General features: G+C 58.4%; 60 protein-coding genes and 4 pseudogenes (2 of these 64 cut by a window edge). 31 read left to right on the forward strand and 33 right to left on the reverse strand.

The genetic code is table 11. The annotated features are described in order from the left end of the window. The 6 genes from ACZ5IL_RS14475 to ACZ5IL_RS14500 form a co-directional block, all read right to left on the reverse strand. On the reverse strand, positions 1-2046 hold the 5' portion of the coding sequence (locus ACZ5IL_RS14475) for a phage tail tape measure protein (RefSeq protein ID WP_464592487.1). It extends 96 nt beyond the left edge of the window; the window shows 2046 of its 2142 coding nt (coding positions 1-2046); its start codon is at positions 2044-2046; its stop codon lies off the left edge, out of view. A 199-nt stretch (positions 2047-2245) separates the two neighbouring features. Next, positions 2246-2530 (reverse strand): phage tail assembly protein, encoded by a 285-nt coding sequence (locus ACZ5IL_RS14480; protein ID WP_464592489.1) that lies wholly within the window; start codon positions 2528-2530, stop codon positions 2246-2248. Continuing rightward, entirely contained in the window at positions 2527-2712 is a 186-nt protein-coding gene (locus ACZ5IL_RS14485; protein WP_464592491.1) for a hypothetical protein, read from the reverse strand. The genes ACZ5IL_RS14480 and ACZ5IL_RS14485 overlap by 4 nt, the downstream gene beginning before the upstream one ends. Before the next feature lie 17 nt (positions 2713-2729). Continuing rightward, complete coding sequence (locus ACZ5IL_RS14490; RefSeq protein ID WP_464592493.1) at positions 2730-3257, reverse strand: DUF4376 domain-containing protein; 528 nt, start codon at positions 3255-3257, stop codon at positions 2730-2732. Then, positions 3254-4282, reverse strand: a complete 1029-nt coding sequence (locus ACZ5IL_RS14495) for a hypothetical protein (protein WP_464592495.1) — start codon at positions 4280-4282, stop codon at positions 3254-3256. Before ACZ5IL_RS14495 ends, ACZ5IL_RS14490 begins: the two co-directional genes overlap by 4 nt. A 62-nt stretch (positions 4283-4344) precedes the next feature. After that, positions 4345-5513 (reverse strand): IS3 family transposase gene (locus ACZ5IL_RS14500; protein ID WP_464592339.1). Its coding sequence is split into 2 segments (ribosomal slippage): positions 4345-5249 and positions 5249-5513, totalling 1170 coding nucleotides; the frame shifts between segments, so codons are not numbered across the junction. A 422-nt stretch (positions 5514-5935) separates the two neighbouring features. Between ACZ5IL_RS14500 and ACZ5IL_RS14505 the strand changes: the two genes are divergently transcribed. Further along, positions 5936-6733: a deaminase gene (locus ACZ5IL_RS14505; protein WP_464592497.1), complete on the forward strand. Its 798-nt coding sequence runs from the start codon at positions 5936-5938 to the stop codon at positions 6731-6733. 66 nt (positions 6734-6799) lie between these two features. Next, positions 6800-7891 (forward strand): IS5 family transposase, encoded by a 1092-nt coding sequence (locus tag ACZ5IL_RS14510; protein ID WP_464592499.1) that lies wholly within the window; start codon positions 6800-6802, stop codon positions 7889-7891. A 344-nt stretch (positions 7892-8235) separates the two neighbouring features. Here ACZ5IL_RS14510 and ACZ5IL_RS14515 read toward each other — a convergent pair whose 3' ends face one another. After that, complete coding sequence (locus ACZ5IL_RS14515; protein ID WP_464592501.1) at positions 8236-8475, reverse strand: hypothetical protein; 240 nt, start codon at positions 8473-8475, stop codon at positions 8236-8238. A 212-nt stretch (positions 8476-8687) separates the two neighbouring features. Here ACZ5IL_RS14515 and ACZ5IL_RS14520 point away from each other — a divergent pair, with 212 nt between their 5' ends. From ACZ5IL_RS14520 to ACZ5IL_RS14560, 9 genes are all read left to right on the forward strand, one after another. Continuing rightward, positions 8688-8882, forward strand: coding sequence for a hypothetical protein (locus ACZ5IL_RS14520; RefSeq protein WP_464592503.1), 195 nt, complete (start codon positions 8688-8690; stop codon positions 8880-8882). A 53-nt stretch (positions 8883-8935) separates the two neighbouring features. Further along, positions 8936-9271 (forward strand): VanZ family protein, encoded by a 336-nt coding sequence (locus tag ACZ5IL_RS14525; RefSeq protein ID WP_464592505.1) that lies wholly within the window; start codon positions 8936-8938, stop codon positions 9269-9271. Between the two features lie 145 nt (positions 9272-9416). Further along, complete coding sequence (locus tag ACZ5IL_RS14530) at positions 9417-9830, forward strand: hypothetical protein (RefSeq protein WP_464592507.1); 414 nt, start codon at positions 9417-9419, stop codon at positions 9828-9830. 128 nt (positions 9831-9958) lie between these two features. Beyond that, complete coding sequence (locus tag ACZ5IL_RS14535; protein ID WP_464592509.1) at positions 9959-10111, forward strand: hypothetical protein; 153 nt, start codon at positions 9959-9961, stop codon at positions 10109-10111. A 456-nt stretch (positions 10112-10567) separates the two neighbouring features. Next, the gene (locus ACZ5IL_RS14540; RefSeq protein WP_464592511.1) at positions 10568-10735 is read left to right on the forward strand and encodes a hypothetical protein; all 168 of its coding nucleotides are present in this window, start codon (positions 10568-10570) and stop codon (positions 10733-10735) included. After that, positions 10732-10926: a hypothetical protein gene (locus ACZ5IL_RS14545; protein WP_464592513.1), complete on the forward strand. Its 195-nt coding sequence runs from the start codon at positions 10732-10734 to the stop codon at positions 10924-10926. Before ACZ5IL_RS14540 ends, ACZ5IL_RS14545 begins: the two co-directional genes overlap by 4 nt. A 31-nt stretch (positions 10927-10957) precedes the next feature. Beyond that, entirely contained in the window at positions 10958-11098 is a 141-nt protein-coding gene (locus tag ACZ5IL_RS14550) for a hypothetical protein (protein ID WP_464592515.1), read from the forward strand. After that, positions 11091-11378 (forward strand): DUF2934 domain-containing protein, encoded by a 288-nt coding sequence (locus ACZ5IL_RS14555; protein WP_464592517.1) that lies wholly within the window; start codon positions 11091-11093, stop codon positions 11376-11378. The genes ACZ5IL_RS14550 and ACZ5IL_RS14555 overlap by 8 nt, the downstream gene beginning before the upstream one ends. Positions 11379-11389: 11 nt before the next feature. After that, on the forward strand, positions 11390-11569 hold the full coding sequence (locus ACZ5IL_RS14560; RefSeq protein WP_464592519.1) for a hypothetical protein: 180 nt from the start codon (positions 11390-11392) through the stop codon (positions 11567-11569). 924 nt (positions 11570-12493) lie between these two features. On the opposite strand, the gene ACZ5IL_RS14565 is transcribed toward ACZ5IL_RS14560, so the two are convergent. After that, the gene (locus ACZ5IL_RS14565) at positions 12494-12661 is read right to left on the reverse strand and encodes a hypothetical protein (RefSeq protein ID WP_464592521.1); all 168 of its coding nucleotides are present in this window, start codon (positions 12659-12661) and stop codon (positions 12494-12496) included. Between the two features lie 265 nt (positions 12662-12926). Between ACZ5IL_RS14565 and ACZ5IL_RS14570 the strand changes: the two genes are divergently transcribed. The 4 genes and pseudogenes from ACZ5IL_RS14570 (at position 12927) to ACZ5IL_RS14585 (ending at position 17541) form a co-directional block, all read left to right on the forward strand. Then, complete coding sequence (locus ACZ5IL_RS14570) at positions 12927-13247, forward strand: hypothetical protein (RefSeq protein ID WP_464592523.1); 321 nt, start codon at positions 12927-12929, stop codon at positions 13245-13247. 56 nt (positions 13248-13303) lie between these two features. Then, on the forward strand, positions 13304-13495 hold the full coding sequence (locus tag ACZ5IL_RS14575) for a DUF3606 domain-containing protein (protein ID WP_464592525.1): 192 nt from the start codon (positions 13304-13306) through the stop codon (positions 13493-13495). 1581 nt (positions 13496-15076) lie between these two features. Then, a pseudogene (locus ACZ5IL_RS14580) lies at positions 15077-15496 on the forward strand (IS5 family transposase); the annotation flags it as partial. Between the two features lie 1592 nt (positions 15497-17088). Further along, complete coding sequence (locus ACZ5IL_RS14585; RefSeq protein ID WP_464592527.1) at positions 17089-17541, forward strand: potassium channel family protein; 453 nt, start codon at positions 17089-17091, stop codon at positions 17539-17541. Positions 17542-17781: 240 nt separating this feature from the next. Here the strand turns inward: ACZ5IL_RS14585 and ACZ5IL_RS14590 are convergent, their stop codons facing one another. Next, positions 17782-18072: a hypothetical protein gene (locus ACZ5IL_RS14590; RefSeq protein ID WP_464592529.1), complete on the reverse strand. Its 291-nt coding sequence runs from the start codon at positions 18070-18072 to the stop codon at positions 17782-17784. Between the two features lie 291 nt (positions 18073-18363). On the opposite strand from ACZ5IL_RS14590, the gene ACZ5IL_RS14595 reads away from it, so the two are divergent. Continuing rightward, on the forward strand, positions 18364-18573 hold the full coding sequence (locus tag ACZ5IL_RS14595) for a hypothetical protein (protein WP_464592531.1): 210 nt from the start codon (positions 18364-18366) through the stop codon (positions 18571-18573). Between the two features lie 411 nt (positions 18574-18984). Here the strand turns inward: ACZ5IL_RS14595 and ACZ5IL_RS14600 are convergent, their stop codons facing one another. Both ACZ5IL_RS14600 and ACZ5IL_RS14605 read right to left on the reverse strand, forming a co-directional pair. Then, positions 18985-19668 (reverse strand): hypothetical protein, encoded by a 684-nt coding sequence (locus ACZ5IL_RS14600; protein ID WP_464592533.1) that lies wholly within the window; start codon positions 19666-19668, stop codon positions 18985-18987. Between the two features lie 975 nt (positions 19669-20643). Continuing rightward, positions 20644-20994, reverse strand: a pseudogene (locus ACZ5IL_RS14605) (PRC-barrel domain-containing protein); the annotation flags it as partial. A gap of 596 nt (positions 20995-21590) precedes the next feature. Here ACZ5IL_RS14605 and ACZ5IL_RS14610 point away from each other — a divergent pair. Further along, positions 21591-22316, forward strand: coding sequence for a Crp/Fnr family transcriptional regulator (locus tag ACZ5IL_RS14610; RefSeq protein ID WP_464592535.1), 726 nt, complete (start codon positions 21591-21593; stop codon positions 22314-22316). A 235-nt stretch (positions 22317-22551) separates the two neighbouring features. Continuing rightward, complete coding sequence (locus ACZ5IL_RS14615) at positions 22552-22773, forward strand: hypothetical protein (RefSeq protein ID WP_464592537.1); 222 nt, start codon at positions 22552-22554, stop codon at positions 22771-22773. On the opposite strand, the gene ACZ5IL_RS14620 is transcribed toward ACZ5IL_RS14615, so the two are convergent. The 3 genes and pseudogenes from ACZ5IL_RS14620 to ACZ5IL_RS14630 form a co-directional block, all read right to left on the reverse strand. Next, entirely contained in the window at positions 22770-23261 is a 492-nt protein-coding gene (locus ACZ5IL_RS14620) for a hypothetical protein (RefSeq protein ID WP_464592539.1), read from the reverse strand. The genes ACZ5IL_RS14615 and ACZ5IL_RS14620 overlap by 4 nt on opposite strands. Before the next feature lie 3 nt (positions 23262-23264). Next, entirely contained in the window at positions 23265-24095 is an 831-nt protein-coding gene (locus ACZ5IL_RS14625) for an ImmA/IrrE family metallo-endopeptidase (RefSeq protein WP_464596980.1), read from the reverse strand. Positions 24096-24224: 129 nt separating this feature from the next. After that, positions 24225-24398, reverse strand: a pseudogene (locus ACZ5IL_RS14630) (helix-turn-helix transcriptional regulator); the annotation flags it as partial. A gap of 108 nt (positions 24399-24506) precedes the next feature. On the opposite strand from ACZ5IL_RS14630, the gene ACZ5IL_RS14635 reads away from it, so the two are divergent. The 5 genes from ACZ5IL_RS14635 to ACZ5IL_RS14655 all read left to right on the forward strand — a co-directional run bounded on the left by ACZ5IL_RS14635 (position 24507) and on the right by ACZ5IL_RS14655 (position 28200). Then, on the forward strand, positions 24507-25403 hold the full coding sequence (locus tag ACZ5IL_RS14635; RefSeq protein WP_464592541.1) for an IS1 family transposase: 897 nt from the start codon (positions 24507-24509) through the stop codon (positions 25401-25403). 424 nt (positions 25404-25827) lie between these two features. Next, positions 25828-26133, forward strand: coding sequence for an aa3-type cytochrome c oxidase subunit IV (locus ACZ5IL_RS14640; RefSeq protein ID WP_464592543.1), 306 nt, complete (start codon positions 25828-25830; stop codon positions 26131-26133). A gap of 216 nt (positions 26134-26349) precedes the next feature. Then, positions 26350-26832, forward strand: a complete 483-nt coding sequence (locus ACZ5IL_RS14645) for a GNAT family N-acetyltransferase (protein WP_464592545.1) — start codon at positions 26350-26352, stop codon at positions 26830-26832. Between the two features lie 292 nt (positions 26833-27124). After that, complete coding sequence (locus tag ACZ5IL_RS14650) at positions 27125-27670, forward strand: chromate transporter (protein ID WP_464592547.1); 546 nt, start codon at positions 27125-27127, stop codon at positions 27668-27670. Then, positions 27667-28200: a chromate transporter gene (locus ACZ5IL_RS14655; RefSeq protein ID WP_464592549.1), complete on the forward strand. Its 534-nt coding sequence runs from the start codon at positions 27667-27669 to the stop codon at positions 28198-28200. The genes ACZ5IL_RS14650 and ACZ5IL_RS14655 overlap by 4 nt, the downstream gene beginning before the upstream one ends. A 222-nt stretch (positions 28201-28422) precedes the next feature. Here the strand turns inward: ACZ5IL_RS14655 and ACZ5IL_RS14660 are convergent, their stop codons facing one another. Further along, positions 28423-28830, reverse strand: a complete 408-nt coding sequence (locus tag ACZ5IL_RS14660; RefSeq protein ID WP_464592551.1) for a hypothetical protein — start codon at positions 28828-28830, stop codon at positions 28423-28425. A gap of 342 nt (positions 28831-29172) precedes the next feature. On the opposite strand from ACZ5IL_RS14660, the gene ACZ5IL_RS14665 reads away from it, so the two are divergent. Further along, positions 29173-30123 (forward strand): hypothetical protein, encoded by a 951-nt coding sequence (locus tag ACZ5IL_RS14665; RefSeq protein WP_464596981.1) that lies wholly within the window; start codon positions 29173-29175, stop codon positions 30121-30123. On the opposite strand, the pseudogene ACZ5IL_RS14670 reads toward ACZ5IL_RS14665, so the two are convergent. Further along, a pseudogene (locus ACZ5IL_RS14670) lies at positions 30124-30254 on the reverse strand (IS5/IS1182 family transposase); the annotation flags it as partial. It lies immediately after the preceding gene. 226 nt (positions 30255-30480) lie between these two features. On the opposite strand from ACZ5IL_RS14670, the gene ACZ5IL_RS14675 reads away from it, so the two are divergent. Continuing rightward, positions 30481-30990 (forward strand): hypothetical protein, encoded by a 510-nt coding sequence (locus ACZ5IL_RS14675; RefSeq protein ID WP_464592553.1) that lies wholly within the window; start codon positions 30481-30483, stop codon positions 30988-30990. A gap of 464 nt (positions 30991-31454) precedes the next feature. Here the strand turns inward: ACZ5IL_RS14675 and ACZ5IL_RS14680 are convergent, their stop codons facing one another. Then, positions 31455-32135 (reverse strand): phosphatase PAP2 family protein, encoded by a 681-nt coding sequence (locus ACZ5IL_RS14680; protein ID WP_464592555.1) that lies wholly within the window; start codon positions 32133-32135, stop codon positions 31455-31457. 372 nt (positions 32136-32507) lie between these two features. Here ACZ5IL_RS14680 and ACZ5IL_RS14685 point away from each other — a divergent pair, with 372 nt between their 5' ends. Both ACZ5IL_RS14685 and ACZ5IL_RS14690 read left to right on the forward strand, forming a co-directional pair. Further along, the gene (locus tag ACZ5IL_RS14685) at positions 32508-32810 is read left to right on the forward strand and encodes a hypothetical protein (protein WP_464592557.1); all 303 of its coding nucleotides are present in this window, start codon (positions 32508-32510) and stop codon (positions 32808-32810) included. A 181-nt stretch (positions 32811-32991) separates the two neighbouring features. Continuing rightward, a complete protein-coding gene (locus ACZ5IL_RS14690) occupies positions 32992-33570 on the forward strand; it encodes an HdeD family acid-resistance protein (RefSeq protein ID WP_464592559.1) in 579 nt (192 codons plus the stop codon). 81 nt (positions 33571-33651) lie between these two features. Here the strand turns inward: ACZ5IL_RS14690 and ACZ5IL_RS14695 are convergent, their stop codons facing one another. The 3 genes from ACZ5IL_RS14695 to epmA form a co-directional block, all read right to left on the reverse strand. Next, entirely contained in the window at positions 33652-33912 is a 261-nt protein-coding gene (locus tag ACZ5IL_RS14695) for a hypothetical protein (RefSeq protein ID WP_464592561.1), read from the reverse strand. A 103-nt stretch (positions 33913-34015) separates the two neighbouring features. After that, positions 34016-35116, reverse strand: coding sequence for a lysine-2,3-aminomutase-like protein (locus ACZ5IL_RS14700; protein ID WP_464592563.1), 1101 nt, complete (start codon positions 35114-35116; stop codon positions 34016-34018). After that, entirely contained in the window at positions 35113-36156 is a 1044-nt protein-coding gene (epmA, locus tag ACZ5IL_RS14705) for an EF-P lysine aminoacylase EpmA (protein ID WP_464592565.1), read from the reverse strand. The genes ACZ5IL_RS14700 and epmA overlap by 4 nt, the downstream gene beginning before the upstream one ends. A 144-nt stretch (positions 36157-36300) precedes the next feature. Here epmA and efp point away from each other — a divergent pair, with 144 nt between their 5' ends. Then, the gene (efp, locus tag ACZ5IL_RS14710; RefSeq protein ID WP_079446787.1) at positions 36301-36867 is read left to right on the forward strand and encodes an elongation factor P; all 567 of its coding nucleotides are present in this window, start codon (positions 36301-36303) and stop codon (positions 36865-36867) included. 123 nt (positions 36868-36990) lie between these two features. Beyond that, positions 36991-38214, forward strand: a complete 1224-nt coding sequence (locus ACZ5IL_RS14715; protein WP_464592568.1) for a lytic murein transglycosylase — start codon at positions 36991-36993, stop codon at positions 38212-38214. Positions 38215-38313: 99 nt separating this feature from the next. On the opposite strand, the gene ACZ5IL_RS14720 is transcribed toward ACZ5IL_RS14715, so the two are convergent. The 6 genes from ACZ5IL_RS14720 to ACZ5IL_RS14745 all read right to left on the reverse strand — a co-directional run bounded on the left by ACZ5IL_RS14720 (position 38314) and on the right by ACZ5IL_RS14745 (position 45267). Further along, positions 38314-39087, reverse strand: a complete 774-nt coding sequence (locus tag ACZ5IL_RS14720) for a class I SAM-dependent methyltransferase (protein WP_464592570.1) — start codon at positions 39085-39087, stop codon at positions 38314-38316. A 55-nt stretch (positions 39088-39142) separates the two neighbouring features. Further along, positions 39143-40984 carry a single-stranded-DNA-specific exonuclease RecJ gene (recJ, locus tag ACZ5IL_RS14725; protein ID WP_464592572.1) on the reverse strand — a complete coding sequence of 614 codons (1842 nt, stop codon included), beginning with the start codon at positions 40982-40984 and terminating at the stop codon, positions 39143-39145. Positions 40985-41057: 73 nt separating this feature from the next. Then, positions 41058-42053, reverse strand: coding sequence for a class II fructose-bisphosphatase (glpX, locus tag ACZ5IL_RS14730; protein ID WP_464592574.1), 996 nt, complete (start codon positions 42051-42053; stop codon positions 41058-41060). A 55-nt stretch (positions 42054-42108) separates the two neighbouring features. Continuing rightward, a complete protein-coding gene (locus tag ACZ5IL_RS14735) occupies positions 42109-43431 on the reverse strand; it encodes a homoserine dehydrogenase (protein ID WP_464592576.1) in 1323 nt (440 codons plus the stop codon). Positions 43432-43507: 76 nt separating this feature from the next. Next, positions 43508-44725: an LL-diaminopimelate aminotransferase gene (locus tag ACZ5IL_RS14740; protein WP_464592578.1), complete on the reverse strand. Its 1218-nt coding sequence runs from the start codon at positions 44723-44725 to the stop codon at positions 43508-43510. Between the two features lie 230 nt (positions 44726-44955). Beyond that, complete coding sequence (locus ACZ5IL_RS14745; RefSeq protein WP_464592580.1) at positions 44956-45267, reverse strand: hypothetical protein; 312 nt, start codon at positions 45265-45267, stop codon at positions 44956-44958. A 285-nt stretch (positions 45268-45552) separates the two neighbouring features. Between ACZ5IL_RS14745 and phaC the strand changes: the two genes are divergently transcribed. Next, entirely contained in the window at positions 45553-47358 is a 1806-nt protein-coding gene (phaC, locus tag ACZ5IL_RS14750) for a class I poly(R)-hydroxyalkanoic acid synthase (RefSeq protein ID WP_464596913.1), read from the forward strand. Between the two features lie 63 nt (positions 47359-47421). On the opposite strand, the gene ACZ5IL_RS14755 is transcribed toward phaC, so the two are convergent. The 7 genes from ACZ5IL_RS14755 to ACZ5IL_RS14785 form a co-directional block, all read right to left on the reverse strand. Further along, positions 47422-47769 (reverse strand): hypothetical protein, encoded by a 348-nt coding sequence (locus ACZ5IL_RS14755; protein WP_464592582.1) that lies wholly within the window; start codon positions 47767-47769, stop codon positions 47422-47424. Beyond that, complete coding sequence (locus ACZ5IL_RS14760) at positions 47766-50300, reverse strand: arylsulfatase (protein ID WP_464592584.1); 2535 nt, start codon at positions 50298-50300, stop codon at positions 47766-47768. Before ACZ5IL_RS14760 ends, ACZ5IL_RS14755 begins: the two co-directional genes overlap by 4 nt. 292 nt (positions 50301-50592) lie before the next feature. Next, positions 50593-51024: a CBS domain-containing protein gene (locus ACZ5IL_RS14765; RefSeq protein ID WP_464592586.1), complete on the reverse strand. Its 432-nt coding sequence runs from the start codon at positions 51022-51024 to the stop codon at positions 50593-50595. Positions 51025-51314: 290 nt separating this feature from the next. Beyond that, positions 51315-51746, reverse strand: coding sequence for a cupin domain-containing protein (locus ACZ5IL_RS14770; RefSeq protein WP_464592588.1), 432 nt, complete (start codon positions 51744-51746; stop codon positions 51315-51317). 141 nt (positions 51747-51887) lie between these two features. Beyond that, positions 51888-52079, reverse strand: coding sequence for a hypothetical protein (locus ACZ5IL_RS14775; protein ID WP_464592590.1), 192 nt, complete (start codon positions 52077-52079; stop codon positions 51888-51890). Positions 52080-52262: 183 nt separating this feature from the next. Beyond that, a complete protein-coding gene (gene argC, locus ACZ5IL_RS14780; protein WP_464592592.1) occupies positions 52263-53261 on the reverse strand; it encodes an N-acetyl-gamma-glutamyl-phosphate reductase in 999 nt (332 codons plus the stop codon). A 109-nt stretch (positions 53262-53370) separates the two neighbouring features. Further along, positions 53371-53901, reverse strand: a complete 531-nt coding sequence (locus tag ACZ5IL_RS14785; protein ID WP_464592594.1) for a DedA family protein — start codon at positions 53899-53901, stop codon at positions 53371-53373. 186 nt (positions 53902-54087) lie between these two features. On the opposite strand from ACZ5IL_RS14785, the gene parE reads away from it, so the two are divergent. Next, positions 54088-55007 carry the 5' end (the start) of a DNA topoisomerase IV subunit B gene (gene parE, locus ACZ5IL_RS14790; RefSeq protein WP_464592596.1) on the forward strand. It continues 1138 nt past the right edge of the window, so the window shows 920 of its 2058 coding nt (coding positions 1-920); its start codon is at positions 54088-54090; its stop codon lies beyond the right edge, outside the window.

Raw genomic sequence — 55007 nt, forward strand, 5'->3', positions numbered from 1 at the left:
GCCCGGTGCAGCGTTCACGCTGATAGAGACGTTGTTGCTCACCGAGCCACCACTCGCACTAGCCAACGCGTTAGCTTTGATCGCGCGCACGGTGTCTAACGTAGAGCTTATGTGGCCAGAGGCAGGCGCTCGGAACAACTCTGGCCCGCGTTCACCAACCAGATACGTTCCGCCGCTTCGCACTGGTCCGCCAAGAGCGCGCTTGGATATAGGAACGCTTGGACGATTAGGATCAACTGCAGATGAAGACGCACCACCTGGCCCGTTCGCCATGCCGCGAACAACGCTACCAAACGAAGGCAGTTTTATAGACGCGAAGAGGCTGCCAATCTGACTTTTGATTCCGGCCCAAATTGCGGCACCGATCTTGGCGCCGAGGCCAGACCAGTCACCCTCGCTCAACTTCGCGATAACAAACGCAACAGCCTGACCCGCGCCCTCACCCCATCGTTTCCAAACGGAGTCATCGATCTTACCGGTCACACTGTCGAAGATTGAAGAGACCTCGCGAAATTTGCTGATGATCCAATTCACAGACTCCGCCGCGCCTGGGCCAAGGTTTCGTTTAAGCGACTCGCCGAAAGAATTGATCGCGATTCCGATGCCACTCCAGTTGTTTGCGATAAACATGCCGGCAGTGCCGAGCCCAACCAACAGCGCGCCGACTCCCGTACCGAGGAGCGCGAGCCGAAGGAGTTTTGTCGCGCTCGTTACCAAGCCGATCGCGCCAGCCACAATACGCAGCGAGCCGGCGGCGGTCGCGAGAACTCCGCCCCACACCCACCGCATGCCGAACGCTGCAGCAAGGCCGGCAAGTCGTAGCCCCATAAGGCCAGCGGAGACGGAGGCAACACCGCTCACCAACCGTGGGTGAGTCTCGGCAAACTTCGCGAATCTGCTTGTTAGCGGAGTAAGCGCACCGTCAAGAAGCCGATTGAAGGTCGGCAACAAGGCGGTGCCGAGCGCAATATTTAGATTTTGAACTGCTGATTTAAAGCGTGTCATCGACGCTTCCGACGTCTTTACACGCTCTGCGAAATCTTTTTCTGTTTCGCCGCTCGCCTTAAGCGCGGCGTCTCGTATCTTTCGATATTCCCCGAGATTTTGGAGCAGAGGGCGAAGAAACTTCTGAACCTGCGCGTCTTCAAACAGATCGCCGATCTTTGATAGGTCGCCCTTGGTCGCACGATTAACTGCGCCGGAAATCCATTCGAAGATGTCGCTGCCTTCTTTCTGGACCTTCTTCAACTCGCTACGAACGTCAATTCCAAGCTTCTTAAACTTCTTTGTCGTCTCCGGACTAATGATCTTCTGCATCAAGTTGGCGGTGTTAGTGGCAGCCTCGGAACCATCCGCCGCACCCTTCCTGGCAATCTGTAACGCGGCGGCAAGCTTTGCGACGCCATCAACGCCGGACATTTTCAAAGCTTGAGCGGAGGCCGTGAGCGAGGGAAATTCGTGAGCCATATCTTTCAATTCGAAAGCGCCAGCCTTGCCAGCGGATGCCATGGCGTCGAAAGCATCCCCTACCGCCGCAGCCGGGACTTTCAGATTCATAAACGCGGCCTGGCCAGCGCGCGCCACATCGTCGGAGCTGGCGCGATATGCGGTTGCAACCCTGTTGATGGCGGGAAACATGGCCAATGCGGCGGAAATGTTTTCAGCATCGGAGCCACCCAGGCCAAGACCTAGCAGTTCGCTAAAGCTCTTTACTGTGTCGAGCGGAAGTTGGTTGGTCGCGGAAGCGATACCGCGAAGACTCAAGCCAAGCGCCTTCAGTTCGGGCGCCGCCATGCTGCCCTTTTGGCGAATGTCTTCCAACAGCGACTCAAACTGCGCGCCGACCTTGATCGGAGCCGACAAACCTTTGCCCAAGGCGAAAGCTGCGGCGCCCGTCCCGATCAATTTTCCGGAGATAGCAGAGAGTCGCGCCGAGTTGCGAGCGCTCGCGGCAGTCAACGCGTTGAGTGAGGCAGCGACCCGTTTGGACGGACCGGTAACGCGGTCAAAGAGCTCAACTATAAGCTTAGAGGTTAGGGTCGCCACTAGTTTTCCTTGGCTTTCGTGAATGCCGCGTCAAGGGCAGCGTTGGCGTCGCGGGCGAGCGTCGACTCGCGTTTTTCTGGTTTGCCGCTTTTGGCTTCTAGGAGACGTATCGCGGCGCGATAATACCTAAGCACCTTCGCGATCGGCCACTGCTCAATCACGTCTATGGAAGTGTGAGTTTCTGCGGCGGTGAAGGTAATTACGTCTGTCCAGCCTCCACCGGCTGCGGCTCCCCCATCAAATGGGCCACCTTGCTGGTGATGGCGTTGATGTCGCGCAGCGAGACTTCCTTCATAAGAGGAAGCGGCACATTGGCCATGCTTGCGATCAGTGCGAGGGTGCGCTGGAAATCTCCGGTGCAGATCTCGGCGGCGCACGCGTCGCCGGCGGTGGCTTCTTTGAATGTCAACGATGCAACGGTCTTGTCGCCGTGCGTTACCGGCCGTGAAAGTACGACGGTAACGGTTTCGGATTCAGTGCTCATTTGCTTTCCTTCCTGCAGGCGGCAATCGCAGCTCTTGCCGGCGCGGTAATTTTCTCGAATGCAGAAGCAGCGGCACGAGCTGGCGCAGTTGCACGATCGACGGCGGCGGTTGCCGCTCGGATTGGCGCCTGGATACCGTCAATGGCGGCCGCGGTCGCGGTGATGTTCGATATGGTTGGCATTGGCTTTCCTTGGGTGGTTACGCTGCAAACGCCGCGTCGACCTGCGCGCGCGTGGTGATAGTGCCAGCATCGATCTCAGCCACGACTGCCGCTTCCTCGGCGAAGCACGAGTTGACGTAGCCACCGACCGCGGCAGCAATCGTGATCATCTGGGCTGCTGACAACTCATCGGAAAACGATCCATCGGCCAACTTCCATTGAAACGTCTGAGTATTGTCGACCTGTGCGAACAACGCTGCCGCCGTCAGCTTGGCTTGCGTGTCGCGGTCGCTCGGATACGTCACACCACCGACCGTACACCCGGCAATCTCTTTGGCGTAACGAACTGCCGCGGCATAAGTCTTAAGCATTCCACCGGGATACTGAGCAGCAAACACCTCCGCCAGTTCAGCAAGCGAACCGATTGGTGTAGGACCACCACCAGATGCTAGCCATGCTGAGTAGGTTTCATCACTGACAGGCACGAAGCCGGCCGTAGCGCTCGACCACGCTTTGCTAGTGTCGCCATCAACTATCCAGTACCAATTCGAAGGATCATACATCATGCGTATTGACCTCCGCTTGCTATGGATCCCGCAACGGTTCCTGGAAACACGTTCACGCCGCCGCCGTTAACACTGATGGCTGAGTTGAGGCCAGCCAAATAACGTGTTCCCGTCACCGTTGATCCGCTCCATGCCGCGTTCGGAGAATTTAGGAAAATGCCGCCGTGCGAGGTCGTGTATGCGTAAGATGAACCTACCGTGACAGGCGTACTGGTCGATATGCTTATACTGCTGGCTACCTGAACCTGTCCGCCAAAAATCGCCATCATGGCAGAACCATATCCACCCGCATGGACGTGGTTGCCAGCGACGAGAACCTGACCTCCGCCAAACCCCTCCCATACAGCACCACCACTGGTGATTGGTCCATTGACGGTGTTGATTGTCGTCAACATGCCGCCGTTCGAGGCGACAAAGCCGCCTGCGTTAGCGGTACCGGAGTTCTGAACTTTGAGGTTTTTAACCGTGACGGTGTTTGGCCCCTGCACCGAGCAGCAATGCGCGGTCCCAGACGTGACACTGATAACAACATTCGCCGGTGTGCTGCTGTTGCCGTCAATAACGATATTTGGACCACCGTACGAGGGGGTAGCCCACGAACTGTAGGTGCCATCAGCGACGTGAATGGTTATCGTGAACTGACTCGGCGGATAGCTGAAAGCGATATCGACCGCTTTCTGAATTGTCGCGAGCGCCTTTCCGCTCGTGTTTGCCGTGCCATCGTTGGCGTCGTTTCCGATCGCACCATTCACATAAAGGTCGACATTGCGAACGAGAGCGACGCGGCCGAAGGCAGATTGAAGCTGAAAGTTTGTGCCGTCGTAAATGTATTCCTGCACCGCGCCAGACGCGATGTCACTGTCGCGCAGGACTGAACCATCGCGGCGAACCACAGACTTCGCGCCTAGCCCGTTGACATTGAGCGTTGTCGCGCCGGTGTTGCTGTTGGCAGCCTTGATGCGAAGAGTCATGCCGGAAACGTAAGCAGCCGGCACAGGCGCCAATGTAACGACTAGCGCGTTCACCGCGCCGCTGTCCGCGGCATAAACCCATTGGCCTGCCCCTATGAGGTGGTCCGGTTTCAGTCTTAATGCATAATCGGCTTTTCGGCCATTGCTTGCGCTGCTGGCGGAAGCGATCCGGCTGGCTTTGAAGGCCAGGCGATGGCCTCTGGCGCCGGCGGTTTATATCCGAGCGATGAGTGTGGTCGCTCGGTGTTGTAGTAGCGCCGCCATGCCTCGATGATGACCTTGGCCTCGGCGAGGCTGTAGAAGATCTCACTGTTGAGCAGTTCGTCGCGAAGCTTCGAGTTGAAGCTCTCGCAGTAGCCGTTCTCCCAAGGGCTTCCGGGCTCGATGAACGCGGTCTTGGCGCCGACAGCTGCAATCCACTCTCGCACTGCCTTGGCGATGAACTCCGGCCCGTTATCAGAACGAACGTGGCCGGGCACGCCGCGTAGGATGAACAGGTCCGACAAGACGTCGATGACGTCGGTCGAGTTGAGCTTGCGATCAATCCGGATCGCCAGACATTCTCTGGTGAACTCGTCGATGATGTTGAGCATGCGGAACTTCCTGCCATTGTGGGTCCGGCCCTCGACGAAGTCATAGGACCAAACATGGTTTGGATGCTCGGGCCGAAGCCGGACGCACGATCCGTCATTCAGCCAGAGTCTGCCTCTCTTCGGTTGTTTCTGAGGAACCTTCAGCCCCTCCCGCCGCCAGATACGCTCGACACGCTTGGCATTCACCGTCCAACCCTCGGACCGCAGCATCGCCGTGATCCTGCGATAGCCATAGCGGCCGTAGCGTAAGGCCAGACTGATGATGTCGGTCGTCAATGCCTCTTCATCCGGTCGGCTTTGCGGCTTCTTGCGCTGGGTCGAGCGATGCTGGCCCAGAACCTTGCAGGCAAAGCGCTCCGAGACGGAGAACTTCACCATGACATGGTCGACGCAGCGGCGACGGCGGGAAGGGCTCAGAAGTTTCCCGAGGCAGCCTCTTTCAGGATCAGCTTCTCGAGCGTCAGGTCCGACACTGCCTTGCGCAGCCGGTCGTTCTCTTTCTCAAGCTCTTTCAAGCGCTTTACCTGATCGCCCTTCAGGCCACCAAACTCCTTGCGCCACCGGTAATACGTGAACTGCGTCACGCCGATCGAACGAACCGCTTCGCCAACCGATCTGCCTTGTGAAAGCAAAACATCGACCTGGCGCAGCTTCGCGACGATCTCTTCCGCCTTGTGCTTCTTCTGGGGCATTCCAATGTCCTCTCTAACGGCTAATAGCCTAATTCAGGGAGGACCACTTTTCAGGGGGCAGACCAGTACTTGCGGGTTTCACCATAGCCAGCATTGTCAGCAAGCGGATTAGGCTGGTTGCCGACCGCGAGTCATATCCTAGGAAGACCGTTTTTCTGCTTCATCAATTCAAAAGACGCGAAGAAATTGACCTTCTAAGGTCGATATATGGTCAGGTCTTCTTCCAAGTCTCAATTTACTCACGAACGGGTGCGCGTGTCGAGCATCTAGCCAAATCGTTTGCTCGTGCCGAAAACTCCGGCACAAGCGATCGTTACCGTTCAAAAGCTGAAGCTATTATTCAAATCGATCAAAACGAAGCCGACAACACTCATGGTCAAAGAGTGTCCGCGATATTCCACAATGGGGATCTCATCTTAAATTTGGACGAGAGCGACCACGCGTTGGAGGAGCAAATTTGTCGGTTTGTCCACCTCCTATTTGGTTCGAATAAGATATCTCCCACCCGCGACGAATATGGGATGTTTGTCGCTAAATCTGCTGCGTTGCGGACCCTTGACTTATCAAGGCAGGTTGGGGCGGCTGTTTTCTCACGCGATGGAGAAATCCTCGCGATGGGGTCGAACGAGGTGCCAAAAGCGAATGGCGGGACATATTGGTCAGATGATCGTTTTGACGATCGAGATTACGTTCGCGAGCACGATAGCAACGATCGCCGAAAGCGTGAGCTGCTATCCGAACTCGCAAAAGCCCTCGGTATCCAAGCCGACACCACATCAGCGACCGCGATCAAAGCTACACAGTTTATGGATGCACTCGAATATGGCCGGATCATTCATGCCGAAATGTCCGCACTTTGTGATGCCGCGCGGCTCGGCCGCACATTGAGCGGATCGACCCTTTATTCCACTACATTCCCCTGCCACATGTGTGCAAAACACATCGTCGCTGCAGGAATTTCAAGGGCCGTGTTTCTTGAGCCTTACCCAAAGAGCTTAACAGCATCCTTGCATGGAGATTCTGTGCGTATCGAAGGAGCAGATCGGGGCGATATCAAAGCTACCCTGCCGTTGATTTTGTCCATTTCCACGGGATATCACATCGGCGATACCGCGAACTGTTTGAGCGAACAAAGCGAAAAGACGCAGACGGTAATTTTATCGAGTGGCACGATCCCTACGTTGACGAGGACCTGGGAAGACAACCTAGCAGGCTGTTGAAAAAGGCCAGTCGCGGCCGAGCTGTGAGCATGATTCATTGGCTTTGAAGCGATTTGGATCTGATGGGTGCGCGGTGGTGACAATCTGACTGGCGAGTTGTTCAGCTACGTTGATCTGGAGGCGCGGGTTCGGCGCGATCACCCGCTTCGCGCCATCCGGGTAATTGTGAATGAAGCGCTTGTCGCTTTGGAGCGGGAGTTCGCGGCGCTGTATTCGCCACTCGGGCGGCCGTCGATCCCACCCGAGAAGTTGCTCAGGGCGATGCTGTTGCAGGCGTTCTACTCGATCCGCTCGGAGCGGTTGCCTATGGAGCGGCTGGAATACGACCTTCTGTTCCGCTGGTTCGTGGGCATCGGCGTCGACGATCCAGCCTGGGACCATTCGGTGTTCTCGAAGAACCGCGACCGGCTGCTTGAGGGCGACATCGCGGCCAAGTTCCTGAGTGCGGTGCTGGCCCAGCCCAAGGTGGAGAAGCTGCTGTCGAGCGATCACTTCTCGGTCGACGGCACGCTGATCGAGGCCTGGGCTTCGACGAAGAGCGTCAAACCGAAGGACGGCTCTGGCGAGCCGCCGGCCGGCGGCGTCGGGCGCAATGCCGAAGCCGACTTCCACGGCGAGAAGCGGACTAACGACACGCATGCTTCGACCACCGATCCGGACGCAAGGCTCTACAAGAAGGGCAAGGGCAAGGAGGCGAAGCTATGCTTCATGGGTCATGGGCTGATGGAGAACCGCCATGGCCTGTTGGTCGACGCCTGCCTGACGCTGGCCGGCGGACATGCCGAGCGGGTGGCGGCGTTGCACATGATCGAACCTCGCGCCGACCGGCCCCTGGCCATCACACTTGGCGCTGATAAGGCCTATGACACGGAGGACTTCGTCAACGAGTTGCGCGCGATGAAGGTGACGCCGCACGTGGCGCAGAACACAAGCGGCCGAAGCTCGGCGATCGACGGGCGCACGACGCGGCACCGCGGCTATGCCATCAGCCAGCGTCTCCGCAAGCGCATTGAGGAAGCGTTCGGCTGGATCAAGATGGTTGCCCGCCAGGACAAGACCCGCTTCCGTGGCCGCGACCGCGTCGGATGGGCCTTCACCTTCGCAGCCGCCGCTTACAATCTGGTGCGATTGCCGAAGCTCATGGCGGTGCCAGCATGACCCGCCGTCTCACGGCCACGCCAAACTGCTCGACGGCGGCTCAATCCAGATCGCATTCGCCTATCACAACGGCGATCAAGCCATCCCCAAAGCCAGACCGAACACTTCTTCAACAGCCTGCTAGACCCCTCATCGATCTGAAATTCCCGTTTTATTTGGAACTCGAAAAGCGAACGGTTGAAGCGTGCAAAAATCTGATCACACCGCCGACAAGCCGCCAAAGGCGAAATGGGCGGTTTGAAGTGATGCCGGCCACCAAGCCTAACAATCGATCGGGTCGATCATCCAAAAATAGGCGACGTTGAAAGGACACTCTCTCGGCCCTCGGCGAGCTCAATCATCCGTCAATCCGCGCTCCGCAGCCGCTTCATCGTGAACTCGATCTCGCCGCTCGGAAGCTCGCGCCAGCTCTCGACTTCGGTCATGTACGCAGCAGCCGGCCAGCGATCCAGGAACGCCCTCGCCGTCCGGCGCGCCTGGTCTCGTGGCTGAGTGAAGGTCTCTCGCGCATAGCCGTCATCGGCCTTTGCCTGCCAGCGCTGGGCCGCCATCCGATCAGCCAGGTCTTTTGGGGTCCGAGCCATCGCGAATACTCCACATGCGACGCGAAAAATGTAATGGTCAGCCGGGCGCATTGGGAGCCCTGCCGGGGGCGTGATTGGCTGGTTCAAGCGGCGTCGATCGCCGACCGCAAAGGCCGTGGCGGATTTCGCGCGTGTCGCGAAAACTCAGGATCCTCCGCTCAACTACGATCGCGACGCACGGCCATAGGATGGAACAAGATGGAGAACCTGCAATGAGTGATGAGCTGGTTCGATTGGTGGCTTTGGCTATCGCCCAGGCGGTTGTAGATCAAAAAGCCTCGGGGGCGACGTTCGATATAGAAAGCATGACGATAATTGATGCGGAGAGCAATCGCGGATGGGAAGTTCTGCCCGTCGCTAAGGCTGCGCTAAAAGTCATAGAACCTCCGGATGGCATACCGCAGTAGATTCGGGCAACGGACCTCCTGCTCCGCCCCGCAGTCATGCTGGCGAGGGACAAATGGTAAAAGCGGCTTTGAGGCTATGTGCCTGGCTTTGTATCATGGCATTGATGGCTGCATCATGGACCCCGGGACAAGAAATGATCCGCACGGGGTGTAATACACGCCTTGAGCATGTCTGCGCCTATCTCTTCGCGACAATTGCTATTTCGATCGCCTATCCGCGGCTTCATCCCATTCTGCTCTCCGTTTCAATGGTTGCTTATGCAGCTATCCTCGAGGCGGGACAGCTGTTCGTGGCTGGCCGCCATGCCGGCGTGTTCGATTGGATTGCTAGTTCAACCGGGGCCGTGTGCGGATGCTGCAGCGTAAGTCTCGCGCGCAACCGTTCATAAATAGAGCGGGCACCGTCGTTTCCATTGATCGGACATGCTCCACCACCCCATCCGAAAACCCGGCCGCCAAGCTATTGGGGCAGTCGGAAACGGACCCCAAGCTGTAGCGGCTGGACTCCCACCCTGACCCGCTCCACGTTCGGTCATGACCACGAAGTCGCGCGAGCACCTTTACGGCACGTCTGTTCGCATGTCGGCCGAGCGGGCGCGGGAGGCTCGCATCGAAGCCGATGAGTTAGCTTGCATCGCCTGGTCGCAGCGCATGCTGGGCTTTCGCGGCCCGGCACAACCCTCGCCGATACTGGGGGATGCTCTCAATGCCGGCTTCCGCTACCTCGAAGTTCGATGCGCCGGCTGCGACCTGCATTCCGCCGTTGATCTGACGACGGTGCGTCCACCCAAGACCACGCCCATCCATGAACTCGAGCGCCATATGGCTTGCAAAGACTGTTCGCAGGTACGCGGCTATCGGTACAAACGTGGGCAGCTCGTTGCCTCGCGACAAACACCGATCTCGGCAAGCGAACCGCCTTCGGTGTGGTGGCCAGGCGAACGGTAAGGTATGGGCAATCTCTAAAAGCGCGGGTTACGCAGGTTGTGGCTCCCACGACGCTTGCGATGAGTCCTCATCGGAGCCGCTTGCTGAATTCAAGGGTAGTCGTCCTTGAACTGCCGTCAGGCAGCGTGATGATTATTTCCGTGTCTGGCGGCAAGCTAGATATACTTGCCCGGCTCATACAAATGTCGGCAATCATCGCATTCGCCTCCTCGTCGCTGGCTGCATCGAATTCGCTGAAGCCCGACCCCATGCCGATCCAGACGCCGCTGCCCGCAAGCTGATCGAGATCGCCTGTTCGATCGAGCCGGTTCAGGATGGCCGCATCCACATCGAGAAGATCAACTGGCCATTCCTACGCGACCTCCGCGAGTCGTCGGCCGAAAATGGAGCCGGAATTGACCGCGCCATTGCGAACGGCTGTTTATCGATGCACGAAAGCGGCACCTATGTAACGTTTGCGCAGACCGGGACCGACCTATTTACATGATGAACTGGTCCCACCGTTTCGAGGATCCAATCCCGATGCCAGACGGCCGGATCATTCGCACCATTGGCGAGGCCGCGGAATTCGCGACGAGTTTACCGAGGAGGCGTCCCAGCCCAAAATATGATCACCCGTGCCTAAAAAATTGATTCGCGCGTTGTCAATTTCGGGAGCAGATTACAACCAACAATTTTTAAAGGGCCGAAAGACCCGATTTGCGCTCAGCTTTCCCTCCATGGAAAGGAACAGCGTTATGAAGCCGCGTATCCGCGTCAAGCGCGATAAGACGCTCCACGAGCGCCTCGGCGAACAAGCCTGCCGCCTCAAAGAGAAAGCCGCGAACGCCTCCGGAGCGCACCGAGACGAAGAGGCTTCGCGCGTGGCGAGATGGCTCGCGTCAGAACTGCGGCGGCCGACATGACCGACGAACCCAAATCCCCGATCATATTGCATGCGGCCGACGCGCTCCGGCGCGCCCGCAAGCTCCCCGCCGGCCCGGCGAGGAACGACCTTCGCCAGCTAGCCAGAGGATTGCGGGAGCTTCACCGAAGCGGCGCCTATGCCAATCTGCAGAACGTCGAAGGCCCTCCGACGGCCTTCGAAATGCAGTGACACTATGCGCGGCGCGGACAGTCCCAGATGGATGTCCGAGCAGAGCGTTGAGAGATACTGCGCGACAGCAGACGAGTGCCAGACTCACGCCCGCCAGGCGAGGCTCGCGATCGACAAGGAAGCATGGCTGAAGCTCGCCGAGCACATGCTGCGGAGGCCTCCCGATGGGTAAGTCTCTGCCGGCATCCGCATTCAAGAAACTGGCCCGCCTCATCGCTGACCGTGCCCATGTACCGTCGCTGTCCTCGGCCCTGCACGGCCCCGCACTCTCTGCCCCCAGCGACCCTGCGGGACCGTGCACCCTCAGGGGCGATGTAAGCAATCCAACGCAAGAGCGCCGTGCCTACGAGCTATGGCAGCAAGCGGGCTTTCCCTCAGGAAGGGATGAGGAATTCGATGAACGAGCCGAGAAGGAGCTCAGAGAGGAAAGATCAGGCCCGCCGAAGAAGTAGGAGGCGCCGCCATGAACAAGAACTGTCCGATCTGCCGCGGCGTCGGTTGGGTGTGCGAGAACCATCCCGACAAGCCGTATGACGACGAGCTGGGCTGCGCATGTGGCGAAGGCATACCGTGCGCCTGCAACGACAGCACGCCTCCCGATACGAGCCAGGTGATCGTCGTCGGCGAACACACGGTGCACTAAGCTGGAAGAACCCCGTCGAGCGTTGCTGTCTCGGCAAGCAGGAAGACAGCGCGCTGGAGTGCCGCAACATCACATCTGAGGGATTGCCGCGGCAAAAGCTCGTTCAAGGGGCTTACAAAGATGGATCAGGCGTTCATATTAGTGCGACGGGCCCGCTCCCCCCGAGGGCCCCAGCACGGTCCCGCAGCTTTTGCCCCGAAGCCCCCCCGCGGGACCGTGCACCCACGAGGTCGCACTGGAAGAGCCCAATTACGTCAGAACGATGAACGACGGCTGCCCTTTCCGCTTCTGGTTATGGTGGGTATGCGAAATCATCTTGATATCACTTCGACTTTGAGCTCGGTTGCGTTTGCGGCGAAGGAATGCCATGCGACTGCAGCGACCGCCGCCTGATGCGGCCAAGCAATCTTCGTCGGAAAAGAAGCAGTGCATTAAGCGCCGGGCTCGGGTACGAGCCGGGGGAGTATGACCCGCTGAGGAATTTATTGCGGCAGCAGAGCGGCGCGCTCTCCCGCAAGCGAGGAACGAGCAATGTGCAGCAAATGCGATGACGTACGGCGAGAGATTGCCCGCAACCGCGGGCTTTCGATCGGACTGACGGACCCGGCCACTATCAGCATCAACAAGGACGAGCTCAGAACGCTCGAAAAGAAACTGGATGACCTAGACGCCCAGCACCTACAGGAGAGGAAGCCCTCTAGCCAGGCCAGATATAGTTAAAGAACCGACGCTGCGGCAGCCGTTCACGAACTGAGCACTAGCCCCACTTTTAACTCTGATACCCTCAGGCGCAGCGAGTGAAGCAGCCGTACAGCTTCCGTTTGTATCCGTCTCCCAGAGAACTCCCTTTCCGATGCTGTTCAGATGGCAGGGCAAGAGTGGTCAACTTGCTTCCCCTGCTTTCACAACAGAACCTAAAAGAGCTTAAACCATTGCGTCCCGCTCAAGCGCGCGCACCTCGTCGCTGGCGAGGATATACCGCGCCCGCGCGGCCTGTGCTTTGAGGGAGTGCCTAGTCGCTTTTGCGCTTTCTTCTGCGAAGACCGAGAAGCCGGTGTCGCGCTCTAACCGGGCTTCGTCTAATTCATGCATATTGTTTATCTTCGGCCTCACTTGCCCGCAGTGAGTCCACGGGCATGTAAGGGCTACTCACTGTTCTGATAATCTGCCTCACCTTTGAGCCCTACTCGCCCGGCATGAAGCAATGGTACTGCCAAGAGCACGGCGGCGCGGCGTGGATCAGGAGTTCGGGTTAGCCTGGCCTCGGGGCGGAACATCCGGACGCAGGCATTTCCTTTAGCCGGTAGAGGAAGAGTATTCTTGCCGGAAGGATAAGCAGGGCAATGGAGCCATTCTCATGGGCGGATGGAAGCGTGTCGGCCTTTTGTGTACGGCCCTTTGGGTGGTCGCGATATTCGCGTACGCTGCCTGGCATCATTCCTACGAGCTGAACTTCTACCCTCTAACATTCCTCGAAACCTGCATGCAGTACGCGCTGAATACCTCCCGCTGCCATGCGCTGCTTGGCGAAATCCAGCAAGAATGGAAGCGCATTCCCTTTGATTGGACCCGGCCGACGATGCTTGCGTTCGGACCGCCGTTCTTATTCTGGACGTTGGGCTGGTCGATGTCCGCGATCGCCCGGCGGGCCAGCAACCGCAAGTCCGAGGTTCCGTAAGCGGAACATTCGATTCTTGTTCGCGTTCTTACGCGAAGCAACGTGGAGGACTGACGATGGCGAAAGCAGCGAAAAAGACGGCGCGCGGGCGCAAGCAGGACCGGGCACGCGTGGCCGGCAGGCAGGACTACGAGGTCGGCTACGCGTCGAAGAAGTCCGGCAAGTCGGCGAGCGCGGTGAAGAAAGCGGTCAAGAAGGTCGGCGCTAGCCGGAAGAAGGTTGAGAAGTCTCTCAAAACTAAGAGCTAAAGTGCGCGCTATTGTGGAGGTCCTCTTGTGGTCATCGGCGCACGGCCGCTGTTCGGACGAGGGAGCGATTTAACCATCTGCAGCTATGGGTTCGAAGTTTTGTTAGATGAATCTAAAAACTGTGCGAAAATCGCGCTTTCAGTATTGGAGTGCGCGGTCATATCGCCTACTGCCCAGCATATTGAAGGGCTCCATTTAAAATCCCGCCCGCACTTCCGCTCCTGAAGGAGTGGCTTTTCATGGACCTATTAACGCGCCGACCTAGCATCAAGAAGACCTGCGACTTCTGCAATAGCTCCGCGTTCGGCCTCATGCGCCGGCACTACAAGGGCAAGACATTTTGCTCGGCCTTCTGCGAGGCATCATTCACGAACTGCCGGATGTTCGAGCGGCCCAAGTCCGTTCCCACCCCGCGGCATCTTCATCACTTCTCTTCGTCTAAGCGTCACGGCCGCCGAAGAAACGACATTGGCGGTGCACGCTCATCCTGACGCTTCCCCTCTTCGGTCCCGTCAGGTAAACCTAGGCCCTCATTGATTTGGGGGCTTCTTCTTTTCGGTGCCTAGAGCGTGCCTAAGCATTGCGGCGAACCCGATAAGTCTTTCCGGGAGATCGATGGCGAGGTTTCGGGCCGGCGCTGTTTCTTCATGGGTACAGCGTGATCCACGACGCACCACCGCCCCTCTCGATCAACGCGGCCCGTCAACGGGCTGCCCCGGCGCCAATCGGCATCGCCGCTCCTGCGAAACGCAGATGTCCATCTACGTTGCAGCTATCAGGTAACGACCCACCACGCGGGGATGTATCGAACAGTCCCGTTATCGTTGATGGGATTGCCCGCCGCCGGGGCGTTACTTAAAGTGCCCGCTCCCGCCCCGTTGCTTACATCTTGCCGTCAAGGCCGAACTGCAGGGGGTGTTCGTTTGTTTCGGCGTGGAGTTATCGATTGACGCGACGCGCCCGCAGTTTCCCGGTGGCCGTCATGGTGTGACTGTAAAGACTGCGCGAGCCACCAAGTAATAGGTCGTCGTGGAAGCCACATTAACGCGTAGAGGGCCGACGGACTCGCCCCCAAAAAAATCAGTAGGGACACAAGCAGAAGTCCTCTCAAGGAAATATTGCCCGATAGTGCCTGTGTGCGTGGCGCTGCTTGCCGAGATACTGTGGTCACGGAAGGTGTAACTGGTCGAGGCGGCCGGAGTGTACCAAACCGCCCCCGTCAAATCCCACTCCCCCGGCGTCAGTGAAACAGAAGTAACGTTCGTTTGCGTGCCGGACGTAAGTGACACGGCTGTGCCTGTGGCCGTAACAATCGCCGGGCCGATAAGCATATTCCCGTCTTCAATGATATGTCTGAATTCGCCGCGCTAAACGCATTGTATTTAACGCGACCTGAGCCGCTGCCAATGTCGAGCGCATTCTCGATAATCGCACCTATCGAGTTCTCGCTGTCATACCAGTACACCGCGAGCGCGCTGCCTGTAGGGCATCTGTGTGCATTGTCGATAAACCTATTGTTAGATGCTATCTTGCTGTTAGGTGTACGACCAAGCGCGACATGAAGGTTCGGCGTCACCTGTTCCCCGATGTATCGGGCGCACGAAGGGCGGCTTGAACTCCAAGCTGCACGCCGTCTGCGACGGTCAGGGACGCCCTGTCATCATGCTGCTCAGCGAAGGCCAGATGAGCGATTATAAGGGGGCGGCCTTGATGATCGATGCGCTGCCGCCCGGGAAGCAGTTGCTTGGCGACAAGGGCTACGACGCCAACTGGTTCCGCCAGCCGCTCGCGGCCCGCGGCATCACGGCCTGCATCCCATCGAAGGCCAGCCGCGCAAAGCCGATCGAACATGACCGCATGCTCTATCGCCAACGACACAAGATCGAAAATGCGTTCGGCAGGCTCAAGGACTGGCGCCGCATCCACACCCGCTACGATCGATGCTCACATACCTTCATGTCTGCCATCTGCATCGCTGCAGCCGTCATCTTTTGGCTCTGATCAATGAGTCCTGAGCCTAGAAGAGGTTCATGAATGGGCAAGGGGGGCTGGGATGCCATACGTCCTTCTGGACGGCATCGAAATTGTGTGGCCGCATGTTGAATGTCTTGACGTGGTGAGTAGAGGCGTGACCTTCCGGCGTCCTACTTCGCATTTAGGAAAGCCCGTCACGATCACTACGCCAGCCGAAATTGGGGCACTAGCTTTGGCGCATTTGCAAGCGATGACCCAAAAAGCGGATTCATTTGGATAGTCGAACGCTCGTGCATCCCCATATGGGGGGAAACTCACTTTAGGTCGCGGGGGCCCGCATTGAGGGAGAGCTGCGAACCCGCACAAGGGGTGGCGAGGCTGAGAGCATACTTAGGGGTAGCCATGACGAGACCTAAAGGTGACACTCCGTCACAAATCCGCAACCCTGAAGGCAAGACGAGCTACAATGGAGCAAGCGGACCGCTGGCGAGGAACGGGTGAACGAAAAGCCTTCCATCTTTGTAACGCAACGTGAATGGAACAAGACAGCCTATTTTCGATTTAATTGGCGCCGAGATTAAAATGGCTATAACGTTAAATTTTAATGCGCGGCTCGGACCTTTGAGGAATTGGAGATCAAATGAAAACGGTGCTCAAAGCTTTATCGGCAGCGGCTATCGCCGTCCTCATTGCCTCTCCTGCTCTGGCTTGCAACGGCCGAGGAAATTGCGAAAACGCCCCTGGCCAGAATAAGCCCGGCGTGCACGGGGCACCTGGACCAATCGTCGGCGCGGCTGGTCTTCCGATTCTGGCCGTCGGTTATGGCGTTTACTGGCTGGTGAGACGTCGACGAAAATCCGCCTGATATTGTGGAAGCGCGCCAAGTAACCGCGTGCTCGATCTCGCCCGGTTAATACTTCGCGGGCTTTTTTTCGTTGGAACGCTCTTCCGCCCTCGCCGTATCCCTCTCCAGAGCCACCAAGTCTTTCTGATATTTCTCACGCAAAGCGGCAACGGCGCCTGACAGGATGGCATCGCGAAGCCATGGGCGAAGCTCGACCGCGAATACCCGAGGATCAGTCGACGCAGCCGGCACCCTTCTTGAGGGCTTCTACCTGCTTTAGCGTCCTGCAGACGTTTTCGCACGGGATCCCATCACCATCGTTGTCGGCGCGGCTGAGCGCGCACGCGGTCTTGATGCTGACGAGACGAGGCTCGTTGGCAGACAGATTCTGGGATTGCATTGGAGATTGATTTCGGTCGGGTAACTTGAACCTAGCCAATTGAAGGCGTTAGGCGATACCGAGGAGACCGAGGAGACCGAGGAGACCGATAGCGTCTGCCGGGCCGAAGCCCTTAAGTGGCAGTCACGCTTGCCGCTGAAGCGGCGTAGGCAGTAGCAGATAGTACGTGCTGCCTCGAAATGGTCAACAAAAACACCGTAATTATTTTTCACCCGACAGACATTTCGCCCAATCCGCCATTAGCTCCCGTCTCTTCTCAAGGACATTTCCTCGGGCGGTAGGCGCGCTCTACAGCATCGCCAATCCGAAAGACCTAATGGCCTCTGAGAAACATTTGCGCAACTTGGCTAGGACGCGGTGTCGGAAGGTCCAGCGATGTTCGAAGCCCTCGCTCTCTCCACGCTTATGGTTGCTGCCTGTATCGCTATTCATTACGAAATGCTGCGATACACGTCGAATCTGATTCCGTCACTTAAGGTCGCGGTTCGCCTCAAGGTTCTGCTCCTCGTATCGGGATGCTTCATCGCCCACACGATCGAAATTTGGCTGTACGCCTTAGCGTTCTTGCTGCTCGATGGGTTTGGATTGGGTTCGCTAAAGGGCCATACAGAGGAAAACTTTGCCGATTTCCTCTACTTTTCAACGACGTCTTATTCCACTCTAGGAATCGGCGACGTTTATCCAACCGGTGTGTTTCGGCTGATGTCCGGCATTGAAAGTATCAATGGACTGTTTCTAATCGCGTGGTCCACTTCGTTCACATATTTGGTGATGAACCGGCTTTGGCCGCTGCACTCGGACAACACGAATGAGAACGAAAGCGATTGAACGCCCCCCCGGCGACTAAAGCCGCTCGCCCCGCTATTCATTGTCCGGCCAACGGTTAGCCAGATGGCGAATTTCTTCAAGGATTTCAGTGGGCGGATTGTCGGCTAACCTGAGCAGTAATGCTTTGAGAAGGCCAGATAATTCCGCTTCGCTAGGGAGCGCCAATGATTTCAATTGGCTAGCTCGACCCTCCCCGATCGTGTCCAATAAATGGCCAATAAACCGGTGTAGACATCTTTGCTAGCGGATAGCCGAACCCAAGAAACCTCCCATGGGAGTGATTCTCAGCGGGTAGGCTTCTTTCCAGGCTGCGAGCAGCACGTCTGCGCTCTCCTGAATAAGGGTGACGATCCGGAGCAACCCATTCGCCACGTCTTCGTCGGCTGGATCGGTTGATGCCAGGACCAGGTTGAGCAAAGCACCACAGTCTCGAATGACGCGGATGTCATTCTCCATCTTGAACAGGACGCCCTGAAGTTTGTCTGGAAAGTTTGCAGACCTCTGCAAACTCTCCAATTCCGTATCGCTCACATCCGCACCTGATGCGGGGAGCTACAGCGCCACGACTGTGCTTGAACCGAATATGTGAGGCTTCCCTCCCCACTGCTGGGAAGATTAACGCCTATGGCATGGTCCGAGGTTCGGACCCCGCCGCGTCAGGTGGATGCACGATTCAGCCATCCAATGTTCCCTCGAGCAATTCTAATTCAATCGCGCTCTGCCCGGAAGTGAAACGTCGTTGTCTTCTGCTACAGCGAACGCTGCGGTCGACGTTCGTCGCTATGCGATGACGTTGACCACGACGGGGCTTAAGGCACTCGCTTGGTGAAAACTCTTTTCAACTCCGGAAAGCCTTGGACACCGGATGATATTAAAACGTTACAAAAGCTGGCAGCGGAAGATAAGCCGGTCCGCCTGATCGCCAAATTAATGGGCCGAACGTCGATCGGGGTTCAGGCAAAAGCACTGCAAGAGCACATTTTGATCAAGCGTCAGTCTCGCAGTCGGCAGAAGCCCCCAATTCCTGAATGAAAGAAAACCCTGAGCTGGGTTGTTAAAAAACACATCCCAGAAAAGCAAATGGCCCGAAGCATTGCCCGAGCCATCCACATCACGAGCGAGCGTACATCCGGCCCAGCTCACTAACCTAGCCGCAGATTCTCCGCGCTGCCGCGGTTTGTGACGACCTCATAACCATCTTGGCGCTATTGTCTCAAGGGCTGCGAAGGCAGGATTGCTCGATGACGTTTCTTCAACGTTCGCCAATCCTTTTGGGGCAAGGACATCAAGTTTGAAGTCGATCTGGCTGAGCGGACCTCGCGAGGATGGTTCTGCGGACACCGACAGCATATCAAAGAAGCATTGCCAGCGGCTTGCCTGTGCCCACCGGCTGCTCTGTGGCCTTAAGGGAAGCGCCGTGCGTCGGGCTACCGGTCAAAAATCCTAGTTGGCCAGATGCACAGTTTGGCGTCCGCCGTTCAGCGCTTTGATCTGGTTTACGTATTCTTCAGGCCGAATCAAATGGAATGGAGTCTTCAATCCCATGAAGCTGGCTACGCGACCGATGAACGAAGTGCAGTTGGTCGTCTCCACATTCCATACTGGCGAGTTAGCCTGAAGATGCTTGATATAGCCGAAGACCTTTTTGGCGTCGGCCTCGTTCAAGTAAACTCGATAGCTCGCCGTCAAATATTGCTCGTCAAGATCACCATAGCTCGCCCCCGTGTCAGCGGGCACAAAGGTCACGTGTCCCAATATGTACGGTAGCGTGTCGCCCCGCGGATGCAAACCGGCAACCTCGACCTTTTTTTCCGTTGTTTTGCCGTACCAAATAAATGCATGTCCGTAAGATGCCGCGGTGCGCGCACGAAAATCTACGTAGTATTGTCCCTTTGACGCGAACCTTCGGGCCGGTTTTACATCTGATGTGGGAGGCATGGTGCTTAGCGAAGCAGTAGCCATGGCTGCACCGGGCTTGATTGTTGGCGAGCTGTTCTGCTTCTGCTGATCGACGCGCGCAGCAAGCTGTTGTGCGTTAGTGCTTCCTAATCCGGAGCCTGCCGCAGCCGCAAATACCATAGCGCCGACAACAAGCCGCAGATTGGTTTTTCTCTGAGCTACTGCCATCACTTCAAGCCCTCGCGCACCCAGAACAACCGATGTCATAGGCGTAGTAGGTGATCAGATAGATGCCCCCACCCCAAAGGCTGAGGGCATAAATCAGGTTCTCAGACTAGCCCCTGGTTGTAACAACTGGGGCCTTGCCGACGGGGTATTTGCCGACAGGAGCCTTGCCGACGGGGTACTTGCCAACCGGAGCCTTGCCGATTGGTCCGCTCTGTACGACCGGTTGCGGATGAGGCAGGTCCGCCGCGAAAGCTGTTCCGACGAAGGCCAACGATGCGGCGCCAACAATGATGCATTTGAGCACTGGAATCTCCACGACCACTTTAGGGTAGGCCGAAAAGTAACGCGGCATTAAATACGTGACAATGAATAGACGAACGAACTACCAATATTCGTGGTGTTTTGTTGGGGAATGTTGCGGAAATGACACTTGATTGTGCCCGCACACCCTCGCACTGATCTCTGCGCTTGGGATTACGTAGCGCACGACGGCTTAACCGGTCCAATTACGATCGGCATCGCAGCTATCTGATTCGTCCTTTTGCTGACGACGAAACGCGATTCGCTATGGATGATGCTTGGAGCCGCGCTGATATCGCTTGCTGCATCGTCTGTAGGGTTGGTCGCTCATCTTTGAGCTGAGAGGCTAAGGGCTGCTCGACTACCTCCCCTCGTTGTGCTTCACAGCAAATCAATCGGGCGACAAGAAGCATATTTATTTCAATTGTTGGCACGTGTTGGCACGGCACGACCTTTTCGCTAGGGAGCGCCAAAGGATTTCTCCCCCAGCTTCTAGCGCCGGTGTCTAATCATTTCCTCGCGGACCTTACCGGTTCCACTCAAGGCGGTGGCTTCGCGGACGGGATACGGGAAAACTGCTCTCGCAGCCGTCACGCCCTACCATTCGCGTTTGCTACCTTTAAAAATTGAGCCCGCAGCCTCACCAACCTTACCAAACCAGTGCTTGTCGGCAGAAAGGACTTCCTCGTTGTAGTAGTCGTCCAGTTCTGCGTACCTGGCGTTCCAATCGAAGATGGTCTCGGTACCGTGTTTAGGAGCGCCGTGCAGCCGGTTCTCGCTGATGTCGGAACGGTAACCGCCAAGCTCAGAATCAAATCGCAGCAGTTTCCAGGGGACCGGGAAATGGTCTTTGCCGATACCGAGAAATCCACCGAAGCTGAGGACAGCGTAAGCGATTTCCCCGCTGGTCTTGTCGATCATGACACTTTCGATTTTACCAATCTTCTTGTTCTCAGCGCCGTAGACAGCTTTCCCCGACTCTTTATCGCTGGCGGTCAGATGGCCAGTTTCGTGATCGTTACTCATGGACATGCTCCTTTGCACAAGCATGTGCTGAGTAAACTAATCCGCCGACTGACCGTTCGTTCCCTATTCGGTCGACCTGTCGCAGGGTGAGGTCGCCTGAAGTTTCTCGACGGGCGGTTCCGATAGGCTGGTTCCCTGATGCTAAACGGGGCGACTCGGTTAGCCACGCGTAATTGGAAAGTATTAGAATCTCCCGTGGAACGCCTCCGGGTCTCACCTCAGGCCAACACCTTGGAACGGGGTCCGCTAGGGAGCGCCAATGATTTCAATAGGCTAGCTCGACAAGCCCGTTTGGTGTCCAATGGATGGCCAATAAACCGCTGTGTATGGCTGGTGGATCGCCTCGCGTCGCGCGCATCCACCGCCAATATCGCTAGCCCGACAATGGCCAGTGCTGTGAGAGGGCGTTGCCGTTTGCTGGTCGTCAGCTCAAACTTCAAACTATTCAGATTGCGGTAGCGCAACAATTCAGGTTCGCCTTTGCGCGATCGCAAAGACAGGAAGATTTATGGGATGCAGGATCCGTCCGGAGAACCGACAGCTGAAAAGAGGCGGTGTCTCGGCCCTGCAGACGATTATCCTCAAGCTAGAGCAGTATGAACCCGCCCCGGAAGGACATTCATAACTCTAATGTGCCGAAGCTCTGTCGGAGCTGTGATGTACGGCACAAGGGTATGTGCGGCGCGCTCAATGCCGACGAGTTGGTGGATTTCGCCAAATTCACGCGTGTCGTAAAGATATCCGCCGGCGACGTTCTCTTACAGGAGCAAGGACCGATCAGATCCTATGCCAATGTCATGCGCGGCGTGCTCAAGCTGACAAAGACTCTGGCCGATGGTCGCCAACAAATCGTCGGACTTCAATTCGCGCCCGATTTCGTCGGACGACTTCATCAAGAGGAGAGTTTTGTTCGGGTCGAAGCCTGTTCGGATGTTGAGATCTGCAGCATAACCAGGAACGCGCTGCGGAAGATGCTCGAAGAAAATCCGGCCCTCGAAGCAAAGCTGCTGCACCAAGCCCTTCGCGAGGTCGATCAGGGTCGCGAGTGGATGCTGGCGCTTGGACGCAAGACGGCACACGAAAAGGTAGCCAGCTTTCTTATGATGATGGTTCGGCAGATCGATCCGTTTGCAGGAAGCGACGGCGTCACGGCTTTCGATCTTCCGCTTTCGCGCGCCGAAATTGGTGACTTTCTCGGCTTGACGATTGGAACGGTTTCGCGTGAGCTCACGCGGCTGCGGCGAGCCGGAGTGATTCAGATTTCCTCGCACCGCCACATCGACATTCTGGATATTGAAGCGCTTCGCCAATGCGTCGGCTAAACGGAACGGTCCTCGCGCGGGGGCCCTGTATGGCGCGCCATAACCCCGTCTTGGTCTCGTGAAGGAGCATGGGTCGAAACGACGACCGGTTATCGCCCGCAGCAGCTTCTATCGAGCCGTTCATGGCGCCGCGCCGCCGCCGATGCCAAAAAGAAAGGCCGGTAGTGGGTCAGTTTGAAATTGGCGGGTCTTGACCGTCATGGAAAGGCCGCGCCGGCTATGCCATATAGAGGGTATGGTGAAGCACCCCAAACGTCCGCGCGACCCGAACCAGCTCGCCAAGTTCATCATCGATGCGGCGACCGGTGAAGCGTCGGCGAAGGTCGATACGCCCAAAGTCGCGAGAGCCAAGAACGCGGGAACTGCTGGCGGCCCGGCTCGGGCTAACGCTCTGACCCCCAAGCAGCGATCGGAGATCGCCAGCGCCGCCGCCCAAGCACGTTGGAAAAAAGGCTAAGCTGCGTCGTCTTCAGTATCCATGCCGGCGAGTTTCAATTCTACGTCGAATTCCATGTCTGCCGGCAGCAGTTCGACTTGTTGGTCGGATGGGCGCGTATCATTCCAGTGAAGCTGGTCAAGCCGCAGTTGAACCACGTCGCCGACTGATTGCTCACGCCTCATGACGCAAGCCTTTCGGAAGCTATCTGGTTTGGTCTTCGGTTCATCGATATCGATGTATGAGAAGTGGAGCTGCCCGGTCGCGTCATATTTCGGGACAGCGTGGTAACCCCGGTACGGGCGCCCCGTTTTGCGGTCGTGCCGAATGTCCTGTCGAGCGGCTTCCTTGAATTGCTGAGCAAGCCGGTCTTCTTCCGTGACGGGCGGAGGCGCTTTCCAGCCCATTTTGATTGCCAGTTTGGCGACAGCCGTCATGTCGATTTCGGTTTCGCCAGTGGTATCCATCCAATAGCGGATGAATTTTTGTCGGTCCGCGACCTTTGCCATTGTTCATGCTCCAAGAGGATAAATATCGCCCCATCCGTCAATTGCGACGGTGGAACCGAGGTGAACGCGAATACTCTTTAGATGCTGCCGGAATCTGTCATATCGGCCGGTGCGATGTTGAAGCTGACCGGCCACGATCCCCGGATGGACGCGCAACATTTTTGCGAACGCCAACAGATCACTTTCAGAGAATAAAGGTGCTTTCCTCGAAACGAAGGCATCCATCTTTGACTTGGGAACGCAAAAATCCTGAGCAGCCGTATTTGCGATCCTTTCTTCTTCGGGAACATTCGGGCCGGCCCCGGCCTTTTCCCCTTCTAGTTCGGAGTCGAGCACAAAAGCCTGCAATCCATGTCCCTGAAGGACATGTTCCAATTCGTGCCTCAGCACGAACCAAAAGTTGTCGATGCGGTCATGCCGCAATGACAGGCCGACGACAGGCGAATGCTCGTCGAGCCAAAAGCATACGCCATCGATTTTGGCCGAAGGCAGGCTCTCAACGATGACCAACCGGACACCGCACTCTGCCAAAATACGAGCGGCGTTCCGAACTTCTTCGGGGGCGACCGTCAGCGCGTGTAATTTTCGAATGGCCGCTTTCAGCGCGGCCGGAGAGTATTTCGGCACGAGCAATTCATGGGCGATCACTTGCACGCGATGGAACCAAGCGATCTGCGAATATGTCGGCGGAGAGTCTGCATCCGTCTTTTTTGCTGCGTGCGGCAAAGCCACAATCTCATCAAGATTCTTGACGCCGAAAAATGCTTTTAGCCCGGCCTCAACTCTTGGAACGTCTTGCGGATCATCTGTGCCGAGCCATCCCCGTTTGCACATTGCAGCGACAGGTAGGTCTCCAAAGATGGCCGCCCTGGTCGCGCGACCGAGATCTGGCTTGGTTACGATCCTGGCGACGGCAAGATCATATTTCTTCTGGAGGTCGAGAAATGTCTCGGCCGGCGTGCCGAATAGGTCCTCCAACGCCAACGCCGTTTCCGTCGTCACCGCGCCCTTGCCAGAGACAATCTTGTTTATCGTACTCTCGTCCTTTTCGAGGACGACCGCCAGCGCACGCTTGGTCCATCCCCGCTTATCGAGAAGGTCGGAGATTAGTTGGCCGGGGGTTTTGTAGTCTTTCATTCTCCTACGATAGACCGGGGCGAAGCGCAGCTCAAGGAAAACTTGCGCCAAAAATCAAATTGACCTTTTATGCTTGACTTATGTGTTTGAGTTGGTCAGTTTGGATGCATGAACAAGCTAACCCCCGAAGATCGCACCCGTATCCTTCACCTTCTCTGCGAAGGGCAGTCGATCCGCGCAATCACCCGCGTGATCGGGGCCAGCAAGAACACTGTTGCCAAGCTCCTTTGCGACGCTGGCCGCGCCTGCATGGCCTACCATGACGCGAACGTGCGCAACGTCGCCGCCCGGCGCATTCAGGTCGATGAAATCTGGTCCTTCACCTACGCCAAGCAGAAGAACGTCGCGAAGGCCAAGGCCGCCCCAGAGCAGGCTGGCGATACATGGACTTGGACGGCGCTCGACGCCGACTCCAAGATGATCGTTTCCTATTTTGTTGGCGGCCGGGATGGCGAATGCGCCATGTGGTTCATGGACGATCTGCGGGCGCGCCTCGCCAATCGAGTCCAACTTACATCGGACGGTCACAAGGCTTATTTGGAGGCGGTTGAAGGTGCCTTCGGCGGGGACATCGACTACGCCCAGCTTGTAAAGATTTACGGAGCTTCGCCAGAAAGTTTCAAGGGCCGTTACAGCCCTGCTGAATGCACCGGGTCCCGCAAAGAGCTTATCGAGGGCGCGCCCGATCCGGCGCACGTCTCAACGTCATATGTCGAGCGCAGCAATCTGACGATCCGCATGCACATGCGGCGGTTTACTCGCCTAACCAACGGCTTTTCCAAGAAGGTCGAAAACCACGCCTACGCGGTTGCCCTTCATATGATGTATTACAATTTCGTTCGGCTGCATTCCAAGCTGCGTATGTCGCCGGCAATGGCCGCTGGCATCTCGGATCGGCTTTGGGAGGTGTCTGATATCGTCGCGCTGGTCGAAGCTCAAGAAGCAAGCACTGCCGCCAAAATTCGCGGCCCATACAAAAAGCGCAGTACGGAAATTTCAAACTGACCCACTACCGAAAGGCCCGACGCCGTGAAGCGTTGGGCCGAGTCAGAGAAGAAACGGGCCCAGGGCGGGCCTGGATATCGCCGGGGTCTCTACCGGCAATTCACTCGTTTAACATGCCTTCTATTTTTATAGTTTGTTCTAGATCAATAAGGCGTTGCGCTCACTCCAGCGCCAAGCCGAACCCCAGCATCAGCAACGCCGCAGCGCATGGTGCGAAGAGATTCCATTCCCGACGTCTGACGTCTCAGAGCATCCAGTGTGAGAGAATAACGGCGTCTTTGCGCTAGATGAAAAACATGCGTGCGATTGAAATGTATTCTTGGCTTGTCGAAAGCAAAATGGGAGATCGACATGCCAACCGAAACAATCATTGTGACCGCATTCGTTGCCGGCGTCATAGCGATATTCTCGCTAGCTTTAGTTTATGGCGAGCGTCAGACCGAGGGCCGCCGGCGCGAACACCCGCCAGCATAAGCTCGCAGAACTGCATGAATTGGCGGTGACCGCGGGCAACTATATCGGTCTCACCGGTCACCGTCGTGAGAGACGCAAGATCAACCGCACTTGGAAGCTTGACATGTCTGATCATGGCGAATTGACGTACTCGATCGCGGAAGGAATGGATTATCCAGCGCACGAGGAAACGTATAAGTCCTTCATCAAACTCGGGACGATCGGTGCCGCGGTCGTGGTCACCGTTGTCGTGTTGTTGGCGATTTTCCTCCTCTAATCCGCTCGTCTCCATTCCAAACCCGCCGGGGCGCCCCGCACCGGCGGGTTTCGCGCGCCGAAAACTAATCCGAGCCGCGCAGTCGCTTCATCGTGAACTCGAACTCGTCGATGGGCAGCTCTAGGGAGCGCCAACGGATAACTTGCCCTTTGTTTTCCTTAGTGCCCTACCCCTCGCGTTTGTGGCCCTTAAAATACGATGCTAGCGTCCCCGACCATGGCACTGGTCATACGGGAAATGCGGGACTACGACGCCCGAGCGTTTTTGGAAGTGCACCATGCGGCCGTGCGTCGTCTTGCTGCCCGGGACTACCCAGCGGAAATCATTGAGGCGTGGGCACCATTGCCTATTACGTCGGATGCCGTGGAAGCTGTTACAGCCAATCCCGAGAATGAAATCCGATTTGTTGCCGATAGCGACGATCTCCTTATCGGTTTGGCGTGTCTGGTCATGGCGAACAATGAATTGCGAGTATATTACGTGGCTCCCGACGTTGCCAGGACAGGTGTCGGAAAAGCCCTTCTCATGAGAATTGAGGAGACGGCTCGGAACGCGGGCATCAAATTTTTACTCACCGACTCGTCTTTGACAGCTGAACCGTTTTATCGGAGCCAGGGGTATAAGGTCACCGAATACGGAAACCATTTGCTGAACGGTCGCTGGTCAATGGCGTGTGTAAAGATGAGGAAGACGCTCTGACATGGTGAGCTTAGCGGATCGGAAAGCATAAGAATTTCTTGGAATCTCTTCGGTCTCACTTCAGACTAACGCACTGACACAGTGGAGCACGGGGCAAACTGCCCTTGGCAGTTTTTACGCCCTACCCCCCTCGCGTTTGTGGCCGCTGAATAGCCGCAGCTTGAAACCCTCCGGGAGTTCTGATTAGTTCGTGCATGCCTCACGGCCTGCCGTAAGCAGGTGTGAAACTCTCCGGCACGACGGAAACGGGCTTGTCTTAATCTGGCGCACTAGGCGCCCAAGCGGTCGTGTCGTGCATGTCGATGAATCAACCAACACTCAGGCAACTCGCTGGCGTTTTCGCGCGCTATGCCAACTTCACGCTCGGTGGAGGAAGCGCGACAACGGCAGTCATACACAGTGGGTCGTTGCAAAACGACGATGGATTAGCGAAGAGCAATTCGCGCTGTCATTCGCCCTTGGTCGGCTAACGCCCGGCACCAATGTTCTTGCCTTTTGTGTCGGTGTCGGCTGGATGTTGCGCCGTTGGTCTGGCGCGATTGCTACGCTGCTGGCGTCCTCTATCCCCTGCACGCTGTTCGTGGTGGTTATCACCATGCTGTTTGCCCAATGGCAAGAAAACGCATTCGCTCAGGCGGCGATCAAGGGCGCGGTTGCAGCGGCCGTCGCGGTTACGGTGAAGACGGTTTGGACCATCGCGCATCCGTACTTCAAGACGGGTAAGCGACTGCGCGTGATCCTGATTGGTGCGAGCGCGTTCCTTTTGAATGTTGTCCTTGGCATCTCGCCCATTTACGTGCTGGTCATCGCCGCCGTCGTCGGATGCTTCCTGCCATGAACATACTGGTGCTTTATCTGGTGCTCTTGAAGGGCACGGTGACCTCCTTTGCAGGACTCGCGTCGTTGCCGGTCATCCAAGAGGCACTGGTGAATCACTATCACGTCCTTACCAATGAGCAGCTCAACGAAGCCGTCGTAATTACCCGTAGTTCGCCGGGGCCTGTCGGACTTTATATCGTGAGCGTCGGATACTTTGCGGCTGGGATTCCGGGGGCCGCCGCTGGATGGCTTGCTATGATTACGCCTGCGCTCCTCATCATTCCACTGGTTCACTTCGTGGGCCGCAGAATGGAACACTCCCGCGTCAAATCGATCTTGCAAACGGTTGTGATCGCGAGTGCTGGGTTGCTGTTAGCTGCGGCGATTCCGCTGGGGCATGACGGCTTGACAGGTCCAATTACCATAGCCATCGCGGCTGTCTGCTTTGTCCTTTTGCTGACGACGAAACTCGATACGCTATGGATGATGCTTGGAGCCGCTCTGATATCGCTTGCTGCGTCGTCTGTAGGGTTGGTCGCCTATCTCTGAAGCTAACCAGGGCGTTGTACTGGGACCCGGAATTGCTTTCGGGTCTCACTTCAGGCGAGCATCCTGAAGCAGCCTAGCCTCCTGGTTTGCTAGGAGATGCGGCCCTTATGTCTCGCCTCATTTGGTGACGCTAGCTGAGATGCCTTGACGTCTGCGCGCAACGCTACTGGAATAGACATGACGAACCTCCATGGTTCGCCACCAATGTCGCCGTTCGGACAGTCACATCGAGCAGCGAACATATGGCATTTCCACCGGTACCGGCTCCTTCGAGCTAAATGTGATCTTGTTTTCTCCGGAGATTTTCACGTCGAACTCCATGTCCGATACCGCGATACCGTCCGAGCACGCCGCAATCACTCGCACATCCCGCCCGTCATCGTGCAATGATTTGATGGTGCATTTCTCAAATGTGCCGGTTATTTGCTTTCCATGAACGATTATACCGCCCGCGTGGAGATCAGCATCTTGCTTGAAAGCAAGCTTGTTATTCTTTTTGGTAAATATGTCACCGCAGGTCGAGGAATCAATCGCCCAAGCTCCGTTCAAATCCGCAGCCTCTGTCGAAGCCGATTGCGCAACGAGCAATACTAACAGCGCTAACAGTACCAACGGGTTGATGGTTCTCATGCAACTCTCCGATTTACTGGTCAATTGGTTATCCAGCATCCGACGTGACCTTTGCCGATCATCGGAGTGCGATAGCGGACCTTTTCGTTGATCTAAGTCAATAAACTGTAGCGTCATCAGTTTCGCTAGCTGTTTGCGGGACCAATTGGGCCACCGACGATTGACGTGCGCTTAGCTGTAACCGCCATCTCCGATTTCGCCCTATAATATGCACAGCATAACTGCATTTCATAAGCGTGCGTAGTCCTCCCCGACAATCATACAACGAGGTGGGGATGTTGATTTCTGATAGGTTGACAGTTCTTATATGGGATAGGGATCGGCTCCGCTGGACGAGAAACGATGAAAATTACGCTGGACATTTCCAAGCTTGTTGAGGAAGGCAAGCTAACGAGCGAGGAAGCCGAAAAGCTCACGAAGCTCGCTGCACATGATACAGTCTCTCTCGGCATCAACATCCTTGTCGGGTTCGCTGTCGTCGCTATTGCGGCGGGTGCGGTGGCGCTGGCGCCTGCGCCGTTGACGGCAATTAGCTTCGGGCTCGCACTCTTCGTCGCAGGTTGCGCAATTGCACTCAATCGCGTGCAGCATTGGATGATTCTCGGGCAGATTTGCCTTGTCATCGGCGCACTGATGTTAGGCGGCGGCGCTATCGCCTATCGTGCCGACCTCCTTGCCACCATGCTGATTGTCACAGGTGTTTTCTGCCTCGCAGCTATCATCGCTCGCTCCAGCCTCTTGATGGCGCTGGCGGTGCTGGCAGCTTCGGCTTGCCTGGGCGCACGCACGGGTTATAGCCACGCCAGCTATTCGCTAGCCATTTTCGAGCCGACGCTCACCGTGGTCGTGTTTTCTATGGTGGCGCTGATCGCCTATCGAGCTTCGCGACGTCTGCCAGCCGAATATGCGCGGCTCGCGATCACAGCCGCGCGAACCTCGCTGCTGTTGATCAATTTCGGCTTCTGGATCGGCTCACTATGGGGCGATCCACTGATGCTGATACGTTCGCTCGCTGCCAAGGACGTATCCTCGACGCTCATGACCAAACCCGTCATTCCGGCCATGGCATTCAGCGTGATGTGGGCGGTGGCGTTGCTCGGTGCTGGATTCTGGGCCGTTCGGGCAAATCGACGCTGGTTGGTCAACCTCGTCGCCGTCTTCAGCGGTATTCATTTCTATACTCAATGGTTTGAGCGACTCGGGGCTACGCCGTTGTCGGTGCTGCTGGGCGGGCTGGTGATGCTGGCAAGTGCCCTCGCGCTTTGGTGGTTTAACCGACGTGTCGCAAAATAGTTCGTAGCGGGTTGTGACGCGCCTGAACTGCTTCAGCTTTCTGAAGAAGCGCTCGATGATGTTGTGCTTCTTGTAGAGACTGGCGTCGTAAGATGCTGATCGTTTCGGCTTCGCTTTGGCGGAATGACGACGGTAGCTTGCACTGCATCCAAGGGCGAAGTTCCTGGATGGAACACCGTCGCTCTTTCTGGCCTTTTCGAAAATGCTGCGATGAACTGACAGACCTCCGCAGACGCCGCCAATGGATGCGTGCGCCCCTGTACAAAATGTCGCAGCTCAGTCATACTTGGCAACTGGCTCGAAGGGAGACGACGCAACGTAAGCAATGCAACGTTAGTAACGCAAGGAGGCAACGTGATGAATGAACACGACCGCTCCAATCAGTTGATCGGGGGCATAGCCGTTATCTGCGTGATGTTTTTCGGCAGCATGGCCTTGGTATGGAGCAGTACCGGCCGGCTTACGAGCGAAGCGAAGGCGGCACCCGCCCCCGCACACCAGGCTGCGCCGCACGCCGATGCAACCGCCGGACTTGAACAACGCTTGCTCCTCCTCGAAGCCAAGATGAAGGCTCCGCCAACATCTGATGCTCAGCTCGATGCAAGGATCAAGGGCCTGGAGTCTCAGATCGCGGCCGTACAAACTAAGTTGGGCGCTTTCTCTGCATCGGATTTCGACACGCTCAAGAGAAAGGTTGCCGGGACGGAAAATCCTGAGTCCATCAAGACGACCGTAGACGCTCTTCAAGCGGACGTAGGAAAGCTGAACACACGTCTCGATCAACTTTCGGAGCAAGCTGCTTCTGCTTCTGCGTCTGCTCCAGCGTCGGAGACGAAACACAGTTCGCGGAAGTCGCACTCGAAATAAAACAGACGGGGCAGAGTTTGGCGCCGGGCTGTGACATACGGGAAATCAGGGCAACGGGGCACCTGTCGCTGTGTTGTTCCGTTGGCTTCCCGTGTGTAGCGGCTCGCTTGGGTCAGTGTCACCAAGCGCAGCCATGATGTCGTGAGCTGACGGCTCCTGCACCGGCTGGAGCCGGCTTATCCTTTTGCTCAAGCGGTGCGGACCGCGCGTGCGGCGGCATCCTGGCGGCCTGAATGGCATCGCATGAGGCGAACCCAACCCCGCGCGAGGGCTTTCCCTGTTCGGTGACCTGAACTCATGTGTGCTTGTGCAGTATGGCAAGCCCGAAGGGCATGTTTCGCTCGAAAACGCTTTGTCAAAAACTCTATAGCGTTTTCGAGCGAAGTAGATACCGGTTCGCGTGAAGAAAACGCGTCAAAAAATAAAAGAGTTCCGCTTCTGATTCCGCCAAAAGCGGAAAGGCTCTAGGAGTGAAGCATTCGCGCAAACACCTTTCCGAGGGCTTGCAAGCTCGGGAACAGGTCGAATGCTTCGGCCAAAAAAATGAATAAGAGTGCGTGAACAATATACAGACGACCTTCGAACCACGTGAGCGCGCGTTCAAACAGGCCCTTTGGGTATGGAAGCGTGGCAAAAAGGAAAACGGTCGCTGGTCCAAGAATAAACGCCCCAAGAATGTCGCTTGGATAGTGGAGCCCGACAATGATCCGGGGAATCGCGACTATCGCCGCAACCCAAACAAAGCAGAACAGCCCGACCCACCGCTTTTCTACAAAAACCACAGCAGCGAGACTAAAAAACAAGGTCGCTGTGTCGCTCGGAAACGAATTCGTTCGGTCCCATGGCGTTCGCGGAATGACAGTGTCCAGAGGAATCGCTAAGTCCAGAATCGGACGTATGTGAACCGCGGTGTGAAACTGTGACCAAACAGAAAGCATGGTCGCCAAACAGACCGCCAGCAGCCCGGCTAGCATACGACCGCGACGCTCCGGCTGATCACCGGAAAACCACAGGGCGACAAGAGAAAAGAACACCGGAAATCCCCTGAAAAGCGAATTGTTCGCGAGGTCCCAGAGGTTGTTGCTTCCTCCACCGAATGCGTTGAGCGTGAGCAGAATTTCTCTATCGAGGCCCGTAATTGTCATAGTCAATAATTCATCGCATCAATTGAAATGGAGATCGGAACGAACGCAAAGCCACAATTTCCAGGGCCCTGCTATTACGTGCAATCCGCTGCCGGTCAATAAAACAATCACGGTTGGCGGGGTCGCTTCTAAACATTCCTTTTCCCGTTCAGTAAGCCTTCTTGCGAACGATGGAATCGAGGATCTCCCGCGCGTGTTGCTGCGCCTCACCAGCCCATGAACGCTCGTTAACCTTTGATTAACCAGAATCCGTCGACGCTTTCTCAGTCTCAATTCCTTCCTCCGCTGACGAATCGAAATCAGCGGATGATGGGTTCGGCTCTCGTTCTTTATTGCGGCTAATTGCAGCCGCCGCAGAGTGAGGATTTTTTGATGGCTGATAGTGATAGCACCATCGCATGGCACCGCGCCCAATTGAAAAAGTATCGCGAAGCTCTGCGCGACATGGAGGTTCGCCGTTTCCGCTTTGGTGAAACCGCGGATCCGCGAGTGCGCGTCGAGACGCTGCGGATAGCGGCCAACCTACGGCGCAAGCTCACCGCCTCAGAGAAGGTCATCGGCGCTTACGAGAAACTTACGCGGCGTCCGCTGACGACAGATTTTCGTAGTCTTGCCAATGTTCAGTGGGGCAATTGGAACAGTGCGCCCTGCAACGGAGAGGGTGTGCAGCTCTGAACGGTGGACGTCTTGGTGCGGATCGCCTGCGCCGTAAAGCAGGCTGGTTCGATCCGCGGCATCGTGCCGGTCGGAAATGTCGCCATCCGATCAGGATTCCGGTTTTTGCTGCTTTTGGAGCCGTCGCGCGTTAAGCTGGTGCCCCGAGGGATGTGCGTTTCCGCTTCATGGAGCCCAGCCAATGACACCCCCTTCCCAAGATTTCGAACGCCTTCAGTTGAAAGTGAGCACGGAAGTCCGCGAGCATTGGAAGGCCTTCCTTTTCGAAGGCATTCTGCTCGCGCTTCTGGGGTTGGCTGTCATCGTCGTGCCACCCCTGGCGAGCCTCGCCATCACGATCTTTCTCGGTTGGCTGTTTCTCGTTGGCGGCGTCGTCGGACTTGTCGCTACCTTCTGGGCACGGGGGATGCCGGGCTTTTGGTGGTCGTTGCTCTCGGCTGCGCTGTCGATTCTCGTCGGCATCCTGCTGGTGGTACAGCCCGTACAGGGCATGTTGACGCTGACAATCTTGCTTGGCGCCTACTTCCTCGCCGAGGGTGCCGTCACGATCATGTACGCTCTTGAACATCGCCGCGAACTCTCGCAGCGGTGGGGCTGGCTGCTGACCGGGGGAGTGATGGACATCATCATAGCCGGCGTTATCATCGTCGGCCTCCCGGGATCGGCGGCCTGGGCCATCGGGTTGCTGGTCGGCCTCAATATGATATTCGGCGGTACCACGTTGATTGGAATGGCGCTTGCCATGCGAAATGCGCGTTAGAGCGTTTTGCCTTCTGACAGACGTCAGACGAAGGCGCTAATTCGCAAACCTGATTACGTTACGAAATCTAACCCAGCTGCATCAGCAGCCGCGGCAGATGCTTTTAATCTTGCGTTTGAGGGCGGCATCCGCCGGATCGACCTGTGTCGGGTTGTCCGTGTCCGCCTTCTCCGGCGGCAAGTCGCTCGGGCGCGGCTGGCGATGACCGATCGGCGCGTCGTAACGCGAGGACTTGTCAACGCTTGAACCTGGTGACGACCCGTCCCTCGCTTGATACTGCCCAAGCGCCGCAGGCGCACCGATCAAGACCCCAAAAGCCGCCAACGCGATGATCTTGTTCATTTCGCTGCCTCCAACGTCCGAGATCGGCCTGTCAAGAACGGTTGAGAACGCGCAAACGTTCCGCGATTGATTCTGTGACTAAGCCAGCCGGACAAACGAACCTCTACAATACCGGCGGATAAAGGTGAACGCCGCCACAATAGTCGGTAATACGATAACGCAATTTTGGACCATGTTCACCTTCCCCGGATATTAAATCTGAGCGCGACAGATAATCCGGTCCCACAGGCACCTTTCCGTGCCCGCCGGGAATGTCGAGAACATAATCCGGCTGACACAAGCCGGACACGCGACCACGTAGCGCACGCATTAAAACCTGGCCTTTTTCCAGGGTGGTTCGCAGATGTGCGGTGCCTGGCGCGAGATCCCCGTGATGCAGATAGTACGGCTTGATGCGGCATTCGACGAAGGCGCGCATCAGCGTCTCCAGCGTCGCCGCGTCATCGTTGACGCCGCGCAGCAGCACCGACTGGCTGACCATGGGAATGCCAGCGTCGACAATCCGCGCGCAGGCCGACCGCGCCGCCGCGGTCAGTTCGCGCGGGTGATTGGCGTGCAGCGCCAGCCATGTCGTGGCGCCGTCCATCCGCAGGGCCGCCGCCATCTCGTCAGTGACCCGAGCGGGATCGGCCACCGGCACGCGCGTATGGACGCGGACAACCCTGACGTGATCGATTGCGGCAAGTTCGCCCATGATTTCGGCCAGCCGCCGCGGCGACAGCATCAGCGGATCGCCGCCGGTCAGGATCACTTCCCAGACTGCCGGATGCGACCGGATGTAATCGAGCGCGGTTGTGATGGCGGATTTCGATAGCGCGGTTTCCTTGGCGGGTCCCACCATCTCGCGACGGAAGCAGAACCGGCAGTAGACAGCGCAGACGTGAACGAGCTTGAGCAGCACCCGGTCGGGATAACGGTGAACGATGCCGTCCACCGGGGAATGTGTGTGATCGCCGATCGGGTCGGCGCGTTCGCCCGGTTGTGCAGCCAATTCATTGGCGCTTGGGAGATATTGCCGCGCGATCGGATCATCGGGATCGGTCGGATCGATCAGGGCGGCGACGTGTGGCGTGATCGCGATCGCATAGCGCGCGGCAACCTTCTCGAGATCGGCCAGCCCTGATGCGGGCGCGAGGCCATGGGCGATCAGGTCTTCCGGCCGCCGTAATGTCGAAACGACGCTCCTGTCGGTCTTGACGCTCATGCATTCTCCGCGGGCGGCGCCCATACAACCTGATCGATTCTCGACGCTCCGCTCGCCAGCATCACCAGCCGATCCAAGCCCAGCGCCACTCCGCCCGCTTCCGGCATTTGGGCGACGGCCGCAAGAAAATCCTCATCCAGCGGATAGCGCTCGCCGTACCGGCTTTGCTTGTCGTTCATCGCTTGCACGAAACGGATGCGCTGTTCCGCGGCGTCGGTCAATTCGCCAAAGCCGTTCGCAAGCTCAACGCCACAGGCATAGATCTCAAAACGCTCGGCGACACGGCTGTCGGACGGACTGATGCGCGCGAGCGCGGCTTCCGGCGCGGGATATTCGAATAGCACCGTCAACCGGCCCTGCCCGAGATGGGGCTCGACATGCTCGACCAGCACTTTGCTGAAGATGTCCGACCAATTATCGTCGTCCGTAATCCGCACCCTCCCCTGCGCCGCCGCAGCCAGGGCCGGGCGGTCACCCTCGCGGCCGACGACGGTACTCAGGAGGTCGATCCCCGCGAAGCGGTCGAACGCCGCGGCGACCGTCAGCCGCTCCGGCTCGACGAACGGATCGGCCTGCCGGCCGCGAAATGAAAATCTCGGAATCCCGGTCGCTTGCGCCGCAATGGCGATCACGGCGATACAGTCGGCTATGACGACGTCATAGGAACTGCCAGCGCGATACCATTCCAGCATGGTGAATTCGGGCAGATGCAGCACGCCATGCTCGCGGTCTCGAAACGCCCGCGCGAACTCCACGATCTTCTGCTCACCGGCCGCCAGCAGCTTCTTGCAGGCGAATTCCGGGGAGGTGCGTAAGTGGCGCGCGACTCGGTCGCCGGTGGGCATCGTTAGCGTGGTGCCGAGCGCGTGAAGGTGGGTTTCGTTGCCCGGCGACACCTGCAAAACGCCGGTTTCGACCTCGACGAACCCCTGCGCGTCGAACCAGGCCCGCAGCGCCTTCGTCACGGTCCTGCGCGCTTCCAGAAACGGCCTCCGGTCCGCGTGCCTTGCCCGGTCCCACCAGGGTGAAATCCGATTCATCCATCCTCAGCAATCGACCGGAATCGGCCGCAAACCACTGGCGCGAGCGAACCAAATCAGTATGTTGCGGCCCGAAGCCGCCTCAACGGCCGCAGGACGCCCCCGTCCGGACCGGTCTCGAGCCAAACCTTAGGAAATCCAGCCGTGAGAGTTATCGCCAGTTCTATTCGCAAGGGCAACGTCATCGAGCAAGACGGCAAGCTCTACGTGGTCCTCACCGCGGAGAACATCCACCCCGGCAAGGGAACCCCGGTCAGCCAGATCGAGATGCGGCGGATCAGCGACGGCGTGAAAATTTCCGAGCGCTACAAGACCACAGACCAGGTCGAGCGCGCCACCATCGAGGATCACAACTTCACGTTCCTCTATGAAGACGCCGACGGCTTCCACTTCATGAATGCGGAGACCTACGATCAGGTTCAGGTGCCTAAGGAGGTCGTGGGCAACGCCGCGCCCTACCTGCAGGAAAACATGGTGGTGAAACTGTCCCTGCACGACATGGTGCCGGTGGCGATCACGCTACCGCAGCGGGTGACGCTCGAAGTGGTCGACACCGAGCCGGTCACCAAGGGGCAGACCGCCTCCTCATCCTATAAGCCCGCGGTGCTGTCGAACGGCGTCCGCACCGGCGTGCCGCCCCATGTCGGCGTCGGCACGCGGATCGTGGTCATGACCGAGGACGGCTCTTACGTCGAGCGCGCCAAGGACTGACCACCTAACAAATACTGATCCTCGGAGTTCGGTTCGAGTCCGAGAAGCTGTCCGGTGGAGTCGAGGTTCCTGCAACGCAATGAGGCTTTGCTGCGGGGTGCTTCCCTCCGTTATGCTCACTGCATGACAATCCTCGATTCTCACATCCGGCTCAGCCGGCGCACCGCGCTACAATGCCTTGGAGCGTTGGCAGCGCTTGCGCCCTTCCCCGCTTTTGCCGCTCCGCCTCAGGGATTCGAGCAATGGCGTGACAGCTTTCGCGCCCGCGCGCTGGCGAAGGGCATCTCAGAGGCGACCTGGAGCCGCTGCATGGGCCGGATCGAGCCGGACATGAGCGTGTTCAAGCAGATGCGCAACCAGCCGGAGTTCCACGAAAAGACCTGGCAATACATCAACCGCCGCGTCTCGGACTGGCGGATTACCGCGGGCAAGGAGGCGCTGCGGAAGAACGAGGCACTGTTCGCGCGGATCGAACACGATTTCGGCGTCGAGCGCGGCACACTGCTGGCACTGTGGGGGGTTGAATCCGCGTTCGGCGATCCGCTGGTTCAGAAGAACCACATGCGCCCGGTGTTTCCTTCACTGGCGGCGCTCGCCTGGAATGAACCACGACGGCGCAGCTATTGGGAAACAGAACTGATCAACGCGTTGCACATCGTGAACAAGGGTTGGAGCACGCCCGAAGAGATGCACGGCTCATGGGCCGGCGCGATGGGACACACCCAATGGATGCCTGAGGTCTGGCTCAACGTCGGCATGGACTACGACCACGACGGCCGGGTCTCGCCATTTGGAAAACCCGACGACGCGCTGGGCTCGACCGCGCGCTACCTGATCAACCGTGGGAAATATCATCGCGGCGAACATTGGGGTTATGAGGTGCGCGCGCCCGGCGGCGCGAGCGGCAGCCGCAGTTATGCCGCGTGGGCGGCGGCCGGCGTGCAACGCGCCGATGGCAAGGCGTTTCCGCAGCCGAATGCATCGGCCAAACTCTGGGTCCCGGAACCGGGCGGCCCGGCGTTCCTGCTTGGGCCGAATTTCTACGCGGTTCGCAGCTATAATCCGTCGATGAGCTATGCATTGGCAATCTGCCATCTCGGCGATCGCATTCTCGGGGCGTCGCCTTTCATTCACCCCTTCCCAGGTTCGGAACGTGCGCTCACGCTCGCGGAAGTGCAGGAAGTGCAGACGCGCCTGACCAAAGCCGGATTCGATACTGGCGGCACCGACGGTCGCGTCGGCAACGACACGATGAAGGCAGTGAAGGATTTTCAGACCCGCGTCGGATTGCCGACCGACGGCTATGCCGGACTGCAAGTGCTGGCGAAGCTGAGAGAGCTGAGGTAATCCGATCCCAGCCTTTGCTAATTTCGTCAGGGACTGATTCGGCCCAGCGAAGGCACGTAAAATGGCTTTGCCGTTATGTGCCCAGCTGTGAACCTCAATTTATTCTTCGTTTGGCCGGCACACACATACCTGCCGTAGGCTCTCTGAGGTCATCGGGCTGCGATCAAAGTCACCGAACCGCCGTTCGAGGCGCAAGCCACCTGACGCTATCAGAAGCGGCATCTCCTGCGGAAAGATGCTGCGTATCTGCAAGGAGCTCTTCAAAAAGTCTCGCTTCTCCAGTGTCGACCAAAACCAATCTAGATGGCTAACTTGTGTAAGTGGATCATATCGAACAAGACCCTCCTCTACGGTGACGTGGCCTAATGTTTCGTGCGCAGCTACGCCGACCAATTGACGCTGTTTGGGATCACGGCCAAGCATAGTGACCTTCGGGATGAATGCGTCGAAAACGAGCCTGCCCTTCAGTGAAAGATGTCGCGCAGCAGATCGAAAAAAGCCCTTGAAATCGTCGAGGCTTTGAAGGTGCGCAACAGAGTTGACAGCGACGATAATGGTGTCGAAGGCGCGGCCATTTAAATCGAAGTCGCGCATATCCAGTTGAACAAACTCGACGGCAGCAGCCTGTCTTTCGGCGCGATATCGCGCCCGTGACAACATCGCGGCGGAAACATCACCTCCCACAACCTGTAAGCCGGCTTGAGCGAGCGGAATTGTTAGACGACCCGTTCCGCAAGCAAGATCGAGAACACTGCCCCCTCGTTCGCTGGCGGTTTCGAGGTAGAACCGCTCGAGAACATGGTCACGCGGCGCCATCAAGTCGTATAGATCGGGGTGATCGTAGAGCGTGCTCTCTTCCACGGGATCAATCATAGCGGATAACGCGTCGAAAACCAGACACTCGCGAAACGCTACGGGCAACAATCGATCAGCGAATAACCGCTGGCCCGGGATCGGGCGTCGCCACATCCACCACGCGCAACTGCACACGCTCCACGCCCTGCCAGCGGTCCACTGCCAGCGATCCCGCCACATGCAGCGGTTGTCCCCGCATTTGCGCCAGCGCGTTGCCGAGCGGTTGGCCGACCGCGCGAAACGCGATGCCGTTCACGATAGCCCCGTCTCCGGATTTGAATCGCAACCGAAGATGCGCCTGCCCGACCTCGTCGGCATGGATCAACTGGTGCGACGGCAACGCCACCACCGGCTCGGGGTTGCCCGCGCCGAACGGTCCCGCGCGATTGAGTGTCGCCACGAACTCGGGCGTCGCAGCGCGCGCGCTGACCGCGCCATCAATGAAAAGCTCGCGGACGTGGCGCGATCGCGCGACATCGGCAGCGAGCGCTGTTTCCATGTAGGCGCGGAATTCCGCGAGCCGTTCTTTCCGCAGCGTGACGCCGGCCGCCATGGCGTGGCCGCCGCCCTTGAGCAGAACGCCGTCTGCCACGGCCCCCCGTACCGCCCTGCCGAGATCGACGCCGCCGATGGAACGGCCCGATCCGGTTCCGATGCCGCCCGGCTCCAGCGCGAGAACGAAGGCCGGCCGGGAAAACTTGTCCTTCAGCCGCGACGCGACGAGACCGACCACGCCCGGATGCCAGCCCTCGGACGCCGTGACGATGACAGATCCTTTGTCCCCGAGACCAAGCGAGGCCAGCGCCTCGGCTTCGGCCTGCGCTTCAGCCGCCTGCTCGATCACGCGGCGCTCGGTATTGAGGCGATCGAGTTCGGCGGCGATCCGCGCAGCTTCCGAGACATCGCCTTCCAGCAGCAGCCGCACGCCGAGATCGGCGCGTCCGATGCGGCCTCCGGCATTGATGCGCGGTCCCAGCGTGAAACCGAGATGCCAGGCTTCCGGCGGACCGTTCAGCCGCGCCACGTCCATCAGCGCGGTATGGCCGACATGATCGCGGCGGCGCAGCGCGATCAACCCCTTCGCGACGAAGGCACGGTTAAGGCCGGTCAGCGGCGCGACGTCGGCGACCGTGCCGAGCGCGACATGATGCAGCATGTTTAGGAGATCCGGCTCCGGCCGCTCGTCAATCCAGAAGCCGCGCTGGCGCAGCTCGCGGTTCAACGCGACCAGCGTCACCAATACGAGACCGACGGCGGCAAGATGTCCGAGCCCGGAAAGATCGTCCGGCCGGTTCGGATTCACCAGCGCCTCGACCTCGGGCAGATCGTCGCCGCATTGGTGATGATCGATCACCACGACCGACATGCCCCGCTGTCTTGCGGCCGCCAGCGGCTCGATGCTCGTGGTGCCGCAGTCCACGGTCACCAGCAACGTCGCGCCTTTGGCCGCGAGCGCATCGATCGCATCGACGTTCGGGCCATAGCCTTCGAAAATGCGGTCGGGAATATGGATCAGTGGATCAAGGCCGCAATGTCGCAGATGCCAGGCGAGAAGCGCTGCAGAGGTCGCGCCGTCGACGTCGTAATCGCCGAAGATCGCAACCGTCTCGCCGCGCATCGCGGCATCTGCGAGCCGCTTGGCGGCCGCCTCCATCTGCGTCACGGTGAAAGGATCGGGCATCAGCCGGCGGATGGTGGGGTCGAGAAAATCTTCGACCGCATCGATTTCGACGCCACGTCCGGCGATCACCCGCGCCAGCATTTCCGGCAGCCGATGGCGCTGAGTGATCGCCAGTGCGCGCGCCGTGCCTCGCGGATCGAGGCGATCACGCCACAGACGGCCGGTCGCCGAATGCGACACACCGAGAAAGGCATCAGGTGCTTCGATCGGCAACGTGGAGGCTGGCAAGGTCATGATGTTGTCCGTGCCTTGCGAGAATATAGAAAGCAGGGGCGACAGCGTAGCCTCTCCCCGCCATGAGCATGACTCAGTCCAGGTCGAACTTGTCCAATTGCCGGTGTGCGGCCTTGATACGGCGCACCGTTCCGCTCACCGAGCGCATCACCACCGTGTCGGTCTTGATCACGTCTTTGCCGAACCGGACACCCGACAGCAGCGAGCCCGTCGTCACGCCTGTAGCGGCAAACAGGCAATCGCCTTTCACCATATCCTCGATCTCGTATTTCTTTCTCGGATCCTTGATCCCCATTTTCAGGGTACGCTCGCGGAGCGTCTCGCTGTCGATAATGAGACGGGTCTGCATCTGGCCGCCGATGCAGCGGAGCGCCGCTGCCGAAAGCACGCCTTCCGGCGCGCCGCCGCTACCGAGATAAATGTCGATTCCCGTTCGCGGCTCCGCGGTGTGAATGACGCCGGTGACGTCCCCGTCGCTAATCAGACTAACCGCGGCGCCGAGTTTGCGAAGCGCGGCGATCTTCGCCGCATGGCGCGGCCGGTCAAGCAGGATGGCAGTGATGTCAGTCGGCTTGACGCCCTTGGCCTTGGCCAGATTGATGATGTTTTCTTCGACCGGCGCGTCGAGATCCACCGTGCCCTTCGGATAGCCGGGACCGATCGCGATCTTGTCCATGTAGCAGTCCGGTGCGTGAAGCAGCGTGCCGCTTTCGGCCATCGCGATGGTGGCGATTGCGCCCGGCATGTTCTTGGCGCACAGCACGGTCCCCTCGAGCGGATCGACGGCGATATCGACCTGGGGACCGCGTGTGTTGCCGACTTTCTCACCGATGAACAGCATCGGCGCCTCGTCGATCTCGCCCTCGCCGATCACGACCGTGCCGTCGATCGGCAATTTGTTGAGTTCGCGTCGCATCGCATCGACCGCAGCCTGATCGGACGCCTTTTCCATGCCGCGCCCGCGCAGCCGCGCCGCCGACACCGCCGCCCGCTCCGTCACGCGCGCGATCTCGAGCGTCAGGAGGCGCTCGCGCACCTGCTCCGGCGGGACGGAATTCTGTGTCGGCATCGTCTCAACTCCCTCGGGCAGCGTGGAAGCCCCTGCGTCGGCACGCAATCCTCGTTCAGTTCTTCTCGATTCGTATGACCTGCGGGCGGCCCGTGATGACCTTGTCAGCCCGCACCGCATGGAGCGCGCGATGCACCGCATCCTCGTGGGTTGCATAGGTGATCAGGAGCACCGGAACCGGCGAAGTCGGCGTGTCGGATTCCTCGTCATCCAGCTTGCCGTTGGGATGACGCTGGACGATCGATTCGATTGAAATCTTCTGCTCGGCCAGCCGCGTGGCGATGGTCGCAGCGGTGCCGGCGAAATCGCGTGCCATCAGCCTGATGTAATAACCGCCCTCGTGGCGCTCCATCGGCGCCTTCTCGGTCGCGCGCAGCTTCGCCGAGGGCCGGCCGAACGGCAAAGCCCGAATGCCGGACGCGACATCGGCGATATCTGCCACCACGGCAGACGCAGTCGCGGCTCCGCCGGCACCCGGACCGACAAGTGTGATCGGAGGGATGCCGTCGCCATCGATGGTTACCGCGTTGGTGACGCCCATGACCTGTGCGATAGACGACGTTTTCGGCACCATGGTCGGATGCACCCGCTGCTCGATGCCTTTTGAGGTACGCACCGCGACCCCCAGCAGCTTGACCCGGTAGCCAAGTTCCTCAGCGGCGCGAAGATCCTCCGGCGCGATCGAGGAAATGCCTTCGACATAGACCGCGCTCTGCGCAACACGCGTGCCGAAAGCCAGGCTCGCCAGGATCGACAGTTTCTGCGCGGTGTCGTGCCCGTCGACATCGAACGACGGATCGGCTTCGGCATAGCCGAGACGCTGGGCGTCCTTCAGGCATTCGGCGAACGACAGGCCTTCCTTCTCCATTCGCGTCAGGATGTAGTTACAGGTGCCGTTGAGAATACCGTAGACGCGATTGATCGTGGTTCCCGCAAGCCCTTCGCGCAGCGTCTTGATGACGGGAATTGCGGCGCCGACCGCGGCTTCGTAGTTCAACGCGCCGTGGTGTTGTTCGGCGAGAGCAGCGAGCCGCAGACCGTGCTTGGCGATCAGCGCCTTGTTGGCCGTCACCACCGACTTGCCGGATTTCAGGGCTGCCTCGATCGCCGAGTGCGCAGGATCGCCTGAACCGCCCATCAGTTCAACGAAACAGTCGATGCCGGGATCGTTCGCCAGCGCCAGCGCGTCCTTAGCCCATGCTATGTCGGTAAGATCGACGTCGCGTTTCTTGGTTTTCGAGCGCGCTGCAACAGCGACGACGCGAACGCCGCGTCCGCAGCGTGCTGACAGCGCGCGGCTTTGCTGTTCTATCAGTCGGACGACGGCGGACCCGACAGTTCCGAGCCCCGCGATGCCCACTTTCAGTGGTGCGACCATAACAAACCTGCTGGAAAACCGGCGTGCAGGGCACGATCCGAGCGAAAGACCGGAAAGCCGTTCTCCGGACTGGCGCCTACCGCCGGTTGGCGAGAGGAACCACGTTGTGCAACGTTTCAATGCCGCTTTCAAGGAAGTGGCGAACGCCCCGTGCGGCCTGACGAATTCTCTGCTCGTTTTCCACCATGGCGATGCGGACATAGCCTTCGCCGTGCTCGCCGAAACCGACACCGGGAGAAACCACGACGCCCGATTTCTCAACCATCAGGGTCGAGAACTGCATGCTCCCGAGATCACGGAAACGCTCGGGCAGCGGCGCCCATGCGAACATGGAGGCCTGAGGCGGCGGAATCACCCATCCGGCACGGCCGAACGATTCAACCAGTATATCACGGCGCTTGCGATAGATCTCGCGCATCTCCCGGATGCAGGTGTCGGGGCCGTTCAGCGCCGCCGTGGCCGCCACCTGCACGGGCGTGAAAGCCCCGTAATCGAGGTAGGATTTGACACGCGCCAGCGCCGCGATGATGCGTTCGTTGCCGACCGCGAAACCGATGCGCCAGCCGGCCATCGAAAACGTCTTCGACATCGAGGTGAACTCCACGGTGACGTCGAAAGCGCCGGGCACCTGTAGCACCGAAGGCGGCGGGTTGTCGTCGAAATAGACTTCGGAATAAGCCAGATCGGACAGGATGAATATCTCGTGCTTCTTGGCGAACGCGACGAGATCCTTGTAGAAATCGAGACTCGCCACCTGTGCCGTCGGGTTCGACGGGTAGCAGACGATCAGTCCGATCGGTTTCGGAATGGAATGGATGATCGCGCGCTCGCAGGCGGCGAAAAAATCCGGCGTCGGCGACGACGGCACGGAGCGGATCACGCCGCCAGCCATCAAAAAGCCGAATGCATGAATCGGGTAGCTGGGGTTTGGACAGAGCACCACGTCGCCCGGCGCGGTGATTGCCTGAGCGACGTTCGCAAAACCTTCCTTGGAGCCGAGCGTCGCCACGATCTGCGTATCGGGATCGAGCTTCACGCCGAAGCGGCGGGCATAGTAACCCGCCTGAGCCTTCCGCAGGCCGGTGATGCCGCGCGAAGCTGAATAGCGGTCGGTCTTGGGTTTGCCGAGGGTTTCCTTGAGTTTTTCGATGACATGGCGCGGCGTCGGCAAGTCGGGGTTGCCCATACCGAGGTCGATGATATCGGCTCCGGCGTTCCGTGCAGCCGCCTTGGCACGATTGATCTGTTCGAACACGTAAGGCGGCAGACGGCGGATGCGATAAAACTCTTCCATAAGTCCTGGCTCCAGGCCGGATTGACGAGGCGATCGCCCATTGCCTCGATGAAGTCGACGAAGCTTCAGCAGAAAACGTGTGTATTCAAAAGCTTGGCACATTCAAGAGTCAGCTCGCCGACGTCGAGGTCTGACGTTGCAGGCGCAGCCTTCTACTTGAATCATGTCTTTTAGCACGGACACCCTGCTCTGCCATCACTTCGCGTGTTTTATAGCGTTTTCGAGCGAAGTTATCTGGGTTCCGAGCCGTGGTCCTGTGAGGCGTGAGCCTGGCGGTCGCGCGCGTCGATCAGTTCCTTTTCGACCCGCGCCTGCTCGGCACGATCCATCGCTGCATGATCTCTTGGGGCGGGAAGGTCATGCACCGCGGGATAGGATGATACGTCATGGGGCCGTTCCGCCGCACCCGACGGAGCCTCGAAAGGTAAATCCGCAATGGATGTGCAGCCTCCGAGCGCCTGCGACATCAACGCCAATGCGGCGGTGCAGGCGATCACGGGTCCCGCACGTCTGCTTGTCTGTCGTTGTGATGCTACCGTCACGCTGCTCACATCGTCCCGTCCAAGCTTGCGCCGGTAAATGCTTGTTTTATCAAACCTAATCGCAGGCGAGACCATTATGCTTCCGAAAATATTAAAACTTCGAAATCCAAGAAGCTGCGGCCATTTCAATCGAGTCATCACGGCCCATGTATGGCGGGATCAAGAAGTGTTGTCGCACGGCGCCACATCGAATCAGGCAACAAGTCCCGAAGATTATGTCATGATCCAATGCCCGCCATTGGCAACCTGCGTGACGGAATGATGAATAAGCCCTCAGACGTATCCATGGGCGAGGTATCCGCCGAGACCAAGCCGACGACGGGGTTCGACTCCGACACCTTCGCGATGAACCTTGCGAATGCGATGCAAAACGGTGGCAGGGCTCTGGCCGCTTATCTTAAGGCTCGTGAGCACGACCCGACCCCCGACAATCCGTCGACCGAGTTCGCCGAGTTGATCAAGACCGTCAGCACGGTCTGTGAATACTGGCTGACGGACCAGACCCGGGCTGTCGAATTACAGGCCAAGCTCGGCGCGTCCTATCTGGAGCTTTGGGGTTATGCCGCGCGCCGCCTGGCCGGCGAGGAGGTCAGGCCAGCTATCGAGCCGGAACCGCGCGACAAACGCTTCGCTGATCCGGAATGGCGATCGAACCTGCTCTTCGACTTTCTGATGCAGGCGTATCTGCTGACGACCAAATGGACGAACGAACTGGTGCGCGACGCCCATGGCCTCGATCCACATACCCGCAAAAAGGCTGAGTTCTATATCACACAGCTCGCCAATGCAGTCGCGCCGTCCAATTTCGTGATGACCAACCCCGAAGTACTCCGTGAAACCTTCGCCTCCAATGCCGACAATCTGGCGCGCGGGATGAAGATGCTAGCGGAAGACATCGAGGCCGGCCGAGGGGTGTTGCGCATCCGCCAGACCGACTCTGCCGGTCTCGCGGTCGGCGTCAACCTCGCGACGACGCCGGGCAAGGTGATCTATCAGAACGAATTGATGCAACTGATCCAGTATTCACCGAGCACCGAAAGCGTGCTGCGGACGCCGCTGTTGATCGTGCCGCCTTGGATCAACAAATTCTACATCCTCGATCTCAGGCCGGAGAAATCCTACATCAAGTGGTGCGTGGACCAAGGCATCACGGTGTTCGTGATATCGTGGGTCAATCCGGACGGAAGGCTCGGGGAAAAGACCTTCGAGGACTATATGAAGGAAGGTCCGCTCGCCGCGATGGATGCCATCGAAAAGGCCACCGGAGAGACAAAGGTGCACACCGCCGGCTACTGCGTCGGTGGTACTCTGCTTGCCGCCACGCTGGCATGGCTTGCGAACAAGCGGCGGTCGCGCGTGAGGTCGGCGACCTTCTTCGCCGCTCAGGTGGACTTCACCCATGCCGGAGACCTGCTGATATTCGCTGATGAGGATCAGATCTCCGCGCTCGAACGCGACATGAAGCGGTCCGGTGTGCTGGAAGGCAGCAAGATGGCGATGACCTTCAACATGCTGCGCTCCAACGACCTGATCTGGTCCTACGTCGTCAGCAACTATCTCAAGGGCAAGGCACCACCCGCCTTCGATCTTCTGCACTGGAATTCAGATGCCACGCGGATGCCGGCGGCCAACCACTCCTTTTATCTGCGCAACTGCTATCTCGAAAATCGTCTCTCCACCGGCTCCATGGTACTCGACAATACCTTGCTCGACCTTTCGAAGGTCAAGTTGCCCGTCTATGCGCTTGCCACCCGCGACGATCACATCGCGCCTGCGGAATCCGTGTTGTACGGCTCGCGCTTCTTTGGCGGTTCGGTACGCTTCGTGTTGTCGGGATCGGGCCACATCGCAGGTGTGATCAATCCGCCTGCGCGCGGCAAATACCAGTATTGGACCAACGATAAGATCCGCAACAAGACCCTCGATCAGTGGCTGAAGGGTGCGGAGGAACATAAGGGCTCGTGGTGGCCGGACTGGCTCGCATGGCTGCGAAATATCGACGGCAAGGAGATCGCGGCGCGCGAGGTCGGGGCCGGCGCGCTACCGCCGATCGAGGATGCACCGGGCAGCTACGTTCGCGTGCGCTCGTGAGATACGCAGTTTGATTTGACGCGCTTTCTTCACGCGAACCGGATTTCACTTCGCTCGAAAACGCTATAAGTCGCGGCTTTGCGGGCCACGCATCAAGAGAGCGGTCAGTATGAGATGAAGGATGACTGCCGGCCACAGAAGGACGCCGTTCGATCCGCCTGCGAAACCGAGGTAAGCCAAATATAGGGCGACGGCTCCACTGTAGATCAACATGCCCGCGCGTGGCGGCCACCTTGGCCAGCAGGCGATCCCCAAGGCAATCAGCGCAATGCCGGCGACACGCGCGACCGGCGTTGCGACACCGGAAAGCTGCTCGCCCAGCAACAACTGGCCCACCAGCGACGGGGCGATCAGCAGTGCTAGTCCCGTTGCAGCTTCGCTCACGGCAGCGAACGCCAATGCGCCTTTCATTTCTTTCCAACGTTCGCGGATGGTTTTTGAGGCTTCGCCTCGTCAATGGAATCCGGCTCCGGCGCCGGCATTGGTCCGAGCTCTGCCTTGGCTTGCGCCGGATCCTTCAGCACTGGTCCGAGCTTGAACGTCAGCTTGTTGATCTTGCCCCTGAACTTGAACGGAGTATCGTAGCGATACTCGAGCATTGCGACACCGGTGCGGGTGTCCTGGCCGACGTCGAAGGTCTCGTCCTCCGGAAACGTGACAGGCGTGCCGTGTTCAATGGATTTCCGGTCTACTTCCTTGCCGTCAACTGAAAGTACGCCCGTGCCACCCTTCCCCAATCCCGGCCCATCGGGCTTGAAGTCGAAAACGATGGTGTGCTTGCCCGCGCTCAATTCCGGTCCCGACCAGATCGTGCGTTTCAGGTTGAGAAGGTTGTAGAGGAACACAGGCTTGCCCCGCCGAAAGCCCGCCACACCCTTGCTCAGAAACAGCCCATAGCCGCCGAAACGTCCGCCTTCGGTGACGATCATGCCTTCAGCGCCGCCCTCGGGAATCTCGATCTCGGCGGTGATGGTATAGGACTTGTTGAGGATGCTCGGCGCAGCGCTTGCCGGCACACCGGTCAGTTCGCCCGAATAGGTGAATACCGTCTGCCCTGCCGTCAGGCTTGGACGCGGCGTATTCCAACGCGCGAGCGTCGTGTTATCGAGCGGCAGCACGTTGTACTTCTTCGCCTCGACATCGAAGATAGCTTGCAGCTCCTTGACTTTGTCCGGCAGCTCGGCGGCTAGATCCTTGAACTGGGTAGGATCTTCCTGGACGTTATATAGCTCCCATTTGTACCCTGTGATTACATCCGGTGGAGGCGCGCTGCTTAACGCCCATGGAAGCGTGATCGGCGTCGTGGCCGCAATCCATCCATCATGATAGATGGCGCGATTACCGAGCATCTCGAAATATTGGGTCGTGTGCGTCGTCTTGGCGTCGACGTTAGCGCTGTCCCATGTGTACGCCATACTCACCCCTTCCATGGGGCTCTGTTTGATACCGTCGATCGTATCAGGTTGCGAAATGCCGGTCGCTTCGAGGATGGTTGGAGCGATGTCGATGACATGATGGAATTGGCGACGGATAGCTCCGGCATCTTTGATATGGCCAGGCCAGGACATGACGACGCCTTGGGTGGTCCCGCCAAAATGCGACGGCACCTGCTTGACCCACTTGAATGGAGTGTCCATCGCCCAGGCCCACGGCGCAGCAAAATGCGGGAAAGTCTTGTCCGAGCCCCAGAACGAGTACCAGAGGTACTGAGCCTTCACCGGCACCGGGACACCATTGAAGGTCGTGAATTCGTTCGGCGTACCGTTGATCATGCCTTCGGCGCTCGCGCCGTTGTCACCGCCGATATAGATGATCAAGGTGTTGTTCAGCTCTCCGAGATCTTCGATGGCCTGGATGACGCGGCCGATCTCATGGTCTGCGTAAGCGAGGTAAGCCCCATAGACATCGGCCTGCTTGATGAAGAGTTTCTTCTCCAGCGAACCGAGCGAGTCCCATTGCGGCAATTCCTTCGGCCACGGCGTCAGCTTGGCATTTTCCGGCATAATGCCCAGGCGTTTCTGACTGGCGAAGATTTTCTCGCGCACTTTGTTCCAGCCGTCATCGAATAGGTGCATACCGCCGATCTTCTCGATCCACTCCGGTGTCGGGTGATGTGGCGCGTGGGTTGCGCCCGGCACGTAATAGACAAAGAACGGCTTGTCCGGCGCAATCTCCTTGAGTTGCTTGATGTGCTGGATGGCCTCGTCGGCCATGGCGGTTTCCAGATTCCAACTGGGATTGCCCTGGAAAGGATAGATCGCCGTGGTGTTGCGGAACAGGTTCGGCTGCCACTGGCTGGCGTCACCGCCGACAAAACCATAGAAATACTCGAAGCCCATGCCGTTAGGCCATTGATTGAAGGGCCCTGCCTGGCTCGACTGGAACGAGGGTGTGTTGTGGTCCTTGCCGAACCACGAGGTCGCGTACCCGTTCGCTTTCAGGATGGTGCCGATGGTGCCCTTCTCGATTGGAATGATCGAGTCGTAACCTGGGAATCCCGTCGATATTTCACCGACCACCCCGAAGCCGACAGAATGATGATTGCGGCCGGTGATAAGGGCCGCCCGCGTCGGTGAGCACAGCGAGGTCGAATGGAAATTGGTATACCGAAGGCCCTGCGCAGCGATGCGATCCATTGCGGGTGTGGGAATAACACCGCCGAAGGTGCTCGGTGCCCCGAAACCCTGGTCGTCTGTCATGATGAGCAACACGTTGGGAGCGCCCTTCGGCGGCACGACACGGGGCGCCCACCAGGCGGTTGACTCCGAGGCCTTCTCCTTGATCATCCCGCCGAATGCTGGCGGGGGCGGTGGAAGCTGCTTCCCGTCGATGGTGGTCGTGGCACCGGGTGAACCTGGAGTAGCCGTGACCTGCTGAGCAAATGCCGAGACAGAACTCAGGACGAAAAGACTCGCGCCTGCAAGCAAACTACTGAGTTTCATTGAATGCCTCCGCGGCTCAAAAAAGAAAGCCTGAATGCACCCAACTTGCCGATGTTGACTTAGATCAAAGCACAAATTGAGGAGGGATCAGCGCCAGCCGCCGATCGAGGATGCGCCGGACAGCTACGTCCGCGTGCGCTCGTGAGATGACCCGCTTGCGCCCGATGGGCCACCAATAGCGGGCATCCCAAGGTGCGCGCGAGCATGCACGCCAAGCCCAAGCAAGTGGGCCCTCGTTCAAATTGGAACAAGATCAAACACGGGGAACGCTTGTGAGACGATGCTTGAGCCGTCAACGCGAGATGCTGTAGGCATCACGTAGGACGTTCGCCTCAAGCTCCAGCTCCTCCAGCCGATACTTGATTACATCGCCGATGCTGACGATGCCGGCTAGCTTGCCGCCAAGAACTACCGGCAAGTGTCGCACGCGTTGGTGCGTCATCAGTTTCATCACGCGAGTGACGCTTTCGTCCGGGGACACGGTGGTCACACCGTGCTGCATGACTTCCTTCACACGCATCGACCCGGCTGCCTCGCCGTACCGAAAAAATGCGTCAACGATTTCACGTTCGGAAATAAGGCCAAGAATTGCGTTTCCACTCGTCACCACGAGAGCGCCAATATTTTTTGCGCGGAGCCAGCCCGCCGCGCTCTTGATATTGGCTTCCGGACCTATTGTTGTGACGTCAGGGCCCTTCCGCCTCAGAATGCTTTCGATGGACATAGCTTCCTCCATCGTGCGGCTCAACGCCTATCGCATTGATTTTGCGTGGCAGTGCCGGTCACGCTCCCGCGATTGGGATGCATTGACCTAATATATCATAATGGCGGGAAGCAGTCAGCATCTGGTATCGTGGAACCGATCAATCGTTGTCTAACTGATGCGTGATCGGTTCGGGTCAAAAGCGCCGCTTTGGGCGCCCACTCGCCGCTTCTGGTCTGCCCCGAGGAAAGGAGATTTCAGAGTTGGACAGCAGTCCCAAAGGACGAACAGCAGAAGCACGAATTTATGACTTACGACGCTGTCGCGCCCAGCCTCTGCGCCAATATTGCATCAAGTTCTGGTAGCAGGACGATGCCGTCCTGATCGCTACCGGATGAATGCACGACAAGCCACTTGCACGGCGCTCCGCTCTCATTGGATGGAGCATGCGGAACATCCTCAGGCATATAGACCTGGTCCTCAGCCTTGACGACGAGACGATGCTCAAGTTTGTCGCCATAGTAGACGGCGCATTCACCTTCCAAAAGGTAAGCAATCGTCTCGATGCCCTTGTGGTAATGGACCTTCGCCTTGGCACCCGGAGGCATGGGCAGCACATTCAAACAGACCTGCTTTGTTCCAGCCGTCTCCTTCGATACGCCGGCTCCGTAGGTAAAGCCCTGCTTGCCGACATAGGTCTTGCCGGGCTGGATCACTCTCACCGCGTCGGATGATCCTGGCATTTGCAATCTCCCACAAGCCAACCGACCGGACGTAGCTTACCACAGAATTCGAAACCATGGTCGATTCAGCCAACACGGGTTGCTGCCTTCCTAAAAATCGAAAACAGCAGCCGTAGGATTGTCCGGTGCGCAGGGAGAAGGCTAACCGCCTAGCTTCTGCATCACTGCGTCGACGTTCTCGTCGATCGTGAACGTCGGATTTTGAGGGTTTGCCGTGTGAATCCACGTTTGCGTTCGGTCTGCTGAAGTCGGGGTAACCGCGATGATATGAGTCACGTTGACGAAGATTTCATGGCTTGTGGAGGCTTCGGTGAACTTGACGAACTTGTTCATTGAGATTTCCCGGCTTTGTGATCAGCGATACTGCGGAACCCGCAGCGGCTCATAATAGCCCTCTGGAAAGTGAGGATGATGAGGCCCGGCAAAACAAATGCGTAAAGGCTAAGGCCGATCAACAGAGCCGCACAGATTGTCCGCATTGCGCCGAATACCTCGAAGAACCATCCTCACGGTGCTTCAATCCAGCCCGTCATCCTTCAGCCCGAGCATCAGCCGCATGTTCTGCACCGCCGCGCCGGATGCGCCCTTGCCGAGATTGTCGAGCCGCGCAACCAGAACAGCCTGCCGGTGCTTGTCGCTGGCGAAGACATGGAGTTCGAGCCTGTTGCTGCCATTCAGCGCTTCCGGTTCGATCCGCCCGCTTTTCGTCGTGGCGTTGTCGAGCGGCATTACCGAAACATAGGTGCTGCCGGCGTAACGCTTCGCCAGCACCGCATGGAGTGCCGCGCCATCGGGTTGTCCCGGCAGCGTGTCGAGGTGCAGCGGGATCGACACCAGCATACCCTGCCGGTAGTCGCCGACCGATGGTGCGAAAATCGGCCGCCGCGTCAGGTTCGCGTATTTCTGCGTTTCCGGCAGGTGCTTGTGCTCGAAGCCGAGTCCATAGAGTTCGAATGCCGGTGCGGTTCCCTTCTCGAAACTCTCGATCATCGATTTGCCGCCGCCGGAATATCCGCTCACCGCATTGATGGTGACGGGATAGTCCCGTGGGATCAGGCCGGCATCGGTCAGCGGCCGTAGCAACGCAATCGATCCGGTCGGATAGCAGCCGGGGTTCGCAACCTTGCGCGCCGCCTTGATCCTGTCCGCCTGATCCGGCGTCAGTTCCGGAAAACCGTAGGTCCAGTCCGGCGCGACGCGGAAGGCGGTCGAGGCGTCCAGGACTTTCGGCGCGTCAGCACCCATGTCGTCGATTAATGCGACAGTTTCCTTCGCCGCGTCGTCGGGCAAACAGAGGATGACCAGATCGACTTCCGCCATGAGCGCGCGCTTGGCGGCCGGATCCTTCCGCTTGTCCTCAGGGAGGCTTTTGGCGCTGACGTCGCCTTGCCGATCAAGCCGTTGACGGATTTCAAGGCCAGTCGTTCCCGAGGCGCCATCGACGAACACTGTCGGTCTGCTCGTCGTATCGCCGCTTGAAGCGGTGCTTTTCATCCTGGTATCTGCGCCGGTCATGACATTATCCTAGCATCCGCGAGCGCGCTCGCGTCTGCGGCTTGTAACCCAGTTGTGGTGGTTGCGCGACAGCCGGTTCTCCGTTCGTCAGAGCGGAGGCTGCTCAGACTCAGATCACGCTCCAGACCCATTCGACGATCCGTGAAATCAGATCACCGAACAGCAGCAGCACCGCCGACCAGATCAGCGCCGATGTCCAGTTGGCGAACTGAAATCGCAAGGACGGCATTTCAAAGATGCCTGCGGCGAGTGGCACGGTAGCGCGCAGCGGTCCGAAGAACCGCCCGATATAAATCGATGGGACACCCCATTTCTCAACCAAGGCCACGCCTCGGGGCAGAAGGCCAGGATGCCGCGACAGCGGCCAGATCGAAGCGACCTGTTCCTTGAAGGTGAAGCCGATCCAATAGGACAGCCAGTCGCCGAGCGCCGCGCCGACCGCCCCAGCTACCCACACCGGCCAGAAATTGATCTGACCAGGCCCCATCATCGCGCCGATAGCCACCAACACGCCCCACGCCGGGACCAGCAGCGAAATGAAGGCAAGCGATTCGCCGAAAGCAAGCACCAGAACGACAGCGGCAGCCCAAACCTGATGATCGCGCACGAAGTCGACCAGGCCACGTGCGACGTTTTCCATTCCACAGCGCCTCTCGCCAAATCTCAAATGCAGCCAGGAAACCTCTTCCCCGCCAGATCCGCCACAGGTAAGCCACCCCCGTCCGGCGACTTCAAGTCACAAAGACGCGGACGGCACGAAACCACCATGGCATAGTCGGCGCAGCCGATTCTTTCATACGCAGCCGTACACAGTATCTGAATAATTATGGCCAAGTCACTGAAATCGAACGTTAATAAGAAGAAGTCTGACGATCTTTTCGCGGCTTCGGACGTCAAGGGCCGCGTCCCCGCCCGAGCTTCAACTCCGGTATCGGGAGCTGAGGCCGGCTACACCGCCGCTGACATCGAGGTGCTGGAGGGGCTTGAGCCGGTCCGCCGCCGCCCCGGAATGTACATCGGCGGGACTGACGAAAAGGCACTGCACCATCTGTTCGCGGAGGTGATCGACAACGCCATGGATGAGGCGTTGGCCGGCCACGCGACCTTTATCGTCGTCGAACTGGACGCCGACGGCTTCCTTACCGTCACCGACAACGGGCGCGGCATCCCGATCGACCCACACCCCAAGTTCCCAAAGAAGTCTGCACTCGAAGTCATCATGTGCACGCTGCATTCGGGCGGCAAGTTCGACTCCAAAGTTTATGAAACCTCTGGCGGCCTACACGGCGTCGGCGTCTCCGTGGTCAACGCCCTCTCTTCGCTCCTTGAGGTGGAAGTGGCGCGCAGCCAAAATCTGTACAAGATGACCTTCGAGCGCGGTCACCCTCGGGGCAAGCTCGAAGACCTTGGCAGGATAGCCAACCGCCGCGGCACCACCATCCGCTTTAAGCCGGACACCGAAATTTTTGGTGCAAAGGCCGCGTTCAAGCCGCAGCGCCTGTTCAAAATGACGCGCTCGAAGGCGTATCTGTTCGGGGGCGTTGAAATCCGCTGGCGTTGCGCGCCGGACCTGCTCAAGGGCGTCGATGACGTCCCGGCGGAAGCGACCTTTCACTTCCCCAGCGGCCTGAAAGACTATCTCGCCGCCGCGATCCACAAGGATACCCTGGTTCATCCCGACATCTTCTCGGGCAAGTCCGGACGCAACGGCGCGCACGGCGCTTGCGAATGGGCGGTGGCGTGGAC

The sequence above is a fragment of the Nitrobacter sp. CN101 genome (genome assembly GCF_055390255.1).

Bases quoted from the DNA above. Each gene is read 5' to 3' on its own strand.
- ACZ5IL_RS14695 (WP_464592561.1), bottom strand. From the start codon at position 33,912: ATGAACAAGATCATCGCGTTGGCGGCTTTTGGGGTCTTGATCGGTGCG.
- ACZ5IL_RS14525 (WP_464592505.1), top strand. From the start codon at position 8,936: ATGGTAAAAGCGGCTTTGAGGCTATGTGCCTGGCTTTGTATCATGGCA.
- ACZ5IL_RS14620 (WP_464592539.1), bottom strand. From the start codon at position 23,261: ATGGCAAAGGTCGCGGACCGACAAAAATTCATCCGCTATTGGATGGAT.
- ACZ5IL_RS14515 (WP_464592501.1), bottom strand. From the start codon at position 8,475: ATGGCTCGGACCCCAAAAGACCTGGCTGATCGGATGGCGGCCCAGCGC.
- ACZ5IL_RS14625 (WP_464596980.1), bottom strand. From the start codon at position 24,095: ATGTGCAAACGGGGATGGCTCGGCACAGATGATCCGCAAGACGTTCCA.
- ACZ5IL_RS14740 (WP_464592578.1), bottom strand. From the start codon at position 44,725: ATGGAAGAGTTTTATCGCATCCGCCGTCTGCCGCCTTACGTGTTCGAA.
- ACZ5IL_RS14570 (WP_464592523.1), top strand. From the start codon at position 12,927: ATGGGCGGATGGAAGCGTGTCGGCCTTTTGTGTACGGCCCTTTGGGTG.
- ACZ5IL_RS14615 (WP_464592537.1), top strand. From the start codon at position 22,552: ATGGTGAAGCACCCCAAACGTCCGCGCGACCCGAACCAGCTCGCCAAG.
- ACZ5IL_RS14700 (WP_464592563.1), bottom strand. From the start codon at position 35,116: ATGAGCGTCAAGACCGACAGGAGCGTCGTTTCGACATTACGGCGGCCG.
- ACZ5IL_RS14665 (WP_464596981.1), top strand. From the start codon at position 29,173: ATGAAAATTACGCTGGACATTTCCAAGCTTGTTGAGGAAGGCAAGCTA.
- ACZ5IL_RS14560 (WP_464592519.1), top strand. From the start codon at position 11,390: ATGAACAAGAACTGTCCGATCTGCCGCGGCGTCGGTTGGGTGTGCGAG.
- ACZ5IL_RS14490 (WP_464592493.1), bottom strand. From the start codon at position 3,257: ATGATGTATGATCCTTCGAATTGGTACTGGATAGTTGATGGCGACACT.
- ACZ5IL_RS14480 (WP_464592489.1), bottom strand. From the start codon at position 2,530: ATGAGCACTGAATCCGAAACCGTTACCGTCGTACTTTCACGGCCGGTA.
- ACZ5IL_RS14775 (WP_464592590.1), bottom strand. From the start codon at position 52,079: ATGAACAAGTTCGTCAAGTTCACCGAAGCCTCCACAAGCCATGAAATC.
- ACZ5IL_RS14540 (WP_464592511.1), top strand. From the start codon at position 10,568: ATGAAGCCGCGTATCCGCGTCAAGCGCGATAAGACGCTCCACGAGCGC.
- ACZ5IL_RS14535 (WP_464592509.1), top strand. From the start codon at position 9,959: ATGATTATTTCCGTGTCTGGCGGCAAGCTAGATATACTTGCCCGGCTC.
- ACZ5IL_RS14610 (WP_464592535.1), top strand. From the start codon at position 21,591: ATGAACCCGCCCCGGAAGGACATTCATAACTCTAATGTGCCGAAGCTC.
- ACZ5IL_RS14660 (WP_464592551.1), bottom strand. From the start codon at position 28,830: ATGAGAACCATCAACCCGTTGGTACTGTTAGCGCTGTTAGTATTGCTC.
- ACZ5IL_RS14675 (WP_464592553.1), top strand. From the start codon at position 30,481: ATGAATGAACACGACCGCTCCAATCAGTTGATCGGGGGCATAGCCGTT.
- ACZ5IL_RS14690 (WP_464592559.1), top strand. From the start codon at position 32,992: ATGACACCCCCTTCCCAAGATTTCGAACGCCTTCAGTTGAAAGTGAGC.
- ACZ5IL_RS14520 (WP_464592503.1), top strand. From the start codon at position 8,688: ATGAGTGATGAGCTGGTTCGATTGGTGGCTTTGGCTATCGCCCAGGCG.
- ACZ5IL_RS14685 (WP_464592557.1), top strand. From the start codon at position 32,508: ATGGCTGATAGTGATAGCACCATCGCATGGCACCGCGCCCAATTGAAA.
- ACZ5IL_RS14715 (WP_464592568.1), top strand. From the start codon at position 36,991: ATGACAATCCTCGATTCTCACATCCGGCTCAGCCGGCGCACCGCGCTA.
- ACZ5IL_RS14645 (WP_464592545.1), top strand. From the start codon at position 26,350: ATGGCACTGGTCATACGGGAAATGCGGGACTACGACGCCCGAGCGTTT.
- ACZ5IL_RS14770 (WP_464592588.1), bottom strand. From the start codon at position 51,746: ATGCCAGGATCATCCGACGCGGTGAGAGTGATCCAGCCCGGCAAGACC.
- ACZ5IL_RS14565 (WP_464592521.1), bottom strand. From the start codon at position 12,661: ATGCATGAATTAGACGAAGCCCGGTTAGAGCGCGACACCGGCTTCTCG.
- ACZ5IL_RS14485 (WP_464592491.1), bottom strand. From the start codon at position 2,712: ATGCCAACCATATCGAACATCACCGCGACCGCGGCCGCCATTGACGGT.
- ACZ5IL_RS14635 (WP_464592541.1), top strand. From the start codon at position 24,507: ATGAACAAGCTAACCCCCGAAGATCGCACCCGTATCCTTCACCTTCTC.
- glpX (WP_464592574.1), bottom strand. From the start codon at position 42,053: ATGCCGACACAGAATTCCGTCCCGCCGGAGCAGGTGCGCGAGCGCCTC.
- ACZ5IL_RS14755 (WP_464592582.1), bottom strand. From the start codon at position 47,769: ATGAAAGGCGCATTGGCGTTCGCTGCCGTGAGCGAAGCTGCAACGGGA.
- ACZ5IL_RS14585 (WP_464592527.1), top strand. From the start codon at position 17,089: ATGTTCGAAGCCCTCGCTCTCTCCACGCTTATGGTTGCTGCCTGTATC.
- argC (WP_464592592.1), bottom strand. From the start codon at position 53,261: ATGACCGGCGCAGATACCAGGATGAAAAGCACCGCTTCAAGCGGCGAT.
- epmA (WP_464592565.1), bottom strand. From the start codon at position 36,156: ATGAATCGGATTTCACCCTGGTGGGACCGGGCAAGGCACGCGGACCGG.
- ACZ5IL_RS14680 (WP_464592555.1), bottom strand. From the start codon at position 32,135: ATGACAATTACGGGCCTCGATAGAGAAATTCTGCTCACGCTCAACGCA.
- ACZ5IL_RS14785 (WP_464592594.1), bottom strand. From the start codon at position 53,901: ATGGAAAACGTCGCACGTGGCCTGGTCGACTTCGTGCGCGATCATCAG.
- ACZ5IL_RS14575 (WP_464592525.1), top strand. From the start codon at position 13,304: ATGGCGAAAGCAGCGAAAAAGACGGCGCGCGGGCGCAAGCAGGACCGG.
- ACZ5IL_RS14555 (WP_464592517.1), top strand. From the start codon at position 11,091: ATGGGTAAGTCTCTGCCGGCATCCGCATTCAAGAAACTGGCCCGCCTC.
- ACZ5IL_RS14600 (WP_464592533.1), bottom strand. From the start codon at position 19,668: ATGGCAGTAGCTCAGAGAAAAACCAATCTGCGGCTTGTTGTCGGCGCT.
- ACZ5IL_RS14530 (WP_464592507.1), top strand. From the start codon at position 9,417: ATGACCACGAAGTCGCGCGAGCACCTTTACGGCACGTCTGTTCGCATG.
- ACZ5IL_RS14765 (WP_464592586.1), bottom strand. From the start codon at position 51,024: ATGTCCATCGAAAGCATTCTGAGGCGGAAGGGCCCTGACGTCACAACA.
- ACZ5IL_RS14550 (WP_464592515.1), top strand. From the start codon at position 10,958: ATGTCCGAGCAGAGCGTTGAGAGATACTGCGCGACAGCAGACGAGTGC.
- recJ (WP_464592572.1), bottom strand. From the start codon at position 40,984: ATGACCTTGCCAGCCTCCACGTTGCCGATCGAAGCACCTGATGCCTTT.
- ACZ5IL_RS14640 (WP_464592543.1), top strand. From the start codon at position 25,828: ATGGCGAGCGTCAGACCGAGGGCCGCCGGCGCGAACACCCGCCAGCAT.
- ACZ5IL_RS14720 (WP_464592570.1), bottom strand. From the start codon at position 39,087: ATGATTGATCCCGTGGAAGAGAGCACGCTCTACGATCACCCCGATCTA.
- ACZ5IL_RS14760 (WP_464592584.1), bottom strand. From the start codon at position 50,300: ATGAAACTCAGTAGTTTGCTTGCAGGCGCGAGTCTTTTCGTCCTGAGT.
- ACZ5IL_RS14735 (WP_464592576.1), bottom strand. From the start codon at position 43,431: ATGGTCGCACCACTGAAAGTGGGCATCGCGGGGCTCGGAACTGTCGGG.
- ACZ5IL_RS14655 (WP_464592549.1), top strand. From the start codon at position 27,667: ATGAACATACTGGTGCTTTATCTGGTGCTCTTGAAGGGCACGGTGACC.
- phaC (WP_464596913.1), top strand. From the start codon at position 45,553: ATGGGCGAGGTATCCGCCGAGACCAAGCCGACGACGGGGTTCGACTCC.
- ACZ5IL_RS14545 (WP_464592513.1), top strand. From the start codon at position 10,732: ATGACCGACGAACCCAAATCCCCGATCATATTGCATGCGGCCGACGCG.